The organism is Nocardioides sp. P5_E3 (genome assembly GCF_054049275.1).
On the sequence record NZ_JBFUMR010000009.1, the window covers coordinates 1 to 57,286 of the forward strand.

Consider the following 57,286-nt stretch of genomic DNA (forward strand, 5'->3'; position numbering starts at 1 on the left):
GCACGGCGCGGGCCTGGTCGCGCACCGCCCACCACGCCGCGAGCCCGACGGCGAGCGCCGCGACCACGGCGACGACGGCGAGGTGCACCGGGCCGAGCTGCAGCCCGCCGACCCGCAGCCGGCGCGACGCGTGGCGGCCGGGGACCGACGGCACGACCGGCGCGGGACCAGGTGCCGAGACAGGAGCGGGGAACGGGTCCGGGCGCTCGCGGACGCGCGTGTGCCCGTGGGCCGGGTCGGCCGCGTCGTCCGGCTCACCGCGCACCGCGGCGAGCTCCGCGCTCAGCGTCGCCAGCCGCCGCGACACCGCCTCGGCGTGCTCGGAGGACGACTGGGATCGGCGCATGCCGTCCACGCTAGGAACGCGCGAGCCCCCTTCGACAGGGGCGATCTGCAATCTGTGGACAGGCGGGCGTCAGGGACGCGGGGACACGCAGACCGCGACCATGCCGGGCCCGACGTGGGCGCCGAGCACGGCCCCGAGCTCACCGCACATCACCTCGCGCCCCTCCAGCCCGTCCGCGAGCCGCTCGGCCAGCGCGGCGGCGAGCTCCTCAGCACGACCGGCGTTGGCCAGGTGGGACACGCAGACGTCGACCGGCTCGTCGCCGGCTGCCTCGACGGCGAGCTCGGCGAGCCGGGCCAGCGCCCGTGATGCCGTGCGCACGCGCTCGCGCGGCGCGACGCGGCCCTCGGCGATCTCGAGGAGGGGCTTCACCGACAGCGCGCTGCCGAGGATCGCAGCGGCAGCGCCGATGCGCCCGCCGCGGCGGAGGTACTCCAGCGTGTCGACGTAGAACAGCGAGGTGGCCGCCTGGCCCCGGGCGAGCGCCGCCAGCGCCGCCTCCTCCCCCGTCCCGCCGGCGTCCAGCACGTCGGCCGCGGTGAGGGCTGCGTAGCCGGTCGCGATGCCGACCTGCCCCGAGTCCACGACGTGCACCGGCAGCTCGACCTCGAGCGCGGCCATCTGTGCGGACTCGAAGGTGCCGCTCATCTCGCCGGACAGGTGCACCGACACGATCTCCTCGACCCCGTCGGCCTCGAGCGAGCGGTAGAGGTCGGTGAACAGGGCCGGCGCGGGACGCGAGGTGCTGACCGGCACGAAGTCGCGCAGCGCCTCGGCGACCACGTCGGGGGTGGCACCGTCGGGTCCCTCGTCGAGCACCCGGGCGCCGATCACCACCTGGAGCGGCACGACCCGGATGTCACGTGCCTGCGCCAGCTCGGCGGGCAGGCTCGCGGTCGAGTCGGTGACCACTACCACGCGAGGCATAGCGCGACCCTACTGGTCAGTCGTGTCGGGGCAGGACGTCAGACGACGATGTTGACCAGCTTGGGGGCGCGCACGATCACCTTGCGCACGGTCGCGCCGTCGATCGCCCGCTGCACGCCGTCGTCGGCCATGGCCGCGGCCTCCAGGTCGGCCTCGGAGATGTCCGGGGCCACCTCCAGGCGCGCCTTGACCTTGCCCTTGACCTGCACGACCGCGACGACCGTGTCCTCGACCAGCAGCGCCTCGTCGACGGCCGGCCACCCGGCGTGGACGACCGTGACCGCGTGGTCGGGGTTGTTGCCCATCCGCTCCCACATCTCCTCGGCCGTGTAGGGCGCGACCAGGGACAGCAGGATCGCCACCGCCTCGGTCGCCTCGCGCACCGCGGGGTCGGCGGGGCCGCAGCCGGAGTCGATGGCCTTGCGGGTCGCGTTGACCAGCTCCATCACCCGGGCGACCATCACGTTGAAGCGGTAGCCCTCGACCAGCTCGGCGGCGTCGTGCACCGTCCGCGCCGTCGTACGCCGCAGCGCCAGGTCGCCGCCCGACACGTCCACCCCGGGCTCCGAGGTGACGTCGCCCGACAGCCGCCAGGCCCGCTGCAGGAACCGCAGCGAACCGTCCGGCGACATGTTGGCCCAGTCGATGTCGTCCTCGGGCGGTCCCGCGAAGACCAGCGTCAGGCGCACCGCGTCCACGCCGAAGGCACCGAGCTGGTCCCCCAGGTCGACGCCGTTGCCCAGCGACTTGCTCATCTTCTTGCCCTGGTTGATCACGAAGCCCTGGTTCAGCTGCGCCGACCACGGCTCGCGGAAGTCGACCAGGCCCATGTCGTTCAGGACCTTGGTGAAGAAACGGCCGTACAGCAGGTGCAGCACCGCGTGCTCGACACCACCGACGTACAGGTTCGCCGGCATCCACGCGTTGACCTTGGCGCTGTCGAACGCCCGGTCGGTCTCGTGGGGCGAGCAGTAGCGGAACATGTACCAGGACGAGTCCACGAAGGTGTCCATGGTGTCGGTGTCCCGCATCGCCGGGCCGCCGCACGTCGGGCAGGCCACGTTGACCCACTCGGTCGCGCCGCCCAGCGGCGAGGTGCCCCTGGGCTTCAGGTCGGCGCCCTTCAGCATCGGCAGGGTCACCGGCAGCTGGTCCTCCGGGACCGGGACCTCGCCGTCCACCGGGCAGTGGATGATCGGGATCGGCGGTCCCCAGTAGCGCTGCCGGCTGATCAGCCAGTCGCGCAGGCGGAAGTTGACCGCCCCGGAGCCGCGCCCGTCGGCCTCCAGCCGCTCGACGATCGTGCGGATGCCGGATGCCTTGTCGCCCAGCCCGTCCAGGTCGCCGGAGTTGACGTACGCCCCGTCGCCGGACGTCGCGACGCCGCTCTCCTCGGGGTTGTCCTCCCCGGGCACGTCGATGACGCGGCGCACCGGCAGCCCCATCGCTCGCGCGAAGTCCAGGTCGCGCTGGTCGTGGGCGGGCACGGCCATGATCGCGCCGGTGCCGTAGTCGGCCAGCACGTAGTCGCTCGCCCAGACCGGGATCTCCTCGCCCGAGACCGGGTTGGTGGCCGTGATGCCCAGGTCGACGCCCGTCTTGGGCCGGTCGGTCGCCAGCCGGTCGATGTCGGAGGCCTTGCGGACCTCGACCAGGTAGTCCTCCAGCGCCTGCGCGCGGTCGGGGTGCACGATCTCCGCCGCCAGCGCCGCGTCGGCCGCCACCACCATGAACGTCGCGCCGAACAGCGTGTCGGGACGGGTGGTGTAGACCTCGATGTCGCGCTCACCTGCGGCGGTGTGCAGCGCGAACGTGACGTGCGCGCCCTCCGAGCGGCCGATCCAGTTGCGCTGCGCCGTGACCACGCGGTCGGGCCAGGTGTCCGCCAGCTCGTCCAGGCCGTCCAGCAGCTCCTGGGCGTAGTCGGTGATCTTGAAGTACCACTGGGTCAGGTTCTTCTTGGTCACCTCGGCGCCACAGCGGTCGCAGACGCCGCCGACGACCTGCTCGTTGGCCAGCACGGTCTGGTCGTTGGGGCACCAGTTGACCGGGCTGTTCTTGCGGTAGGCCAGACCCCGCTTGAACAGCTCCAGGAACAGCCACTGCGTCCAGCGGTAGTACTCCGGGTCGCTGGTGTTGAACGTGCGCGACCAGTCGAAGGACGCGGCGTACCTGCGGCACGACTCGATCGACTTGGCGATGTTGGCCCGCGTGTAGGTGTCCGGGTGCTCGTCGTGGCGGATCGCGGCGTTCTCCGCGGGCAGGCCGAAGGAGTCGAAGCCCATCGGGTTCAGCACCTCGTAGCCGCGCTGCCACCAGTAGCGCGCCACCACGTCGTGCAGCGCGAACACCTCGGCGTGGCCCATGTGCAGGTCACCGCTCGGGTACGGGAACATCGTCAGCGCGTAGCGCTTCTCCCGCGGGCTGTCGTCGTCGGCCCGGAACGGGTCGAGCTCCCCCCAGACACGCTGCCACTTCGTCTCCGTGGCGGCGATGTCGTACGTCGCGCGCTCAGCGTCGTGGGCTGCGGTGTCTGCCGTTTCCGGGCTGCTCATGGCGTGTCCTCTGCAGGTGCGGGTGGTGCTGGGGTCGGGGCATGAAAAAACCCCTCGCATGGAGGGGTGGCCGCGTGGTCGGTCCGGTGGGTGTGGGACGCGATCAGCGCGGCTGTCGAAGGAGGAGCTGCTTCTGCATGCAGACATCATACTCGCTCCCATGGCCGCTGACCTGCGCCACCTGCGCACCGACCTGCCTGCCGGGATGGCGGACCGGGTGGAAGCAGTGCTGCCCGGGCCGGACCTGGCGGTCCGGACCCGGGCAGCGTTCGCGTGGCAGGACGAGGTCCTGCGCGAGCTCAGGTGAGCGTCACCTGACGAACTGAGGCGTCATCGGCGGGTTCCACCACTCGCCGTTGTAGGCCTTCACCGCGCCGATCACGTGCAGGATGCCGGCGACGACCAGCGGCACGAGGAAGACCGGCAGGAAGACGACGAAGCCGATGCCCAGCGTGACGATGCCCAGGACCACGTAGAGGACCGCGGCGACGACGAGCCAGATGAACATCGAGATCTGGACGTTGATCGAGTTCGCGGCGTGCGAGCGGACGAACGGGCCGCGGTCCTTGTGGACGACGTAGACCGCGATGGAGGCCAGGAACCCGAGGAAGCCGGCCGAGCAGATCATCGCGACCACGGCACCGGCGTGGCTGATCGCGCCCCAGGTGCGCTCCTCCTGGGCCGACATGGTGGCGGGCGTGCCGCGGTAGGTGGGCTGCGGCTGCTGGCCGTAGCCGCCCTGCTGCTGGCCGCCCGGACCGGACTGGTCGTACGGGCTGGGGTACTGGTCGGACATCTCACTCACTCCTCGGCGGGCCGGGTGCCCGTTCCTTGTCGATGACAAGCCAAGCACGCCGGCGAGCCGGAATCATCCCGTTCCGGGGTCGAGTCAGGGTGAGGTCAGGGTCGATCGCGGGTGGTCTCGCGCACCCCACCGTCCAAGAAGTGTTTGACAGTCGTCACCGGCGTCGGGCACGCTACTCCCCAAGAACTCTTGGAGGGTGGGATGGACGAGACGGACCACGACGCGGTGGCGCGGCTGCGGGCGACGGCGCACCCGGTGCGGCTGCGCATCCTGTCGCTGCTGACCGCCGAGGCGATGAGCGCGGCCGAGGTGGCCCGCACCCTGGAGATCACCCACGCCAACGCGTCGTACCACCTGCGCCTGCTCCACGACGCCGGCGAGCTCGTGGTCGAGAGCGAGGAGAAGATCCGCGGCGGTGTGGCCAAGCGCTACCGGTACGACGCCACGCGCGAGGTCGCCGACCGCTCCAGCCCCGTCGACGACCGGATCGCCTACGCCCGGGCCACCGCGCTCGAGGTGGAGCGACGGCTGCTCGACGCGGGCCCCGGGTCGGGATCGTCGAGCGACCTCGAGGCATGGGTGCCGGTCGAGGTGTGGCGCCGTGCCCTCGACCTGATGCACGAGGCCTCCCACCTCCTCCACGCCGAGGCCCGGCCCGCCGGCACCGCGGAGACCGTGCACGTCAGCGCCACCACCACCGCCTTCACGATGACCGGTGGCCTCGAGGGCGACGCCGCCCGCTGGGTGCCGCGCCGCGACGCGGGTCAGGAGTCGGGCCGATGACCTGGGCCGAGGCCGTCGCCCCGCTGCGCAACCGCAACTTCGCGTGGTACTTCGCCTCGCGCTTCGTCAACACGCTGGGCAACATGATGGCCAGCATCGCGCTGGCCTTCGCGGTGCTCGACATCACCGACTCCCCCATCGCGCTCGGCCAGGTCCTCGCCGCACGCACCATCCCGATGGTCGCGCTCCTGCTCTACGGCGGCGTGATCGCCGACCGCCTGCCCCGCACCCTGGTGCTGCAGGTGTCCAACGTCGGCTCGGCCGTGAGCCAGGGTGCGATCGCCGTGCTGGTGCTGTCCGGGCACGCCGAGATCTGGATGCTGGTCGTGCTCTCCGTCGTCCAGGGGGCCGTCTCCGGCGTCGCCTTCCCTGCCATGGCGAGCGTGCTCCCGCAGCTCGTCGCGCGCTCGGAGCTGCAGCCGGCCAACGCCCTGGTCTCCCTCACCCGCAACGGGATGATGGTGCTCGGCCCCACCATCGGCGCCCTGCTCGTGGTGACCGTCGGCTCCGGCTGGGCGCTCGCCGTCGACGCCGCCGCCTGGCTGCTCTCGGCCGTCCTCCTGCTGCCCGTGACGCTCCCCCCGAAGGAGCCCGGCGCAGAGTCGGCGGACACCATCCGCGAGCTGCGCGAGGGGTGGACGTTCTTCTGGGCCACCCCGTGGCTGTGGCGGGTGGTCGTGGGGTTCGGGGCCCTCAACTTCATCCACGCGGGCGCCTGGTTCACCCTCGGTCCGGCCATCGCGGACGACACGATCGGCCGCCAGGGATGGGGCTTCGTCCTGTCCGCCGAGGCCGCGGGCCTGCTGGTCATGACGGTGATCCTGCTGCGGGTACGCCTGGAGCGACCGCTGCTGCTCGGCATGCTGGGCATGTCCCTCTTCGCACTGCCCGTGCTGCTGCTCGGGACCTCCCCCCACCTGGTCGCGCTCGTCGTCGCGGCCTTCCTCGCCGGCGTCGGGACGGAGGTCTTCGGCATGGGCTGGAACCTCGCGATGCAGGAGAACATCGAGGACGGCATGCTCTCGCGCGCCTACTCCTACGACGCGCTCGGCTCGTTCGTCGCGCTGCCGGTCGGCCAGCTCGCCTTCGGGCCGCTGGCTGCGGCGTTCGGTTTCGAGGAGGTGCTGGTCGTCTCCGGCATCGCCTACGCGGCGATCTGCGCCCTGGTGCTCTGCTCGCGGTCCGTGCGCGACCTGCCGCGCGCACCGGCGACGACCCCCGTGGCCGAGGTGACGACCGGCACGTCCTAGGGTCAGCGAGCATGAGCGTCATGGATCTCTTCCGCCTCGACGGCAAGGTCGTCATCGTCACCGGCGCCTCGAGCGGGCTGGGCGTCGCGTTCGCCCACTGCTTCGCCGAGGCCGGCGCCGACGTGGTGCTGGGTGCGCGTCGTGTGGACAAGCTCGAGCGGGTCGCTGACTCCGTGCGCTCCACCGGCCGCCGCGTGCACACCGTCGCGACCGACGTGGCCGACCCCGAGCAGTGCCAGCAGCTCGTGGACGAGGCGGTCGCCAAGTTCGGCCGCGTCGACGTGCTGGTCAACAACGCCGGCATCGGCACCGCCGTCCCCGCCACGCGCGAGACGCCCGAGCAGTTCCGCTCGGTCATCGACGTCAACCTCAACGGCTGCTACTGGATGGCCCAGGCGTGCGGCCGGGTGATGCAGCCCGGATCGAGCATCATCAACATCTCCTCGATCCTCGGCCTCACCACCGGCGGCCTGCCGCAGGCGGCGTACTCCGCCTCCAAGGCCGGGCTCGGCGGTCTCACCCGCGACCTCGCCCAGCAGTGGATGGGCCGCAAGGGGATCCGCGTCAACGCGCTCGCACCCGGCTTCTTCTCCTCGGAGATGACCGCCACCTACCCCGACGGCTACCTCGACCAGGTGATGACGCGGGTGCCGGCCGGCCGCAAGGGCGACCCCCGCGAGCTGGCGGCGACCGCCGTCTGGCTGGCCTCCGACGCCGCCGGCTACGTCACCGGGCAGATGATCCCGGTCGACGGCGGACTCACCATCGCCTGATGTCCCACGGGGACTACAAGGCGTTCTTCGCCGCGGCCTGCGCGGGGGACGTCGAGCTGGTCCGGCACCACCTCGATGCAGGGGTCGACGTCGACTTCGTGCACCCGGAGCTGCAGTCCACCGCCCTGGTCGCCGCCATCGAGGAGGGCCGCGCGGAGGTCGCGCTGCTGCTCCTCGACCGTGGGGCCTCCCCCACCCTCCGGTCACCGTTGGAGGCCACGACGCCGGTGGAGGCCGCACGGGCGGCCGGTCTGTCCGGGGTGGTCGACCGGCTCAGCTGAGCCAGGGCTCGCCCTCGACGACCCCGTCCGTACGCCGTCCCGCCGCGGCGTCGTCCAGCCAGCGCTCGGCGTCGGGCACGCCGCTGCTCGACCACCCGTCGAGCGCCCGCTGCACCACGCGGTCGCCGTCGCGGACGACGAGGACGCCGCCACCCAGGGCGAGGACGAAGGCATCGTCGATGGTGTCGAGCAGGTCGGCCGACCCGGTGTCGCAGGCGTCGCAGCCGCAGTCGGGCTGGAGGTCGAGCACCTCGACAGGGTCGCCGACCCCGACCTGGACGAAGGTCTCGTCCTGCAGCAGCGCCACCACCACCGGTTGCGTGCCCGGGCGCCCGCGCACGACGGTGGTGCGGCTCGGGGACAGGTGCTGGGCTGCCGCCCACGTGACGGAGCCGGGATCGACCTGCTCGGCCTCGCCCAGCCCGGCCGCGACGATGGCCTCGACCCAGGCGTCCGAACGCGCGGCGAGCAGCCGGTAGCGCTCCGGTTCGGTCACCCGGGAGTACTCCTCCTCCCCGGCCGGACGCCCGCCGGGGTGCGGGTCTGGCCAGTCGGCGAGGTCGCCACGCAGGCGCGCGAACGCCTCGTCCACGGCGGGCAGCAACGCCCTCTCGGGGAACCGGCGCCGGTCCGGGCGGGTCGCGACCTCCACCCGGTCGAGGACGAGCGTGGCAGGCATGCCGTGTGGCGTCGCCAGGACGATGGAGGCCGGTTGCAGCTCGCTGTCGGTCCCGAAGGACACCCAGGCCGCCTCGCCGGCGTGCTCCGGCTCCCCGAGCGGGAGCAGCGTGATCGAGACCGCGTCCCGCTCGAAGAAGGCGCGGCGCGGGAAGTGGCGGTCGCCGGTGAAGCCGAGCGCCAGCAGCAGGGCCGCGACCCGGTCGGGGTCGGGCGGCACGAGCGAGATCCACTCGAGGACCGGGCCGTCAGCGGGGCCGGGCGCCATCGGCGTCGTCCACTCGATCAGGAACGGCAGCGAGCCGTCGTACGGCCCCGGGCCGACGTCGCAGACCCGCCACTCGAGCAGCTCGCCGTCGGGGGTGCGGCGCGACCCGGGCACAGGCGGGTCGGGCTCGAACCCGGCCGCCTCCAACGCGGTACGCGCCTCGTCGAGGTCGTCGACCGCCACGGCCCACGAGATCGGACCGCGCGCCGACCGGATGCGGTCGAGCCACGGGTTGGACTCCTCCGACCCGGCCGCGATCAGCTCGACGTAGGCGGGTGCAGGTCCGCGCACGAGCACGTTCTCGGTGCCGACGGGGTGCGCTCCCCCGCGCTCGGCGGGGATGCCGGCGGCACGCCACCGCGCCGCCGCCTCGTCGAGGTCCTCGACGGCAACGACGAGGTGGTCGAAGCGTGCTCCCATGCCTGACAGGCTAGGAGCCCCGTCCAGCGGGTTTCGCGGCTCAGGCGCCGGTGAGGATCTCCGTCACGGCGGCGACCAGGCCGGCGATGTCCTCGTCGCTGGCGACCAGCGGCGGGGCGAAGCGGACGGTGGAGCCGTGGGTGTCCTTGGCGAGGATGCCGCGCGCCATCAGGGCCTCCGACATCTGACGGCCCGACATGAGGGTCGGGTCGATGTCGATGCCGGCCCACGCGCCGCGGACGCGGACGTCGGAGAGGCCCTTGCCGATGAGCTGGCCGAAGCCGGCCTCGAGCTGGGCGCCGATCTCGGCCGAGCGGGCCTGGAAGGTGCCCTCCTCCAGCATCGTGACGACCTCGGTGCCGATGGCGGCGGCGAGCGGGTTGCCGCCGAAGGTCGAGCCGTGGGAGCCGGGCGTGATGACGTCCATGACCTCGTGGTCGGCCGCGATCGCGGAGACCGGGTAGATGCCGCCGCCGAGCGCCTTGCCCATGATGTAGATGTCGGGGACGACGTCCTCGTGGTCGCAGGCGAACGTCTTCCCCGAGCGCGCCAGGCCGGACTGGATCTCGTCGGCGACCATCAGCACGTTGCGCTCGGTGCAGAGCTCGCGGAGGTCGCGCAGGAAGCCCTCGGGAGGCATGACCACGCCGCCCTCGCCCTGGATCGGCTCGAACAGGACGGCCACGGTGGTCTCGTCGATGGCCGACGCGATGGCCTCGATGTCGCCGTACTTCACGCCGCGGAAGCCGGTGGTGAACGGCGCGTAGCCCGAGGTGGCGACCTCGTCGTCGGAGAAGCTCACGATCGTCGTGGTGCGGCCGTGGAAGTTGCCCTCCATCGTGATGATGGTGGCCTGCCCCGCCGGGACGCCCTTGACCTCGTAGCCCCACTTGCGGCTGACCTTGATGGCGGTCTCGACGGCCTCGGCGCCGGAGTTCATCGGCAGGATCATGTCCTTGCCGGTCAGCCGGCACAGGGCCTCGGCGAAGCCGCTGAGCTTGTCGTTGAAGAACGCGCGGCTGGTCAGCGTCAGCCTGCCCAGCTGCTCGCGCGCGACCGCGACGAGACGCTCGTTGGAGTGGCCGAAGTTGAGCGCCGAGTAGCCCGCGAGGCAGTCGAGGTAGCGATTGCCGTCGACGTCGATGACCCAGGCGCCGTCGCCCTCGGCGAGCACCACGGGCAGCGGGTGGTAGTTGTGTGCGGCGTAGCGCTCGGTGGCCTCGATGTGGGCGGCCGTGGCGGTGCTGGTGGTGAGGTGCGTCGCGGTCATGAGCACATGGTGCCACCGGGTTCGCCCGAACGCCGATTCGCACGGAACCCGCGGATCCGCCGGAACATCCACGTCCACAGCGCCGGAAGGCGGGCGAATCTCCGCCTGCGCGAACGAGAGGTCAGCGGACCGGAGCCTTGATGGGGGAACCTCGGCTCGCCGAGGGCAGGCCACCCTCCTCGATCCCGGCGGAATGGAAGCGGAATGGAAGAAGGCCGGACCCTGACGGATCCGGCCTTCTCGTTGGTGGAGCTGAGGGGACTCGAACCCCTGACCCTCTGCATGCCATCGCCMAGAATTGATGGAGCCGCTACCAGCTGCGCCCGGCGCACCATGACAGAAGGCCGGCGCTCTCGCGCCGGCCTTCTGAGTTGGTGGAGCTGAGGGGACTCGAACCCCTGACCCTCTGCATGCCATGCAGATGCGCTACCAGCTGCGCCACAGCCCCAACATCGTCCTTCCGTGGAGCCGGAAGGACAACGCGGAGAACATTAGCCGACACCCGACCGGCAGGTGAAATCGGGGTCTGGGATCAGGTCAGCCAGCGCCAGAGGAGCCAGATGCCGAGCGCTGCGACGACCAGCCCGGCGAGCACCGGGACGACCATCAGAGCCACCGCGCCGACGACGTACGCCGTGCTCGGCGGCTCTCGGAGAGGCTGGCGCTCGACCTCGCGGAGGAGCAGGCGGAGGTTCTTGCGGTTGGCCCGGTGGGCGACGTCGAGGACGTCGCCGACCCCCGGGACCAGCCCCAGCAGCGCGTCGACGACCAGGTTGAGCCCCATCCACGCCAGCACCGTCATCGGCACCCGCGCCCGGATCGCGTCGCGGACGATGACGCTGGACAGGGCGCTGCCGACCGCGTCGCCGATGCCGGGCACGAGGCCGATCACCGCGTCGAGGCCGAGCCCGAAGCGAGTGCCGGGCACGGTGACGGCGTCGTCCATCACCCTCGCGAGCTGGCGGCTGAGCGCCACGTCGACCTCGCGGGCGCGCTCGGTCACACGACGCGGTTCCAAGCCGCGAGCCGCCACCGTTCCACCCCTCCGGTCCACGCGGAGGTCKAGTGCTCGAGCTCGACCCAGCCGCAGTTGCTCAGCACCCCGAGGGACTCAGCGACGTCGTCGCCCCAGCCGAGGAAGGCAGCCACGACCACGCGCAGGGCGGCGCCGTGCGACACGACGACCCCGGTGTCGCCCTCCCCCAGCCCGTCGGCGTACGACGTCAGGGCGGGCAGGAAGCGCGCCACCACGTCGTCGGGCGTCTCGCGCCCCGGGATGGCCGCGACGTCACCGGCCACGAGCGCCGCGTGCTCCCCGGGATGGGCGGCGGCGTACTGCTCGTCGGTGAGCCCGACGCGGTGCGGCCCGATGTCGAACTCGCGCAGGCGTGGGTCGAGGACCGGCTCGAGACCGGTCTCCGCGGCGAGCGCGGCGGCCGTGCCGGCGGCGCGGGCGAGGTCGGAGGACCACACCCCCACCGGTGACAGCGCGGCGAGGACGGGAGCGACCGCCTTGGCCTGCGCCTCACCGGTCTCGTCGAGGGGTACGTCGGCGTGGCCCTGCGCGCGCCCGGTGTCGTTCCACTCCGTGCGGCCGTGCCGGAGCAGGACGAGGCGCCTCACGTGAGGGTCAGCGGGATGAGCGGGCAGTCGCTCCAGAGTCGCTCGAGGGCGTAGAAGGACCGCTCCTCCTCGTGCTGCACGTGGATCACGATCTCGCCGTAGTCGAGGAGCACCCAGCGCCCCTCCTTGTGACCCTCGCGGCGGATCGGCTTGGCGCCCACCTCGCGGAGCTTCTCCTCCACCTCGTCGACGATCGCGCCAACGGCACGCTCGTTGTTGGAGCTGGCCAGCACGAAGGCGTCGGTGATGGCGAGCTGGTCGCTGACGTCGAAGGCCAGCACCTGGTCGGCCTTCTTGTCGTGCGCGGCCTGGGCCGCGACGGCGACGAGCTCGAGGGCGTGGTCGGTGGCAGTCATGCGGAGTCCTTGCTTGTGCTGGAGCTGGTGCGGTGGGTGGTGCTGGTCGGGTGGCCGGCGTTGGCGCCGGCGGCCGTGTAGAGGTCGTGCTTCGCGATGTACTGCACGACACCGTCGGGCACGAGGTACCAGACGGGCTCGCCACGACGCTTGCGCTCGCGACAGTCGGTGGAGGAGATCGCGAGGGCCGGGATCTCGACCATCGTCACGCGGTCGGAGGGGATCTTGGCGAGCGCCGACGGGTCCATCTCGTAGCCCGGCCGGGTGACGCCGACGAAGTTGGCGAGCTCGAACAGCTCGTCGGCGTCACGCCAGGTGAAGATGTCGGCGAGCGCGTCGGCGCCGGTGATGAAGAACAGCTCGGCGTCGGGCATCTCGGCCTTGAGGTCGCGCAGCGTGTCGATCGTGTACGTCTTGCCCTCGCGGTCGATGTCGACCCGGGAGACGTTGAAGCGCGGGTTGGCGGCGGTGGCGACCACGGTCATCAGGTAGCGGTGCTCGGCCGTCGTGACGTGGCGGTCGCTCTTCTGCCACGGGTCGCCGGTGGGCACGAAGATGACCTCGTCGAGGTCGAACCAGGCCTGCACCTCGGACGCGGCCACGAGGTGGCCGTGGTGGATGGGGTCGAAGGTGCCACCCATCACCCCGACGCGACGCTGCCCCACAGGACCGGTCACCGGATCAGCTGTGCTCGCGCCCGCCACCGAAGGAGACCACGGCCAGCAGGAGGACGAGCAGCAGCCCCAGCGCGATGGCGCCCACGACGTAGGGGTGGACGGCAGGCTCGCTCTCGGCCTCGGCGGCCAGCGTGATGACGGTGCTCAGCATGGCGCTCACCCTACCGGCACCGCTGCACGGTCACCTGACGTGGCCCTCGCCGACCACGACGTACTTGCTCGACGTCATCTCCGGCAGCCCCATCGGGCCGCGCGCGTGGAGCTTCTGGGTGGAGATGCCGATCTCGGCGCCGAAGCCGAACTCGCCGCCGTCGGTGAAGCGGGTGGAGGCGTTGACCATCACGGCCGCGGAGTCCACGGCGGCGACGAAGCGCCGGATGGTCGTCTGGTCACGGGCCAGGATCGCCTCGGTGTGCCCGGACGACCAGCGGCGGATGTGGGCGATCGCGCCCTCGACGTCGGCGACGACGGCGGCGGAGATCTCCAGGCCGAGGAACTCGGCGGCGTGGTCCTCGTCGGTCACGGGCACCACGTCGTCGTACTCAGCGAACGCGCTGTCACCGTGGATGAGCACCCCGGACGCCTGCAGCGCCTCGACCACGGTGGGGAGGAACTCGTCGGCGACGTCCTCGTGCACGAGGAGCGACTCGGCGGCGTTGCAGACGCTGGTGCGGTGGGTCTTCGAGTTGAGCACGATCGCGAGCGCCTGCTCGAGGTCGGCCGAGGCGTCGACGTAGACGTGGCAGTTGCCGACGCCGGTCTCGATGACCGGCACGGTCGACTCCTCGACCACGCTGCGGATCAGCCCCGCTCCCCCGCGCGGGATGAGCACGTCGACGAGGCCACGGGCCCGCATCAGCGCCTTGACGCTGTCGTGGGTGTCCCCCGGCACGAGCTGTACGACGTCCTCCGGCAGGCCGCTGCGCGCCACCGCCCCGCGCATCGCCTCGACGATCGCGGCGTTGCTCGACCGGGCGCTGGAGGAGCCGCGCAGCAGGACGGCGTTCCCGGACTTCAGGCAGATCCCGGCGGCGTCCGCGGTGACGTTGGGGCGCGCCTCGTAGATCATCCCGACCACGCCGAACGGCACCCGCACCTGCCGCAGCTCGAGCCCGTTGGCCAGCGTGCTGCCGCGCAGCACCTCCCCGACGGGGTCGGGCAGGCCGGCGACGTCGCGCAGGCCCTGCGCCATCGCCTCGAGGCGGGACCCGTCGAGCCGCAGGCGGTCGACGATGTTGGCAGGCGTGCCTGCGGCTTCAGCCCGGGCGACGTCCTCGGCGTTGGCCGCCAGGATCGCCGTCGACGAGGCGACCAGCGCGTCGGCCATGGCCCGCAGCGCGGCGTCCTTGGTCGCCCGCGTGGCCGTGGCCAGCTCGTGGCTGGCCGTCCGGGCGCGACCGGCGACGTCGCGCACTGCCTCCTCGCTGCTCATGCTGTCCAGCGTAGGGCGGGCGAGCCTAGGGTGACGTCATGTCTCGCATCACGGGGGTGATCGTCGCACTGGCGACGACAGCGGCAGTCCTGACCGGCTCGACCTCGGGCGCCGCACCGCCACCGGCGCCGGCGTCCGCGCCGGGCGCACCCGGGGTCGCGGACCTGCCGAGGGAGATCGAGGGCGGCGTGGAGCTCACGCTGGCCGACGGCGACCTCCTGCGCCTGTGGGCGGCGGCGGACTACCGGACGGTGTGGTCCCGGCGTCGCGACGCCGCCACCGGCGCCTGGGGTCCCCGCCTGGAGGTGCTGCACCGCAAGAACCTGTTCTGCGGCGACGTGGACGCCCGCACGTCGGGCGGCGCGGTCGCCGCGATGGTGCAGTGCGACTTCTACGGCTACGCGGAGGACCAGGCGCCGGTCGGTTCGCAGGCGCTCTGGTCGCCCGACGCGGTCACCTGGTCGTCGTACGCGCTGGAGGGCGAGGCGTACGACGAGCCCGGCATCTCCCCCAGCGGCGCCAACGCCGTCTGGTTGCAAACCGGCGGCTACGTCACCCGCACCGCGGCCGGGTTCGCGGCCCACGACCTGGACACGCCCGGCCGGGAGTACACCGCCACCGCCACCATCACCGACGACGCCCAGGTCTCGTACCTCTACGGCGCCAACGTGACCCGCCGGCGGTGTGGGATGGTCGTCCTGACCCGCACGGGTGACGCCGCGCCGACGCGCCAGGACGTCGAGATCGACGATGCCTGCCAGGACCGCAACTTCGCCAACGTCGACGCGAACAACGCCGTCTTCGGGGAGTTCGGCTCCCCCGCCTCCGTCGCCGTCATCTCCCGTCCCGACGCCACGTCCCCGTGGGCCGTCACCCGGGTCGCTCCCTCCTCCGCCCCCGGCCTCGTCGTCCATGAGGGGCGCCTGTACACCCAGTACTTCACGGCCCCCGGCGCCCCGCTCGTCGCCCTCGGCTCCCGCCGGGGCCGGCAGGTGCGTGCCCAGGTGTACGACCCGGTCGCCCAGGTGTGGAGTCCTCCGACCACGGTGCTCACGTCACGCAGCCGTTGTCGCTGGGGCAGCAACGGGACCGACCAGCCCCTCGCGGTCCTCGTCGCGGTCGTGAGGTGCGGGGGCAGCAACGTCGCGCTCACCACCCGCGACGGTCTCGCCTGGCAGGCGCTGCGGATGGGTCCGCGCGTGCTCGGGCAGTCCCGGGACGGCCGGTACGTCGCCGTGCCGGGCCCCGCCAGCACCCACGTCATCTCTGCCGGCCGGCACGGCGTCGTCACCCTGCCGCATGGCACCACCGGGCGGTGCGACGTCGCCGTGCCGGCCGGCCCGGACGAGGCCGTCCTGCTCGTCGCGGGACAGCACTCACGGAGGTGGCCGGTGCGCTTGAGTCACCTCTCGGCGGACGGGACCGATCGGCTCGCGCGGTCCAGGGCGCCGACCCCCGGTCGGTGCACGTCGGTCGAGCAGTCCTGGGACCGGCCCACCCGCTTCGAGATGGGCAGCACGCGCATGGACCACGGCCAGACCGTCGAGGTGGTGCGTCGCCGCAGCGGGTGGACGGTGCGGCTCCGCCGCTGGTGACCTGACGACGGACGCACGAACGCCCCCGGCCGGTGGGCCGGGGGCGTTCGTCGTACGACGTGCGGGTCAGCCCTTGCGAGCGGTGATCTGCTCGGTCGCGGCGGGGAGCACGGAGTGCAGGTCGCCGACCACGCCGAAGTCGACGAGCTCGAAGATCGGGGCCTCGGGGTCCTTGTTGACCGCGACGATCGTCTTCGAGGTCTGCATCCCCGCGCGGTGCTGGATCGCACCCGAGATGCCGTTGGCGACGTAGAGCTGCGGCGAGACCGTCTTGCCGGTCTGGCCGACCTGGAACGCGTGCGGCATCCAGCCCGAGTCGACCGCGGCACGCGAGGCGCCCACGGCCGCGCCGAGGGAGTCGGCGAAGCCCTCGACGGGCTCGAAGTTGCCGCCGGTGCCACGACCACCGGAGACCACGATCGCGGCCTCGGTGAGCTCGGGGCGACCGGTCGACTGGCGCGGCTGGGTGGCCACGACCTGCGCGGTCTTGGCGACGTCGGAGATCGTCGCGGCGAACGCCTCCACCGCGCCGGCGCCGTCGGCCTCCTCGGGGGCGGCCGAGTTGGGCTTGACCGTGATGATCGGCGTGCCCTGGGTGACCTTGGCCTGGACGGTGTAGTTGCCGGCGAACACGCTCTGCGTGGTCACACCACCGTCGGCGACGTCGACGGCGTCCGTGATCAGGCCCGAGCCCAGCTTGATCGCCAGGCGACCGGCAACCTCCTTGTTCTCGAACGTCGAGGGCAGCAGGATCGCGGCCGGCGAGCTCTTCTCGGCCAGCTGCTGCAGTGCCTCGGCCTTCGGCGCGACGAGGTAGCCCTTGATCTGGGCGTCGTCGACGACGTAGACCTTCGCGGCGCCGTACTTCTTGACCTTCTCGGCCACGGCATCGCCCTGCTCGGGCGAGCCGAAGAACACCGCGGACGGCTCGCCGAGACGGCGGGCGATCGTGAGCAGCTCGTAGGTGGGCTTCTTGACCTCGCCGTCGGCGTGGTCGACTACAACAAGAACCTCAGACATGTCGACAAGCTCCTCAGATGAACTTCTTGGACGCGAGGAACTCGACCAGCGCACCGGCGCCCGAGCCGTCCTCGTCGGTGACGATCTCGCCGGCGGTGCGCGGCGGGCGGGCGGTGGTGTCCTCGACCTGCGAGTAGGCCACCGGCAGGCCGACCTGGTCGGCGTCGAGGCCCAGGTCGCTCAGCGACCACGTCTCGAGCGGCTTCTTCTTCGCCGCCATGATGCCCTTGAACGACGGGTAGCGGGCCTCGCCCGACTGGTCGGTCACCGACAGCACGATCGGCAGGGTCGCGCCGATGACCTCGGTCGAGCCCTCGTTGTCACGCTTGATCCGGATCTGGTCGCCCTGCGACTCCACGACGGAGGCCAGGGTCACCTGCGGCATGCCGAGGCGCTCGGCCAGCATCGCCGGGACGACCGAGCCCGAGGCGTCGGTGGACGCCATCCCGCAGATCACCAGGTCGGCGCCAGCGTCGGCCTTGATCTTCTCGACCGCCTTGGCGAGCACCAGGGAGGTGCCGAGGTAGTCGGAGCCGGCGATGGCGTCGTCGACGACGTGGACGCCGGAGTCGGCACCCATCTGCAGCGACTTGCGCACCGCGTCGACCGCCTTCTCCGGACCCACGGTCAGCGCGGTGACGGTGATCTCCTCACCCTCACGCTTCTCCCGGAACTGGAGCGCCTGCTCCACGGCGTACTCGTCGAGCTCGGACAGCAGGCCGTCGACGCCAACGCGGTCGACAGTGAAGTCGTCCTCGAACTTGCGGTCGGCCGTCGCGTCCGGCACGTACTTCACACAGACAACAATGTTCATGGTGGTGTGGCCTCGCGGCCCCTCCTGTGCACTCGGATGTGGCTATGAGGTTACTGGTCGGTCAGGGTCGACCGGAATGGCGTTCCGGGTGCGGTCGCTCACAGTGACGCTGTCACGGTCAGCGGGCGCCCGGCCCGGCGTCAGGGCTTGATGACGCGGTAGAGCACGCGACCGGCCACCAGCCAGGCGATGGCGGCGAGACCCCAGTTGAAGAGTGCGTTCTTGACCTCGGCGCCCTCGCCGCGGAACTGCTTGATCCCGTCCCGGCGGGAGAACACGTCGAGGTCCGCCCACGAGGCGGCCGTGAGGACCGCGTCGACGAGCTCGTTGGACCTGTTGGCGTCCAGCGCGATCAGCAGCGCCCCCGCTGCGAGCACCAGCGCCGCGAGCGCGCACGCCAGCCACACCAGCTGGGCGAGCGTCGCTCGGATCTTCGTTGCCACGTGGTGGTCTTCCTCTCGGTCCGGGGCCGCTCAGCGGCCCACGAAGGTTGCCTTGCCCGGTCCGTTCTCAACGAACGAGGTGATGCCGCGGGTACGGTCCTCGGTCGCAAAGACTGCGGCGAACTGCTGGCGCTCGATCTCCAGGCCGGTGTCGAGGTCGACCTCGCTGCCCCGGTCGATGCACTCCTTGGCGGCCCGGACGGCCAGCGCGGCAGCGCCGCTGAACTGGGCGGCGTACGCCACCGACTCCTCGAGCACCTTGTCCGCCGGGACCACCCGGTCGACCATCCCGATCCGCAGCGCCTCGTCGGCCTGGACGAAACGGCCGGTGAAGATGATGTCCTTGGCCCGCGACGTGCCGACCAGCCGGGCCAGGCGCTGCGTGCCGCCGGCCCCGGGGATGATGCCGAGCAGCACCTCGGGCTGGCCGAGGACGGCGTCCTCGGCGGCGAAGCGCAGGTCGGCGGCGAGGGCGAGCTCGCAGCCGCCGCCCAGGGCGTAGCCGTTGACCGCGGCGACGACCGGCTTGGGGATCCGCGCGATCGCGGTCGTGGCCGAGCTCACCGAGGCAGAGACCTTGACCATGTCGGAGTAGCTCAGGTCGGCCATCTCCTTCACGTCGTTGCCTGCGGCGAAGACGCGCTCGCCGCCCCAGATCACCACGGAACGCACGTCGTCGCGGTCGGTCAGCTCGGCGGCGGCCTCCCGGAGGTCGGCCTGGACCTGGACGCTGATCGCGTTCATCTTCGGCCGGTCCAGCCGCAGGACCGCGACCCCGTCGGTCACGTCGATCGAGACGAACTCCATGGTGGCTCCTTGTCGCGGTGGGACGGCGTCGTGGGTGGCGTCGTGGTGGGGCGCGGTGCGAGGCGCATTGTGCCGTGCCGGGACTGTGCCACCACAATGGCTCGCGTGACACCGCCCCCCGAGACGAGCACTGTCTGGAACCACGACGGCGAGACCATGGCGGTCTGGCCGGGTCGCAACCACCCCTTGGGCGCGACGTGGTCCCGGGAGTCGACCAACTTCGCGGTGTACGCCCCCGAGGCACGAGCGATGTGGGTGTGCCTCTTCGACGAGGACGGCGTCGAGACGCGCCACCGGCTGACCGAGCTCTCGCTGGGTGTGTGGCACGGAGCGCTGCCGGGCGTGGCGCGCGGCGCGCGCTACGGCTATCGCGCCGACGGGCCGTGGGACCCCGGGGCCGGACTGCGGTTCAACCCCGCCAAGCTGCTGCTCGACCCCTACGGCCGGGCCGTGTCCGGCGACCTCGTCGTCGACAAGGCCATCTTCGGCTACGTGAAGGACGACCCCAAGACCCGCAGCGACCTCGACTCGGCGCCCTACGTCCCCCGCAGCGTCGTCGTCCACGACGACTTCCAGTGGGGCCCGGACACCTCGCCGCACCGCCGCTGGCGCGACACCGTGATCTACGAGATGCACGTCAAGGGCATGACCGCACTCCACGACCGGGTGCCCGAGGAGCTCCGGGGCACGTACGCCGGACTGGCAGCGCCGGCCGTGACCAACTACCTCAAGGACCTCGGCGTGACGGCGGTGGAGCTGCTGCCCGTGCACCAGTTCTTCTCCGAGCCGGCCCTGGCCGAGCGGGGCCTGGTCAACTACTGGGGCTACAACTCGCTGTGCTACTTCGCCCCGCACAACGCGTACTCCGCCGCGGGCGACCGCGGCCAGCAGGTCACCGAGTTCAAGCAGATGGTCAAGGACTTCCACCTCGCCGGGCTCGAGGTCATCCTCGACGTGGTCTACAACCACACCGCCGAGTCGGGCCCCCGCGGGCCGACGCTCAGCTTCCGCGGCCTCGACGACCGGGGCTACTACCAGCGCGTGGTGCCGCCGCCGGCGAAGCCCGGCCAGGATCCCGAGCCGGTGCGCTACTGGGACGTCACCGGTTGCGGCAACACCGTCGACGCCACCCACACGCAGAGCCTGCGGATGATCCTCGACTCGCTGCGCTACTGGGTCACCGAGATGCACGTCGACGGCTTCCGCTTCGACCTGATGAGCGCGCTGACCCGCACCGAGCAGGTCGTCGACATGGGCTCGCACCTGCTCACCGCGATCGGTCAGGACCCCGTGCTCCGGCACGTGAAGCTGGTCGCCGAGCCGTGGGACGCGTCGATGGACGGATACCGGGTCGGGGAGTTCCCACCGCCGTGGGTCGAGTGGAACGACCAGTTCCGCGACACGGTCCGCGACTTCTGGCGCGGGCACTCCGGCGGCGTCCGGACCGTCGCGACCCGGCTGTCCGGGTCGAGCGACCTCTACGCCGACGACGGCCGCTCGCCCTACGCCTCGATCAACTTCGTCACCGCCCACGACGGCTTCACGCTGCGCGACCTCGTGTCCTACAACGACAAGCACAACGACGCCAACGGCGAGGACAACCGCGACGGCACCGACAACAACCGGTCGTGGAACTGCGGTGTCGAGGGCGAGACCGACGACCCGGAGATCATCGCGCTGCGTCGTCGCCAGGCGGCCAACCTGATGGCGACGCTGTGCTTCTCCAGCGGCGTCCCGATGCTCACGGCCGGCGACGAGCGCGGACGCACGCAGGGTGGCAACAACAACGCCTACGGCCAGGACAACGAGACCTCGTGGATCGACTGGCGCCCCGACGACGCGTGGCTCGACCTCTACGAGATCACCAAGACCGCGCTGCGGCTGCGTCGCGAGCACCCGGTGCTGCGGCAGCGGCACTGGTTCGCCGGGCGGCCGACGATCAAGGGCGGCATCAAGGACCTCGTCTGGGTGCACCCGGGCGGCCACGAGATGACCGTCGACGACTGGAACGACGACAGCATCCGCACGATCGGCATGTTCCTCAACGGCGCTCCCCTGCGCTCCCCCGGCCCGCACGGCGAGCAGGTGCGCGACCGGTCGTTCATGATCTGGCTCAACTCCGGCGTCGACGACGTCGAGCTGGTGCTGCCGGCCAACCAGTGGGTCCACCACGGCGAGGTCGTCCTGTCGACCAACGCCGACCTCGCCGTCGGCACCCCGGTGGTCGCGGGAGGGACGATGGAGCTGCAGGCGCGCTCGGTGCTGGTGCTGCGCCAGACCTGATCGCGCCCGGGCTCAGGCCGGGGCGCCCACCCACTCCATCGGGTCACCGGCGTCGAGGTCGGTGATGCCGAGGGTCTCGAAGGCACCCAGCACGACGAGGCGTCGTACGGCGGCGAAGGTGAGCACGTGCGCCACCATCCCGCCGTAGGTGAAGACCCGCGGCGACTCGCAGGTGACGTCGACGAAGGTGTCGTCGAGGCGGCCCTCCTCGATCGTCGTACGCACCTGCTCGAGGAAGGCAGGGCCCTCCTCGGCGAGCTCGCGCCGCAGCGTGCTGAGCGACTTGCCGCGCTCCTGGTCCCAGTCGTAGGACCGCTGGTCGACGGCGGCGTTCCACTGGGCCAGCTGCCCGACGAGCCGGCCGAGCACGGAGCGGATGGTCATGTCGTCGTCGATGGTGCCGATGGGCACCTCGATCGGGGCGTCGAGCTGCTCGTCGGTGAGCCGGGTCGCCCGGTCGATCATCTCGCCGGTCAGCCAGACGTGGTGCTCGATCATGCGCGTCATGAGGTCCATCGGGGTCACCTTTCGGGAGGTCGGCAGCCGCAGGCTGCCGGGCGGGTGGAAGTGCACGCCGCTCGGACCCTCGATCTGGGTGCGGGTGGGGTGCTGACGCCAGCGGCTCGGCGCGGTGCCGTACTCCCGCGCGAACGCCCGGGTGAACGCCTCGTGCGAGCCGTAGCCGGCCTCGAACGCGAGGTCGACCACCTGCTCGTCGCACGTCAGCAGGCGGTACGCCGCGCGCTCCAGCAGCAGCCTCCGGCGCATCCGCTCCGGCGGCTCACCGCCCGCCGCCGACACGACGCGGGCGAGGTGGAAGCGGGAGAGGTGGAGCCGACGGGTACGTTCGTCGCCGCCCAGGTCGAGGGTCTCGGCCAGGGTGGCGAGGAACTCGGCGAAGGTGTCGGCCGCTGTCGTCATGGCCACCACCCTCGTCCGCGGCCGGGCCGCGCACTTGATCGCACGTGCGCAGTCTGCACCCGCTCAGGCGGGCCGTGCCTCCGTTCGTGCCTCCGAGGTCGACTCCGTCGCCGCCTTCGCCGCCCCGATGACCTCGGTGAGGCGGTCGCGGAGGTCCAGCAGCTCGTCGAGCTCCATGCCCAGCCGCTGGAGGATCGTGCCGGGCACCTCGAGCGCCTGCGTCCGCAGGTCGCGGCCCCGGCCGGTCAGGGCCACCGCGAGGCTGCGCTCGTCCGCGGGGTTGCGGTCCCGCCGCACCAGGCCGGCCGCCTCGAGCCGCCGGAGCAGCCGCGAGAGCGTGGCCGGGTCGAGCTCGAGCCGCCGGCTGAGCTCGGTCACGGACAACGGCTCCCCGCCCCACAGCGCCAGCATCACGAGGTACTGCGGGTGGGTGAGCCCCATCGGCTCGAGCACCGGCCGGTAGACCGAGATGACCGTGCGGGACGCGACCGCGAGGGCGAAGCAGACCTGACGCTCGAGGGCGAGAGGATCGTCGAGGTCGTCGATTCGGCGGGGCGCGGACATTCCGTTAGCCTAGCAATCGTTGTCACAGCAAACGATTCGTGAGAGAGGCTCGCATGGCCGGCAGCGTTCCCGCTCGACGTACGGAGAAGGGTCGCGGTCACCTGCTCGACCTCGACGCCCCGCGCCGGATCGTCCAGGACCCCGAGAAGGACGCCCGTGACCTCGCCCGCGTGCAGCGCTGGGTGATGTCGACGCTGGCCGTCACCACGATCCTGCACCTCGTCGTCGGCCTCGTCGTCGCAGCCGTGATGCTGGACGACTCCCCCACGTCGTCCAAGATCGGCCTCAACGTCATCGCCGGCATCTTCGGTGCCTTCGCCGTCGCCGTCGGCCGCGCGATCCACGGCAAGAGCATCGTCTCCCCCTGGCTGCTGCTCGCCGTCGTCCCGACCGCCGTCGGGCTCTGGCTGACCTTCGGCTGATCGGTCCGATCCACGGGCCGGCCTGCGCTGACCGCGCCCGTAGACACGCGGACCGAACCTGCCGCTCGACGTCCCGACCACGCTCAGCCCCGCCGCTTCGTCCTGGGTTCGGTCTGCGTGTCTCCGGTCAGAGCCCGAGCACCTGCACGGCAACGAGGTACGTCCCGCGCACGCCGTCGGGGTCGTGGAGGGCCGGGTCGTCCGCGGCCACCGCGGCCGCGCGGGCACGCACGGCTGCGCCCGGGTCGACGGCCGTGAGGTCGGCGGCGAGGGCAGCGACGACCTGCGGCAGGTCGTGCTCGTCGAGGTGGTCCAGGGCGAGGCTGTCGTGCAGCATGCCCGCCGCCTCCGCCATCAGCTCGCGGGCGGTCTCCGCGTCCACGTCGGGTCGCGACGAGGCGGCGGCGTCCGCAGCCGCGAGGAAGGGCTCGAGGATGCCGGGCGGAGCGGTCGAGGGCATGGAGCGATCGTCCTCGCGACCGCCGCACCCGGCAACGCCTTTACCGGTGGCCCGCCGCCGACGTACGTAATAACCCGGATGCGAAGTGGGCACGGGGAGGCGCACGCTGGAGGGACACACGACCCGACCAGCACCGAAAGGAGACTCACCATGTGGGACACCGTCCAGACCAGCAGGACCCACCTCAGCCACGACCTGCCGTGCCCGGGGTGCGGCCACGCCGCGCACACCTACCTGCCGTGCAGCGACTCCTGTCGGTGCCGGCGACCGAACCCGCTCGCGACGAGCTCGGCCGCCTGACGGTCAGGCCGGCTCGGCCACCAGACCGAGCTCGGCGACGGAGGCCAGCGACTCGTTGCGCGGGACGACGCGGACCGTGTAGCCGAACGGGCCGGACACCGCGAGCGGCACGGCGGCGTCGAAGCGGTGGCGGTTGCCGTCGTAGGACTCCCCCACCAGCATCGGGGTCGCCGAGGTCGCGGTGAGGACGTCGTCGGAGCCGATCCGCCCGTGGACGACCTGCACCTCGACGTCGTCGGCCGAGAGCGAGCCGAGCGCCACCCAGGCGCGGACGGCGAGCGTCGCGCCCACGACGGCCTGGTCGCCCACGCCCTCGGAGTCGACGTGCTCGACGCGGACGCCCGGCCACGCGGCGCGGACGTCGTGCTTCCAGCCCGACAGGGCGCGGGCGCCGACGTAGTCGGAGTTGAGCGTGCGCGCGGTGTGCGCGGCCGGGGCGTACAGCTCCCGGACGTAGTCGCGGACCTGGCGGGTGGCGAGCACCTTGGGGCCGAGCGACTTCAGCGTGTGGCGGACCATCTCCAGCCAGCGCGGGGGCACGCCCTCGTCGTTGGTCTCGTAGAAGCGCGGCACGACCTCGCCCTCGAGCAGGTCGTAGAGCGCGTTGGCCTCGAGGTCGTCACGCCGGTCAGGGTCGTCGATGCCGTCGGCCGACGGGATCGCCCAGCCGTTGTTGCCGTCGTACCACTCGTCCCACCAGCCGTCCAGGATCGAGAGGTTCAGGCCGCCGTTGAGCGCCGCCTTCATGCCGGAGGTGCCGCACGCCTCGTAGGGGCGCAACGGGTTGTTGAGCCAGACGTCGCAGCCGGGGTAGAGCGGCTGCGCCATCGCGATGTCGTAGTTGGGCAGGAACGCGATGCGGTGCCGGACCTCCGGGTCGTCGGCGAAGCGCACCATCTCCTGGATGAGCCGCTTGCCGGTCTCGTCAGCCGGGTGGGCCTTGCCGGCGATGACCAGCTGGATGGGCCGCTCCGGGTCGAGCAGCAGCTTCTTGAGGCGGGCGGGGTCGCGCAGCATCAGCGTGAGGCGCTTGTACGTCGGCACGCGCCGCGCGAAGCCGATGGTCAGCACGTTGGGGTCGAGCGCGTTGTCGATCCACGTCGTCTCGGCAGCGGCGTAGCCCCGCTTGGTCGCCGAGCGGCGCATCCGGTCGCGGGCGTCGTCGACGAAGCGGGTGCGCAGCGTGCGCTTGAGGTCCCAGATCTCGCGGTCGCTGATCTGGTCGACGAGCGGCCACAGGGCGTCGGTGTCGTCACCGTCGATGTCACCGCCGCGGCTGGCGGCGAGCTCGATGACCTCGCGCGCGATCCAGGTCGGGCCGTGGACGCCGTTGGTGATCGACGTGATCGGCACCTCGGCCTCGTCGAACGCCGGCCACAGGCCGTTGAACATGCCGCGCGACACGTGGCCGTGCAGCTCGGAGACGCCGTTGGCGCGCTGGGCGAGGCGGAACCCCATCACCGCCATGTTGAAGACGCCGGCCTCGCCACCGTCGTAGTCCTCGGCGCCGAGCGCGAGGATCCGGTCGACCGGGACACCCGGCGTCGGTGAGTTGCCGCCGAAATACTGGGAGACGAGCTCACGCGGGAAACGGTCGATGCCCGCGGGCACCGGCGTGTGCGTGGTGAACACCGTGCCGGCGCGGGTGACCTCGAGCGCGGTGTCGAAGTCCACGTGCGGCCCGGCCTCGTCGACCGTGAGCTCACGGATGCGCTCGATGCCGAGGAAGCCCGCGTGGCCCTCGTTGGCGTGGAAGACCTCCGGCGCCGGGGCACCGGTGATGCGCGACCACACCCGCAGGGCGCGTACGCCGCCCACACCGAGGAGCAGCTCCTGGCGCAGCCGGTGCTCGGAGTTGCCGCCGTAGAGCCGGTCGGTCACGTCGCGGTAGTGGGCGCTGTTCTCCTCGACGTCGGTGTCGAGGAGCAGCAGCGGCACGCGACCGACGTGGGCGACGAGGATCCGGGCCACCAGGTCGGGGCCGTCGGGGAGGGCGATGGAGACGGTCGCCCGGCTGCCGTCGGCCTCGCGCAGCACGGTCAGCGGCAGCTCGTCGGGGTCGAGGACGGGGTAGCTCTCCTGCTGCCAGCCGTCGCGGTCGAGCGCCTGCTTGAAGTAGCCGTGGCGGTAGAACAGGCCCACGCCCACCAGCGGGATGCCGAGGTCCGAGGACGCCTTGAGATGGTCGCCGGCCAGGATGCCGAGGCCGCCGGAGTACTGCGGCAGCACCGAGGTGATGCCGAACTCGGACGAGAAGTACGCGATGGCGCGCGGGGCGTCGTCGCCGGCCTTGCGGGCGTACCACCGGTCCTCGGTGAGGTAGCGCTGCAGGTCGGCGTGCGCGGCGCCGAGGCGCGCGCGGAAGTCGCCGTCCTCGACCAGCTCGTCGAGCCGTTCGCGGCCCACGGCACCGAGGAAGCGCACCGGGTCGCCTTTGACCTGGCGCCAGAGCTCGGCGTCGATCGAGGAGAACACGTCCTGGGTGGGTGGGTGCCAGGACCAGCGCAGGTTGCCGGCCAGGGCAGCCAGCGCCCCCAAGGGCTCGGGGAGGACAGGACGGACGGTGAATCGTCGGAACGCTCGCACGGACCAGCACGCTAGGCCATTTCTTGGAACGATCCAAGAGCGCCCCCCACCCCTGCGCTTCACAGCTGCGCATAACCCGAGGACCCACCACGCCGTTGTTGCGGCATGACCATCCCCCGACCCCGCCTCGGTCGCGCCTCCCTCGCCGTCGCGACGCTGCTCGCGATCTCCACGCTCAGCACCATCCCCCCGGTCGCGTCCTCGGCCACCGCCGGGACCGGGACGAGCACCCCGGGCCCCACTCCGCCGGACGTCCGCACCCTCGGCGACCCCGTCGCCGGCCCCCGGGACGTGGACACCCGCGGCTCGGCCGTCCCGACCCCGCTCCAGCGCCAGGCCGTCGCGGCGCTCGGCGACGTGACCACGCGCTGGGGCTCCCTCGGCACCCCCGCGTCGATCCTCCCGGCGGACGGCAGCCTCGGCGCCGCGGACGGCACGCCCGTGGTGGCCGCACGCGACTGGCTGCGCGACCACGCGGCCGCGTTCGGCATGTCGCCCGCCGACGTCGACGACCTGGCGCTCGTCAGCTCCCAGCAGCTCGCGGGCTCGGCCGCCCGCGCCGTGCTCCTCCGCCAGGACTTCGACGGGACGGCCCCCGCGCTGGGCGGGCTGGTGACGGTCGGTGTGGCGGACGGCCAGGTGGCCTACGTCTCGTCCTCGCTGGCGCGCCCGACGACCGCGATGCCGGCCGCCACCCTCACCCCGCTCCAGGGCTGGCTGAGGGCGGCTGAGGACCTGTCTGTCGGCATCCCGGCCGACACGGTCGGCGACGTCGTCCGCTCCGTGAGTGGTGGATGGACCCGGCTCAGCGTTCCCGGCTTCGCCCAGGAGCAGCAGGTGCGACTCCGCGCCCTGCCGATGGCCGACGGCACCGTCCGCCCGGTCCTCGAGGCCAACGTCGTGGACGTGGCCGGCGGCTCCACCCTGGCCTTCACCTCACTGGTCGACGGCATCACGGGCAAGGTCCTCGTGCGCCACAACAAGACCAACAACTTCGCCTACAACGACGTGTTCACGGGCGCCGTCACCCCGACGGCGTGCGGACCCAAGCAGCCCTTCGACCTCGAGGACGACCTGACCCGCTCGATCACCGCGGTCGCCACGGGTCTGCCCACCGACGACTTCGTCGTGAAGATCTTCCGCGGTGACGAGGTCCTCGTCTCGGGCGACCTGGCGACCAACCCCGAGGTGGCGACGTACTCCGCCGCCGCCATCCCCGCCGGCACCTACGCCGCACAGGTCTGCCCGTTCGACGCCGCGTCCGTGGTCGCCGGCCAGTACGCCCTCGCGGTCAGCGCCAGCGACACCGCCGCGCCCGGCGCCGGCGACCTCGCCGCCAACCCGCGCTGGCGCTGGTTCACCGCCAACCCGACCCTCGACTCCCCCACCGAGACGCCGGACAACTCGATCGTCGGGTGCTGGAACGCCGAGGCCGGCTGCACCGCCCCGCCGACCCCGCTGCGCAACGTCGCCGCCTTCGGGCCGTGGGACACCGTCAGCGCCCTGCCCACCTTCACGACCGTCGGCAACAACGCCAACACCCACGAGGCGTGGGCCAGCCCGCTCACCCCCGGCGGGCTGCTCCAGGCGCCCGTCTCCGCTGATCGCCACTACACCGCGGACTTCGAGGACCGCTGGAACAACAGCCGCTGCGACGTCGGCCAGCTCGTGCCCGGAGGCAACGACATCGACGCGTCGGTGGGCAACCTCTTCGCCGCCCACAACCGCATGCACGACTACTCCTACTACCTCGGCTTCACCGAGGACAACTACAACCTGCAGCTCGACAACGGCAGCCGGGGCGGGGTCGCCGGCGACCAGGAGGTGGGCAACGCCCAGGCCGGCGCCATCACCGGCGGCAGCCCGAGCTTCCTCGGGCGCGACAACGCCAACCAGGTCACGCTGCAGGACGGCACCCCGGGCATCACCAACCAGTACCTCTTCGAGCCGATCGCCGGCGCGTTCTACGCACCCTGCACCGACGGTGGCCTCGACATGGGCATCGTCGGCCACGAGTACACCCACGCCATCAGCAACCGCATGGTCGGCGGACCCGACGAGGGCCTGACGTCGGAGCACGGTGGCGCGATGGGCGAGTCGTGGGGCGACCTGGTCGCCGGCGAGTACCAGTTCTCGCACGGCTACAGCAACGGCGGGAACGTGTGGGCCGTCGGCGCCTACGCCACCGGCAACACCGAGACCGCGATCCGCGACTACGCCATCGACCGCAACCCGCTCAACTTCTCCGACTACGGCTTCGACTCCACCGGTCCGGAGGTCCACGCCGACGGCGAGATCTGGAACGGGACCATGTGGGAGGTCCGCCAGGCCCTCGTGGAGAAGTACGACGCCCGGTTCCCGTACGACGACGCGCAGCTGCAGCTCGCGTGCGCGCAGGCGACGCCGACCGCCACGCCGCGCCCCGTCGAGACCTGCCCGGGCAACCGGCGCTGGGTGCAGCTGATGTTCGACGCGTTCCTGCTCCAGCAGGGCGCGACCTCGATGCTGGACGCCCGCGACGCCATGATCGCCGCCGACCAGATGCGGTTCGGCGGCGCGGACGCGGACGTCATGTGGGCGGCCTTCGCCCGCCGCGGCATGGGGGCGGGCGCCGCCGTGGCCGACGCCGACGACAGCGAGCCGACGCCGAGCTTCGCGACCCCGACCGGCCCGACCTCGACGGTCACGTTCGCCACCACCGGCAAGGCGAAGATCTACGTCGGTGACTACGAGGCGCGGGTGACCCCGGTCGCCGACACCGACCCCGGGACGGCTCTGGGTGCCAGCGCCGCCTTCACACCCGGCACCTACGACATGGTGGCCGTCTCGCCCGACCGCGGCTTCACGCGCTGGACGATGACGGTCCTGGCTGACGGTGGGCCACGCACCGAGACCGTGGGCGACGTGGTCAACCTCGCATCCTCGGCCGCGGGCGCCACCGTCATCGGCTCCACCGAGGGCTCGCTCAACCCGGACGCGCTCATCGACGGCACCGAGGCGACCACCTGGGGCGGGGTGACCGAGGCCCAGGTCGACGAGTCGCACCCGTCGGTGTCGGTCGACCTCGCCGGTGAGGTCAGCACGGTGAAGCGGGTGCAGGTGAGCGCCCACCTCACCCCGGCACCGGCCTCGCCGACGGACATCCCGCTGGCGCAGGATGACCCGGACTCCGGCTCGCGCTTCACCGCGCTGCGACAGTTCGCCCTCGAGGCCTGCACCGCGAGCTGTGCCTCGCCCGACGCCACGTGGACGCGGTTCTACACCTCGCCGGCGGACGCCTTCCCGAGCGGCCTGCCCCGGCCGGTCGCACCGACGCTCAACCTTCGTGGGTTCGACGTGCCCGACACCCCGGCTGCCGCCGTACGCCTGGTCACGCTGGAGAACCAGTGCACCGGCCAGGAGGCCTACGCCGGCGACCAGACCGCGGCCTCCGAACAGGCGGTCAACCCGCTGGAGACCGACTGCAAGACGGGCTCGGACCGCGGCACGATCGTGCACGCCTCGGAGCTCCAGGTCTTCGCGGAGGACGCCGGGCTGCCCGAGCAGCCGGCGGGCACGACGACCGGCTCCACGCCCGGCACCACGACCGGCACCACGACCGGGAGCCCCGGCGGGACCGCGACCGGGACCACGACCCCCGACTCCCCCGGGACGGGAGCTGGGACGACCGGCGGAGCCGCTGTCGAGACCCGTACCCGGATGGTCGTCAAGCGAGCCTTCCAGACCCGACACAAGCCCGCTCCGGTGCTGTTCCTGACCGTGCGTTCGGCCGGCGATCGCGAGGCCGGCCGGTTCGTGGTCCGGCTCGCCGGCCGGACGTGGAAGGTCGTCGCCACCGACGACGGGACCGCGCGTGTGGGGGTGCCGAAGAAGGCACTGCGCCCCGGTCGCACCACCGTGCGGGCGAGGTTCGTGCCGGCAGACGCCACGGCGTTCGCCCCGTCGCGCAGCAGGCTGCGCACCATCAGGGTGGCCATGGTGCGCTGACCGGCCGCGGCCCGCGCGGGATCGACCGCGGTCGGGACGTCCCAAGGGGTGGCCTCGGCCGTGGTCGGCTTGCGTGCGAGGTTCGGGTTCGCAAGTGTGGGGCCATGGTTGGACGGATACCCGTGATGGATGTCTCTCCCGTGGTCGACCTGGGTCGCCAGTCGGCCAAGGCCACCGTCGGGGAGCCGCTGCCCGTGCGCGCTTCGGTCTTCCGCGAGGGCCACGACCAGCTCGCCGCGGAGGTGGTCGCCACGGATCCGCAGGGACGGACCCGCGAGCCCGTGCGGATGCGACCCGACGGCGAGGCGCCCAACCGCTACGTCGCCCACGTGACGCCCGACGTCGAGGGCGAGTGGACCTTCGAGATCCACTCGTGGTCCGACCCGGTCGCGACCTGGGAGCACGACGCGGGCATCAAGGTCCCCGCCGGGGTCGACGTGGAGCTCATGTTCACCGAGGCGCGGCTCCTGCTGGAGCGCGTGGCCGCAGGGACGGGCAAGGACGCGCTCGACAAGCCGTCCGCCGCCGTCGTCTCGGGCGCGATCGCGGCAGCGACCGACACCGAGCGTCCCGCCGGCGCGCGCCTCGCCGCCCTCCAGGACCCCGGGCTCGAGGCCGTCCTCCTCGCGCACCCGCTGCGCGAGCTGCTCACCGTCACGGGGCCGTTCCGGTTCCGCGCCGACCGCACCCGCGCGCTCTTCGGCAGCTGGTACGAGTTCTTCCCGCGCTCGGAGGGCGCGACGCGCGACGCGAAGACCGGCAAGATCACCAGCGGCAACTTCCGCACGGCGACCAAGCGCCTCGACCGGGTCGCGGAGATGGGCTTCGACGTCCTCTACCTCCCGCCGATCCACCCGATCGGCGAGGTCAACCGCAAGGGCCCCAACAACACCCTGACCCCGGGCCCCGAGGACACCGGATCGCCGTGGGCGATCGGCAGCAAGGACGGCGGCCACGACGCGATCCACCCCGAGCTCGGGACGTTCGAGGACTTCGACGCCTTCGTGGCGCGTGCTCGTGAGCTCGACATCGAGGTGGCCCTCGACCTCGCGCTCCAGGCGGCGCCCGACCACCCGTGGGTGACCACGCACCCGCAGTTCTTCACGACGCGGGCGGACGGGACGATCGCGTACGCCGAGAACCCGCCGAAGAAGTACCAGGACATCTACCCGATGAACTTCGACAACGACCCGGCCGGCATCTGCCGCGAGGTGCTGCGGGTCGTGAAGCTCTGGATGTCTCACGGCGTGCGGATCTTCCGCGTCGACAACCCGCACACCAAGCCGCTGGCCTTCTGGGAGTGGCTGCTGGCGGAGGTACGCCGTACGGACCCCGACGTGCTCTTCCTGTCCGAGGCGTTCACCCGGCCGGCGATGATGCACGGCCTCGGCGCGGTCGGCTACCACCAGAGCTACACCTACTTCACCTGGCGCACCGGCAAGCGCGAGATCGAGGACTACCTCCTCGAGGTCTCGAGCGAGTCCGACCACCTGATGCGACCGAACTTCTTCGTCAACACCCCCGACATCCTCCACGCCTACCTGCAGTACGGCGGACCGGCGGCGTTCAAGGTGCGCGCGGCCCTCGCCGCCACCGGGTCGCCCAGCTGGGGCGTCTACGCCGGCTACGAGCTGTTCGAGCACGTCGCGGTGAAGCCCGGGTCGGAGGAGTACCTCGACTCGGAGAAGTTCCAGATCCGCATCCGTGACTGGGAGAAGCGCGACGCCGAGGGCACCACGCTCGCTCCCTACCTGACGCGGCTCAACCAGATCCGTCGCCAGCACCCGGCCCTCCAGCTGCTGCGCAACGTGACGATCCACTCGAGCGACGACGACCACGTGCTGGTCTTCTCGAAGACGCACGGCGACGACGTGGTCATCAGCGTCATCAACCTCGACCCGCACGGCACGCGCGAGACGATGATCCACCTCGAGATGCCGGCCCTCGGCCTGGAGTGGCACGACTCCTTCGTCGCCCATGACGAGATCACCGGGGAGGACTGGAGCTGGACCGCGCACAACTACGTCCGGCTCGATCCCGGCTACGAACCTGCCCACGTGATCGCCGTCAGGAGGACCCGTTGACCGACCACCCCACCTCGTCCCAGATGCCGACGGACGCGACCCGCGCGACCGCCGTGCTCAACGCGGAGCCCGACTGGTTCCGCACGGCGGTCTTCTACGAGGTGCTGGTGCGGTCGTTCCGCGACTCCAACGGCGACGGCACCGGCGACTTCAAGGGTCTGATCGAGAAGCTCGACTACCTCGAGTGGCTGGGCGTGGACTGCCTGTGGGTCCCGCCGTTCTTCACCTCGCCCCTGCGCGACGGCGGCTACGACGTCGCCGACTACAACAACATCCTCCCCGAGTGCGGCACGGTCGAGGACTTCCACGAGTTCCTCGACGCCTGCCACCAGCGCGGCATCCGCGTGATCATCGACTTCGTCATGAACCACACGAGCGACGCCCACCCGTGGTTCCAGGCCAGCCGCAGCGACCCCGAGGGGCCCTACGGCGACTTCTACGTCTGGTCCGACACAGACGAGCTCTACCAGGACGCCCGCGTCATCTTCGTCGACACCGAGCCGTCCAACTGGACGTGGGACCCGGTGCGCCAGCAGTACTTCTGGCACCGGTTCTTCCACCACCAGCCGGACCTCAACTTCGACAACCCCAAGGTCCACGACGCGATGCTGGAGGCGATGGCCTTCTGGCTCGACATGGGCCTCGACGGGTTCCGGCTCGACGCGGTGCCGTACCTCTACGAGCGCCCCGGCACCAACGGCGAGAACCTCCCCGAGACGCACGACTTCCTGAAGAAGTGCCGTCGCTTCGTCGACGAGAACTACCCCGGGCGCGTGCTGCTCTGCGAGGCCAACCAGTGGCCGGCCGACGTCGTGGAGTACTTCGGTCCCGAGGAGACCGAGGACGGCCGGTGGATCGGCACCGAGTGCCACATGGCCTTCCACTTCCCCGTCATGCCACGCATCTTCATGGCGGTGCGCCGCGAGTCGCGCTTCCCGATCTCGGAGATCCTCGAGCAGACCCCGTCGATCCCCGACGGCTGCCAGTGGGGCATCTTCCTGCGCAACCACGACGAGCTCACCCTCGAGATGGTGACCGACGAGGACCGCGACTACATGTGGTCGGAGTATGCCCACGACCCGCGGATGAAGGCCAACATCGGCATCCGCCGCCGGCTCGCGCCGCTGCTCGACAACGACGTCAACCGGATGGAGCTCTTCACCGCGCTCCTCCTGTCGCTGCCCGGCTCACCCGTCCTCTACTACGGCGACGAGATCGGGATGGGCGACAACATCTGGCTCGGTGACCGCGACGGCGTGCGTACGCCGATGCAGTGGACGCCCGACCGCAACGCGGGGTTCTCCGCCGCCACGCCCGGCAAGCTCCACCTGCCGGCGATCCAGGACCCGGTCTACGGCTACCAGTCGGTCAACGTCGAGGCGCAGCTGGAGAACACCTCCTCGCTGCTGCACTGGACCCGTCGTCTGGTCCACGCGCGGCGCCGCCACCCGGCCTTCGGGCTCGGTGACTTCGTCGACCTCGGCGGCTCGAACCCGAGCGTCCTGTCCTACATCCGCGAGCACCGCGGGGACGACGACCGCGACGTGATCCTCTGCGTCAACAACCTGTCCCGCTTCCCGCAGCCGGTCGAGCTCGACCTGCGGCAGTGGGAGGGCATGGTCCCCGTCGAGCTGCTGGGCGGCGTGCCGTTCCCGGCCGTCGGCGAGCTGCCCTACCTGCTCACCCTGGGTGGCTACGGCTTCCTCTGGCTGAGGCTGACCGAACCGACGGGCGCGGGGGTGGAGGGATCGTGAACGACGACCTGACCAGCTGGATCACCGAGGCCCGGTGGTTCGGCGGCAAGGGGCGCGACTGGACGCTGACGGCCGTGCGCCGCGTCGGTGAGCTCCCCGACGCCCCCGAGGGCCTGCGGGTCGCGATCCAGCTCGCCGAGGTGACGTACGACGACGGGTCCACCGACCTCTACCAGCTGCCGCTGGCGTTCTACGCCGAGCCGCAGGAGCGGATCTCGCACGCGCTCATCGGCGAGTGGGACGACGACCAGCTCGGGCGCGCGCACGTCTACGACGCCCTGCACGACCGCCAGGCGATGGCGCTGTGGCTGGCGGCGTTCGCCCGGCACGGCGTCGAGCCGAGGCCGCCGTCCGACGTGCGCGGCGACCTCATGTTCCACCGGCTGCCGGGCCACGACCTCGACATCGAGGCCCACTCGACGCTCTTCTCCGGCGAGCAGTCCAACTCGTCGGTCGCGTTCGGCGAGGACGCGCTGATGAAGGTCTTCCGCAAGGTGACCCCGGGGGTCAACCCCGACATCGCGATCCACCAGGTCCTCACCGAGGCCGGTTCGACGCACGTCGCCGCGCTCTACGGGTGGCTCGACCTCGTCGACGACGACACCAACACGACCATCCAGCTCGCGATGCTCCAGCAGTTCCTCCGCACCGCGAGCGACGGCTGGGACCTGGCGCTGGCCAGCGTGCGCAACCTGTTCGCCGAGGCCGACCTGCACGCCGACGAGGTCGGCGGCGACTTCGCCGGCGAGGCCGCGCGGCTCGGGATCGCGCTGGCCGAGGTGCACGGCGACCTGGCCGAGCACTTCCCGGTCGAGCGGCGCGAGGCCGACGCCCTGGGCGAGCTGGCCGGGGCGATGGAGGGCCGGCTCGTCGCCGCGCTCGACGTCGTACCCGACCTGGCAGCCCACGAGAGCAGGCTGCGCGAGACGTTCGCCCGGTTGCGCGAGCTCGACGCCGTGGAGGTGCAGCAGGTCCACGGCGACCTGCACCTGGGCCAGACCCTGCGCACCGTCAAGGGCTGGAAGATCGTCGACTTCGAGGGTGAGCCGGCCAAGCCGCTCGCCGAGCGGCTCAGGCCCGACTCGGTGTGGCGCGACGTGGCGGGCATGCTCCGCTCCTTCGACTACGCCCCGCGCGTGGTCGCCATGACCGGTGGCGCCGACGCCGGGGGCGAGGCCGAGCAGCGGGACTACCGGGCGTCCGAGTGGGCCGCGCGCAACCGCGCCTCATTCCTCGCCGCCTACACCGAGAAGCGCGGCGAGGAGATCGACGGCGCAAACGGGGTACTGCTCGATGCCTACCTCGCGGACAAGGTCGTCTACGAGGCGGTCTACGAAGCACGCAATCGTCCGGGATGGCTCGCCATCCCTCTCGCCGCGCTGGAGGAGACATCATGACCGACCCCACGAGCAAGCCCACGACCAAGCCCACGAGCACCCCAGAGGCAACACCCGCGGCCGCGCCGCGGGACACCCACGCTCCCGGCGAGCTCGACCTGCACCTGATCGGGGAGGGCCGGCACGAGGAGCTCTGGCGGGTGCTCGGCGCGCAGGCCGGCGAGGACGGCACGTCGTTCCGCGTCTGGGCCCCGAACGCCATGGAGGTCCAGGTCGCCGGCGAGTGGGCCGGTTGGGACGGCTCGGCGCACCCGATGACGCGCCTCGACGGGTCCGGCGTCTGGCACGTCCACGTCGAGGACGCCGGCGTCGGGTCGCAGTACAAGTTCCGCATCCGCGGCGCCGACGGCCAGTGGGTCGACCGCGCCGACCCCCTGGCCCAGTACGCCGAGAAGCCGCCGAGCTCCGCCTCGAAGGTGTGGCAGTCGCAGCACCAGTGGAACGACGAGGCGTGGCTGGAGAAGCGCCGCACGAGCCAGCCCGTCGACGAGGCGATGTCGACCTACGAGGTGCACCTCGCCTCGTGGCGCAGGCACTACTCGGGCGAGCTCTACTCGTGGGACGAGATCGCCGACGCACTGGTCCCCTACGTCTCCGACCTCGGCTTCACCCACGTCGAGCTCATGCCCGTGATGCAGCACCCGTTCGGCGGCTCGTGGGGCTACCACGTCACCTCCTACTTCGCCCCCGACTCGCGCTTCGGCGACCCCGACGGGCTCAAGCGCCTCATCGACCGGCTCCACCAGGCCGGCGTCGGCGTGATCCTCGACTGGGTCCCCGGGCACTTCGCCACCGACGAGTGGGCCCTGGCCCGCTTCGACGGCACCCCGCTCTACGAGGACCCCAACCCCCAGCGCGGCTGGCACAAGGAGTGGGGCTCCCACATCTTCAACTTCGGCCGCAACGAGGTGCGCAACTTCCTCTACGCCAACGCGGTCTACTGGCTCGAGGAGTACCACGCCGACGGCCTGCGCGTGGACGGCGTCGCCTCGATGCTCTACCTCGACTACGCCCGCGAGCACGGCGAGTGGTCGCCCAACAAGGACGGCGGCCGGGAGAACCTCGAGGCGGTGCAGTTCCTCCAGGAGATGAACGCCACCGTCTACAAGCGAGTGCCCGGCATCGTGACGATCGCCGAGGAGTCGACCGCCTGGCCGGGCGTCACCGGGCCCACGAGCGACGGCGGCCTCGGCTTCGGGTTCAAGTGGAACATGGGCTGGATGCACGACTCGCTCAACTACGTCTCCAAGGACCCGCTCTACCGCAGCCACCACCACGGCCAGATGACCTTCTCGCTCGTCTACGCCTTCGCGGAGAACTACGTCCTGCCGATCAGCCACGACGAGGTCGTGCACGGCAAGGGCTCGCTGCTGCGCAAGATGCCCGGTGACCGCTGGCAACAGCTGGCCAACCTGCGCGCCTACCTCGCCTACATGTGGGCCCACCCCGGCAAGCAGCTGCTCTTCATGGGCTGCGAGTTCGGCCAGGAGTCCGAGTGGGCTGAGAGCCGCGAGCTGGACTGGTGGCTCCTCGAGCACCCCGAGCACGCCGGTGTCCACGCGATGGTGCGCGACATGAACCGCGCGTACGCCGAGAGCGGCGCGCTGTGGGGCCGCGACAACGAGCCGTCGGGCTTCCAGTGGGTCGACGCCAACGACGCGGGCGCCAACACGTTCTCGTTCGTACGCCGCTCCCCCGGCGCGCCCGACCTCGTGTGCGTGGCCAACTTCGCGGGCACCCCGCACGAGGGCTACCGCCTCGGCCTGCCGTCGGCGGGACGGTGGACGGAGATCCTCAACACGGACGCGGAGTCCTACCACGGCTCGGGCGTCGGCAACCTCGGTGCCGTCACCGCCACCGAGGGCGAGCACCACGGTCAGCCCGCCCACGCTGACATCGTGGTGCCGCCCCTGGCGACGGTGTGGTTCCGCAAGGAGGACGGACCCGCCTGATCAGGTCAGGTGGATCATCCTGAGCATCCCCATCAGGGCGTGCGGCATGCCGCCCATCTTGGGGTCGGGGAAGAAGCACATGACGACGTACTGGCCCGCGGGCAGGTCGTAGTCCACCGTCATGCTGCGGCCGGGGCTCAGCGTCCCGGTCTCCATGCTGGCCGGCAGGATCCAGGACGGGGGCGGTCCGTCCCCCTCCTCGCTCTGCAGGGCCTCCAGCACCTGGTCGGTGGTGGTGCCCTCCGCGACCTGCTGCAGTGACACGAAGTGCGGCTGGTCCGCCTTGTTCTTGAACTGGAACCGACCCTTCATGGGCAGCTGGGAGGCTCCTCCCCACGACGGCCCGTTCTTCGCGATGATGGAGCCGTCGGTGCTCGGCGTCTTGGAGGAGCGCTTGGGGCCGTCGACGACGAGCGTCTTGCCGGTCACCACGCCGCGCTCACCGAGCGAGAACGGCGTGTAGGCCGCCGGCTTGGGGAACACGATGGTGCCGGTGCCGCCGCCGGACAGGCCACCGACGATGGTGGAGTTCTTGAGCGCACGCGTGAGCGCCTTGAGGTCGTTCTTGGCGCCGAACTTGTTGACGTCCGCGGTGAAGTCGGCGATGTCGTAGCCCTTCTTGAACGTCACGAACTCGACGATCCCGCGGCCCCTGACCTCGAGGTGCACACGCCCGGCGTGCAGGTCGTCCGCACCCTTGACGGCGATCGTCTTCTTGGTCAGCAGCGCGGTGAGGTGCGGCGTGGCCGCTCGTGCACTGGTGGGGGAGGTGCCGGCGGCGCCGGCAGTCGTGGGTGCAAGGAGTACGGGCGAGCTCGCGAGCGCTGTGGCGCACACGACGGCTACCACCCTCCGCAGTCCGGTGGGCACGTGCATGGTGGTCCTACCCTTCTGGAAAGTGTGAGCGGTGCCGTCGGCACCACCTTCCAGTAGTGGCACGGACCAGCGGGCCCGTCATCCCCGATTTTCGGGACATCCGGGCGAGGTCCAGACCACCGCGGACGAGGGGTGCCGACCCTCCGTCGCTCATGCACACTCGGGACGATGACGGGGATCCTGCGTCGTAGGCAGACGGCCTGGCTGGTCGTCGTCGTGGCGTGCGCCCTCGCTCTCGTGGCCATCGACCCCGGGCCCGGGCCGGACGGACGCAGGGCCTCGGCCGAGCCGGTGCGCAACGCCACGATCGTCATCGAGGAGGGCGGCGCCCGGACCGGCTTCGCCACGCCCGACGTGACCGTCGGTGGCGGCGGCACCGTCACCGTGGTCAACCTCGACTCCATGGACCACACCGTCACGTCGGTCGCCCGCGGCGCCGACGGGACGCCCCTGTTCGACGTACGCGTCCCCGCGGGCACGTCCGCGACCGTCCCCGGGGTCGAGTCGCTGTCGGCCGGCGCGTGGGCCTTCTACTGCAAGTTCCACCCCAACATGCGCGGCGTCGTCAACGTCGAGGGGGTCGCCGGCGGCGTCGAGCCCGTCGACACGCGTTTCGAGCAGCCGCTCGTGGTCCCCAGCACCCGCCACGGCGCCGACATCAGGCTGGTCATGCGCCGCGCGGAGGTGCGGACCCTCCCCCACGGGCCGCGCACGTCGATGTGGACCTACGACGGCAGCTATCCCGGGCCCACCATCAGGCGGCGTGGCGGGCGCGACACCGAGGTGACCGTCGTCAACCGGCTCCCCCGCGGCGCCGGGTCCATGTCGACGCACCTGCACGGCGACCACCACGCCTCGGCGGATGACGGCCAGCCGACGACGAACCTGATCGCGCGCGGCAGCGAGCGGACCTACGACTACCCGCTGGTGGTCGACGGCCGTCCCGAGCCCGGCTCGTTCTTCTGGTACCACGACCACCGGATGGACCGCACCGCCCGCAACAACTGGCGCGGCCTGCAGGGCATGTTCATCGTCACCGACCCGCCCCGGCGTGGCTTGAGCCTGCCAACGGGCAACCGCGACGTGCCGCTGATGGTCTCGGAGCGCTCGTTCACCAGCGGCAACCAGCTGACCGACCCGTTCGCCGACGGCCCGAAGATGGTGGGCCACCACGGCGACATGTCGTGGACGGGTGCCAACGCGCCGCCGGACGACGCGACGATCGGCGACAAGGTCCTGGTCAACGGCCGCTACGCGCCGTACCTCGACGTGTCGGCGACCCGCTACCGCCTGCGGCTGCTGAACTCCTCGCCCTTCTCGAGCTACAACTTCACGCTGTCCGACGGCCGGCCGTTCCTGCAGATCGGCACCGGCAGCGGCCTGCTCCCCAAGGCCGTCGTCCGGTCCGGCGTGCTGCTCGGACCGGCGCAGCGCGCGGACGTGATCGTCGACTTCAGCGGCGCCACGGGCCAGCGCCTCGTGCTCGCGTCGGTGCCGGCCGCGAGCGGGACCTCAGGGGACGACGCGCGCGAGACCGCCGTCATGGAGTTCCGGGTGGGCGCGCCGGCCCGGGACGCCTCGCGGCTGCCGTCACGCCTGCCGTCGCCGAAGCTGGTCTCGCCCGTCCCGGCGAAGGTGTCGCAGACGTGGACGTTCGGGCTCGAGGAGTCCTCCCACCACGGCAGCGCCTGGACGATCAACGGCCGCGCGTTCGACCCGCGCCGGGTCGACCACCGCGCCCGCCTCGACACCGTCGAGCGGTGGCGCTTCCGCAACACCAGCGACGTCACGCACTACGTCCACATCCACGCCGAGCAGTGGCGCACCCTGCGTCGCGACGGCAAGCGCCCGCCCCCGTGGGAGCGGGGCCTGGAGGACACCTGGCGGCTCGAGCCCGGTGAGGAGGTCGAGGTCGCTGCCCGCTTCTCCGACTACACCGGCCCCTTCATGATCCACTGCCACATGCTCGACCACGAGGACCACGGGATGATGGCCCGCTTCGACGTCGTCCGTTGATGTGACACAGCGCCAGCCAGCTCTCGTCACGGATCTGTCCCGGTTGTGACACTGCCCCACGGCTGTGCATCCGACCCAGCCCGTGCCACAACACCGTCGACTGTGGAGGACGGGTCGCACATCCTCGCGTCGGTTGCTGCAATGGGCGCGTGCCCAAGATCGTCGACTACGCAGGACGGTTCGCCTTCTTCGAGCTGGCGAGCTTCACGCTCGTGCGAGACCACGGAGTGGACCGACTCAGCCGTCACGCCCTGGCGAAGGTGCTCGCCACCTCCATCAGCACGGTCCGGCGGCTGCTCAACCCAGAGGCCGACCTCCGTCGGCTCGCGCTCAACGAAGTGGCCGTCCGTGCCGGAGCAGGTCGCCGAGGAGCTGGTGTGGTGGCGGCTCGCCGTCGCGGCGCCCACGACGGCGTCCCTGCGCCGGGCCACTGGAGGGCGAGCTGGACGCGGTGGTCGCCGAGCGCCAGGCACGCGAGGAAGACCTGGCCGATCGGCTCGAGACCGTCGTGCGAATCACATCGCCCGAGCTGGACGGGCCTGCAGTCGCCCACCACACACAGGTGCTCCACGCACTCGTGGACGGACTCGGCGTGGCGGTGAGCCTGGGGCGCCTGCGCCCTGACGAAGCAGGGGCCCTCGCGCGGGCCCACGTCGCGACGCTGGGGCTGGCTGCCCCTCGCTAGGGTGAGCGGGTGTCCTCCTCCATCCGCGTGATCACGGTGACCGACGGCGTGGCGAGGATCGACTGGGACGATCGAGCGACCACCGATGACTTGAGGCGCGAGGTGGCGTCCGCGCTCGTCGAGCACGTGCGCGTGGAGGCATTGGTCGGGCTCGAGGACCGCGAGGCGCAACGCTCAGCCACGTGGGCCGGCCTCCTCAAGGAAGGTGTCAGCCGGGGGCTGACCCTCGACGGCGAGGTGACCGACCGGGTCGTGTACGCCCGGGTGCGCGACGACCGTCCGGTCGACCACCCCGAGGGCTTCCGGTCCCTCCTCAACTCCTTCCTCCCCCGCAAGCGGGCGATCTCCCAGATGCTCGTGCGCGACCCCGAGGGACGCGTGTTGCTGTGCCAGCTGACCTACAAGCGCGACTGGGACCTCCCCGGCGGCGTGGTCGAGGTCGGCGAGTCGCCGCGGCTGGCGGTGCGGCGCGAGGTCGAGGAGGAGCTCGGCCTCGACATCGAGCCCGGCGAGCTGGTGCTCACCGACTGGCTCCCCGCGTGGGGTGGCTGGGACGACGCGGTGTGCCTGGTCTTCGACGGGGGCACCCACGACCCCGAGGTGCTCGCGCGCGTGGTCATGCAGGAGCGCGAGATCCGCGACGTGCGCTTCTGCACGCTGGAGGAGGTCGACGAGCTGGCCGCCGACTTCACCTCCCGGAGGGTGCGGGCCGCGGTCGCGGGCGACCAGCCGTATACGGAGTCCGGTCGCTGAGGCAGGATGCCTTCATGACCTGGGTGTACGACTTCGCAGAGGGAAGCAAGGACAAGAAGGACCTCCTGGGCGGCAAGGGCGCCAACCTGGCCGAGATGACCAACCTCGGCCTGCCGGTCCCGCCTGGCTTCACGATCTCCACCGAGACCTGCCGCGCCTACCTCGCCGAGGGAGGCGAGCCCGAGGGGCTGGCCGAGGAGGTCACCGAGCACCTCGCGGCGCTCGAGGAGGCGATGGGCAAGAAGCTCGGCGACGCCGACGACCCGCTCCTGGTGTCGGTGCGCTCGGGCGCGAAGTTCTCCATGCCGGGGATGATGGAGACGGTCCTCAACGTCGGGCTGAACGACACCTCGGTCGGCGGCCTGGCGGCCCGCAGCGAGTCCGAGCGCTTCGCGCAGGACTCCTACCGCCGGCTGCTCCAGATGTTCGGCGGCACGGTGCTGCACGTCGACTCCGAGCTCTTCTCCGAGGCGCTCGACGAGGTGAAGAAGGCGAAGGGCACGGAGAACGACCTCGACCTCGACGCCGACGACCTGCGCGGGGTCGTGGAGACCTTCAAGGACATCATCAAGGCCGAGACCGGCCACGACTTCCCGCAGGACCCGCGCGAGCAGATGGACCTCGCGATCCGCGCCGTCTTCGACTCGTGGAACACCGACCGCGCGCGGCTCTACCGCCGCCAGGAGCGGATCCCCGAGGACCTCGGCACCGCGGTCAACGTGCAGGCCATGGTCTTCGGCAACTTCGGCATGGACTCGGGCTCCGGCGTCGCCTTCACCCGTGACCCCGCCAGCGGCGCGCAGGGCGAGTACGGCGACTACCTCCAGAACGCCCAGGGCGAGGACGTCGTCGCCGGCATCCGCAACACCGTGTCCCTGGCCGACATGGCCGAGATCGACCGGGCGTCCCACGACGACCTGATGCAGATCATGACGCGGCTCGAGCGCCACTACCGCGACATGTGCGACATCGAGTTCACCGTCGAGCGCGGCAAGCTGTGGATGCTGCAGACGCGCGTCGGCAAGCGGACCCCCGAGGCGGCGTTCCGCATCGCGGTCCACATGGTCGACGAGGGCATGATCCAGATGGACGAGGCCGTGCTCCGCGTGACCGGCGACCAGCTGGCCCAGCTGATGTTCCCGCGCTTCGACGAGTCCGCCGACCGCACGCTCCTCGCGAAGGGCATGAACGCCTCCCCGGGCGCCGCCGTCGGCAAGGCCGTCTTCGACTCCGACACCGCCGTGGAGTGGGCCGATCGCGGCGAGGACGTCATCCTCGTCCGCAAGGAGACCAACCCCGACGACCTGCGCGGCATGGTGGCCGCCCGCGGCATCCTCACCAGCCGCGGCGGCAAGACCTCGCACGCAGCGGTCGTGGCGCGCGGCATGGGTCGTACGTGCGTGTGCGGCGCCGAGTCGCTCGACGTCGACACCAAGGCCGGGGAGTTCCGCGTCCGCGACGGCGAGACGATCCGCGAGGGCGACGTCATCTCCATCGACGGCACCACCGGCGAGGTGTTCGCCGGCGCCGTGCCGGTCGCCGACTCGGTGGTCGTGCGCCACTTCGAGGGCGAGAAGCTGGACGACGACCTCGCCCAGGCGGTCGCCCGGATCATGGCCCACGCCGACGGCGCCCGCCGGCTGCGGGTCCGCAGCAACGCCGACACCCCGGACGACGCCGCCCGGGCCCGCCGCTTCGGCGCCCAGGGCATCGGGCTGTGCCGCACCGAGCACATGTTCCTCGGGGAGCGTCGCGAGCTGGTGGAGAAGCTCATCGTCGCCGAGGACGAGTCAGGCGTGGAGGCCGCGCTCGACGAGCTCCTCCCGCTGCAGCGCCAGGACTTCACCGAGATCCTCGAGGCCATGGACGGCCTGCCCGTGACGATCCGGCTGCTCGACCCACCGCTGCACGAGTTCCTGCCCGACCTCACCGAGCTCAGCGTCGAGGTCGCCCTCGCCGAGGAGCGCGGAGAGGTCGACGAACGCGCGAAGCAGCTGCTCACGCACGTCCGCCGGCTCCACGAGCAGAACCCGATGCTGGGCCTCCGCGGCGTGCGCCTGGGCATCCAGATCCCCGGCCTGTTCCGCATGCAGGCGCGTTCGATCGCCGAGGCCGCCGCGGACCGGATGGCCGCCCACGGCACGCCGCGGCCGGAGATCATGGTGCCGCTGGTGGCGAGCGTCCGCGAGCTCGAGATCGTCCGGGCCGAGATCGACCAGCAGATCGCCGAGGTCGAGGAGGAGCGCGGGGTCAAGCTCGACATCGCCATCGGCACGATGATCGAGCTGCCGCGAGCTGCCTTCCTGGCCAACCGCATCGCCAAGTCCGCCGACTTCTTCTCCTTCGGCACCAACGACCTGACCCAGATGGCGTGGGGCTTCTCCCGCGACGACGTCGAGGCGTCGTTCTTCTCGCGCTACTTCGAGCACGGGATCTTCGACGTCTCGCCGTTCGAGTCGCTCGACCAGCTCGGCGTCGGCGGCATGGTCGAGATGGGGACGAAGAAGGGTCGCAAGACCAAGCCCGACCTCAAGGTCGGTGTGTGCGGCGAGCACGGCGGCGACCCGCTGTCGGTCCACTTCTTCGACCAGGTGGGCCTCAACTACGTCTCGTGCTCGCCCTTCCGCGTGCCGGTCGCCCGGCTCGAGGCCGGACGCTCGGTCCTCGGGAAGCGGGACTCAGAAGAGCGCTGAGGCCAGGTTGCGACGGCCCGCCAGCACGCGCGGGTCGTCGTTGCCGACTGCCGCGAAGAGGCCGAGGAGGTGGTCGCGCGCCTTCTCCCGGTCCTTGTCGGAGGTGCGGGCGACCAGGTTGACCAGTCGGGTGAAGGCGTCCTCGACGTGCCCGCCGAGCATGTCGAGGTCGGCGACCAGAGTCTGCGCGTCGACGTCGTCGGGGCTGTCAGCCGCCGCGGCCCGGGCGGCGTTGAGGTCGACGCCCTGGGTGCGCTGCATGACCTTCGCGATCGCGAGACCGCCGGCGGCCTCCACGTCGGCCGGGTTGGCGTCCAGCAGCTTCTGGTACTCCACGACCGCGGCGTCGATGTCGCCGGCGGCGAGCGCGTCCTCGGCCGGGGCGTAGCGCGGGTCGACGACCTCCTCCTCACCCTCGGTCGCGGGTGCGCCGCCTGACCGGGGCTGGTGCCGGCCGGTGATGCCCTGGGCGGTGAGCTGCTGACCCAGCTGGCTGAACAGCGTGGAGAGCTCCTCGGGCGACAGCGCCCCGGGGATCGGCTGGCTGACCGGGCGGCCGTCGAGGACCACCATCGTCAGCGGCACCTGAGGGATCTGCATGGCCTGGGCGATCTCGGGGTGGGCGTCGACGTCCACCAGCGCGGCCAGCAGCCGGCCCTCCAGCCGCTCGGCCTCGGCGGCCACGTCGGCGGCGTACTGCTCGCTGCCCGGCGCCTGGGCCGCGGAGTGGAAGACGATGACGACGGGCGCCGTCGTCGACTCCTGCAGCACCTGCTGGAAGTTCTCCTGCGTGATCGCGACGGAGTACGCCCCTCCGGCGGACCCGGCCCCGGACCCGGCGCCGGCGGTCGGGGCCGCCTGCTGCGGCGCCGGCGGCCGGCCGAGCCCGGAGAGGTCGATGGCACCTGGGCGGCTGAAGGGCTGCTGCGTCATGGGCCAATCCTAGGGAGGTGGGCCTCGAACGGGCGCGGGGGTCGGTAGCCTCGGCGTATGGGATCCCGGGGAGCCGCGCTGATGACGCGGCACCGGCGCAACGTCGGCCTCCTCGTCCGGTTCGGCGTCGTGGGCGCCTCGGGCGTGCTGGTCAACCTGCTGACCCTGGTGGTGCTGCGCCGCTACGGCCCGCACTTCGACGACGCGGTCCTCGCCCTCGGCTCGTCCGGGTTCAACCTGCGCTGGTACCACGTCTACTCGACGATCGCCTTCCTGGTCGCCAACCTCACGAACTTCCAGCTCAACCGCACGTGGACGTTCAAGAGCAACCTCGCCGCACCCTGGTGGCGCGAGTACTGGCCCTTCCTCGCGGTGGGCCTGGTGGGTCAGGTCATCGGACTGGCCCTGCTCACGCTGCTCATGCACCCCGACTCCGTCATCAGCCTGCCGCGCGACGTCTTCGACGACTCCTCCGGGCTCCGCAACCGGCTCTACTGGTCGCAGCTCATCGTGATCACGGTGGTGACCCCCTTGTCGTTCCTGCTGAACAAGCTGTGGACGTTCGCCGCCGTCCGCACCGCGCGGCTGGACCTGCTCGAGGAGCACCGGGACGACGGCGTACGCGTCGAGTGAGCCCCGTCCAGCCCTGTCGCCCGACAGCTACTGCGTGGTAGAACATGCCGGGGTCTCTAGGGGAGGGCACGTCTCGATGACGACAGCGGGGTCGTACGACTTCAACGGCTACCAGGTGCTGGTGGTCGGCGGCACACGCGGCGAAGGACACCGCATCGCCTCGGCCTTCTCGGCCTCCGGCGCGTCGGTGACGGTCACGGGCACGATGATGCTGCGCTCGCTCTACGACAACGACCTCTCGGCCTTCGCCTACGAGTCGGTCAACCTCGCGCGGCAGGACTCGATCGACCACCTCGCCGGCACGATCGGCCACATCGACGTGCTGGTGCTGGCGGCGTCCTGCAACCTGCCCTACGGCCTGCCGCCCGACGAGCAGGCCTTCATCACCGAGGCCGCCCGCTCCGGGCTGCTCGGTCCCACGTTCCTGACGACCCGGCTCCGGCTCAAGCTCAGCCAGAGCCCCGCCCTCGGCGGCGGCTGCGTCGTCAACACCGGCGCCGTGACCAGCTGGCTGCAGCTGGCCAGCACCCCCGAGGCGGCCCAGCGCGAGCTGGCCGAGTCGACCGCGCGCGCCGGCCGCAACTGGGCCGGCCTGGGCGTGCGGGTCAACTCCGTGCTCCAGGAGGGACGCACCGTGCTCCCCCGCCAGTACGCGCCCAGCGTCGCGCCGGTGGGCGGCAGCCGGGTCGCCGGCGGCACCCTGGTCCGCAGCCAGCCCCGGGTCGGCGACGCCGTCACCGACGCCGCGCTGTTCCTCGCGAGCAGCGCCGCCGCCCGCATCACCGGGCAGACCCTCCGCATCAGCTGACGGCGGACCGCTCGGGCACCACGCGCTCGGGGCAACATCTCCGAATCGCCTCGCGGAGCCGTGCGCCGCGGTTACATTTCACCCACACGGAAGCCACACGGAACCAACAGGACCCGTCGCCGTCTCGGGTCGGCCGCTCCCCCGTTCCCTCGGAAGGACGTCCCTTGACCGCAGAACTGGTCACCCCGCACCCGCTCGCGCGGGCCGGCTCCTGGACCGGACGTGCCTCCCGGCGGGGCCGTGAGCCGCTCCTCGAGCAGTCGCCGGGGCCCGACTCTCCCGTCGGAGCCCTGTGGGCCTCCCTCGTCGAGGTGCTGGGGGCCATCGACGGTCCGTCGTCCGCGCTGCTCGCGACGGCGAACGGCGACACCGTGGCGGTCCACGGCCTGGCGCAGGCGGACGTCGCCCGGGTGGCGCGTCAGAGCAGGGCAGCCTTCGCGGCCCGCCCCCCGGGCGGGCCGGACCCGGACCGGGCCGTCGACACGGCGGAGCTCACGCTCGGACTGCGCCACACGGTGATCGCGTCGGTGCCCTCGCCCGCGAGCGAGCGCCACCTCCTCACCGTGACTGCCCAGGGCGTCAGCGTGCAGGTGCTGGAGGCATGGACCCGCCAGCTCGCCGACGACATCCACCAGGCGTTGTCGACGACGGCCTAGCCGGACGTCCGTCCGTCGGCCAGGAGCTCGTCGGCCGCGGCGTAGGGGTCCACCGCGCCCGCCACCACGCGCTGGGCGAGCGCGTCGAGGTCGGCGCCCGCGTCGGCACGCCCCCACCGCTCGCGCAGCGCCGCGAGGGCGATCGCCTCCACCTCGCGCCGCGCCCGGACCGTACGACGCCGGGCGAGCTCGCCCGACTCCCGCAGCCACGCCGCGTGCCGGTCGACCTCGGCGAGCAGCTCGTCGATGCCCTGTCCCGTGCTGGCGACCGTCTGGAGCACCGGCGGACGCCAGGCTCCGTCGCGGCGCTCGGCCATCGTGAGCATGGTGCGGAGCTCGCGCCGGGTGCGGTCGGCGCCCTCGCGGTCGGCCTTGTTGACGGCGTACACGTCACCGATCTCCAGGATCCCCGCCTTCGCGGCCTGGATGCCGTCCCCCATGCCGGGTGCGAGCAGCACGAGCGTGGTGTCGGCGAGGCCCGCCACCTCGACCTCGCTCTGACCGACGCCGACGGTCTCCACGACCACCACGTCGCAGCCGGCGGCGTCGAGGACGCGGACCGCCTGCGGGGTCGACCACGCCAGGCCGCCGAGGTGGCCGCGAGCACCCATCGAGCGGATGTAGACGTCGCGGTCGAGCGCGTGGTCGCCCATCCGCACCCGGTCACCGAGGAGCGCACCGCCAGAGAAGGGCGAGGAGGGGTCGATGGCCAGGACGCCGACGCGCTTGCCGGCGCGCCGCATCCCGGCGACGAGGGCGTTGGTGGAGGTGGACTTGCCGACGCCCGGGGCGCCGGTGATGCCCAGGACGTGTGCCCGACCGGCGTCGGGACCGAGGGCGGACATCACCTCGCGCAGGAGCGGCGAGGCGTCCTCCACCAGCGTGATGAGCCGCGCGACCGCGGCCGGGTCACCCTCGCGGGCACGCGCGACGAGGTCGGGGACCGCCTGGGCTCCCCGCCTCGTCACGCCGCGCGACACGCGCTCCTCACGCAGAGGGCACGCGGACGATCAGGGCGTCGCCCTGGCCGCCACCGCCGCAGAGCGCAGCGGCACCGACGCCGCCACCGCGGCGCTGGAGCTCGAGGGCGAGCGTGAGCACGACCCGCGTGCCGGACATGCCAACGGGGTGTCCGAGGGCGATCGCCCCGCCGTTGACGTTGACCTTGGCGTCCTCGATGCCGAGCTCGCGGGCGGAGGCGATGCCGACGGCGGCGAACGCCTCGTTGAACTCGACGAGGTCGAGGTCGGAGGGCGAGATGCCCTCCTTCTCGCACGCCTTCGCGGTCGCGGCGGCGGGCTGGAGCTGGAGCGTCGAGTCGGGGCCGGCCACCTGGCCGTGCGCACCGATCTCGGCGAGCCAGGTCAGGCCGAGCTCCTCGGCCTTGGCCTTGCTCATCACGACCACCGCAGCGGCGCCGTCGGAGATCTGCGAGGCCGAGCCGGCGGTGACGGTGCCGTCCTTGCTGAAGGCGGGGCGGAGCTTGCCGAGCGACTCGACGGTGGTGTCGCCACGGACGCCCTCGTCCTCGGAGACCACGACGGGGTCCCCCTTGCGCTGCGGGATCTCCACCGGCACGACCTCGTCGGCGAAGACGCCGTTCTTCCAGGCGACCGCGGCCTTCTGGTGCGAGTACGCCGCGAAGGTGTCCTGCTCCTCGCGCGTCAGGTTGGCTCCGGCCGCGTTGCACTCCTCGGTGAGCAGGCCCATCGCCTGCGAGGTGAACTGGTCGAAGAGCGCGTCGTAGGCCATCGAGTCGACCAGCTTCACGTCACCGAACTTCACGCCCTCGCGCGACTTCGGGAGGAAGTGCGGGGCCTGGGTCATCGACTCCATGCCACCGGCGACCACGATCTCGCACTCTCCGGCCCGCACCAGCTGGTCGGCGAGCGCGATGGCGTTGAGGCCGGACAGGCACACCTTGTTGATGGTGATCGAGGGCACCGACATCGGCACGCCACCCTTCACCGCGGCCGTGCGGGCGGGGTTCTGGCCCGCGCCGGCCTGGATGACCTGGCCCATGATCACGTAGTCGACCTGGTCGCCGCTGACGCCGGCCTTCTCCAGGGCGCCCTTGATCGCGACGCCGCCGAGGTCGGCAGCCGACTGGTCCTTGAGCCCGCCGAGCAGGCGGCCGATCGGGGTGCGAGCCCCGGCAACGATGACGGATCCAGACATGACGGGTGCCTCCAGCGATCGGGTCGAGGTTCGGGGGTCGTGCTCCTTCGGACACTACCCACCGCGGCACGCCCGCCGGGAGGGTGTCCCCGCCGCCCGGAGTGAGGCGCTCGTCACAGCACGGACCGGGACCCGACGCTCCGTCATCAAATTGTGGGAGGCCGTACGTTCCCTCACCCCTGGGGGTGGGCGGACGCGGTGGGCTTGCTCCGCCAGCGGTACTCGGGACTCGCACCCACCCCGTCACGAGGAGTGCCCGATGAACCGGTTCCGCCGAAGCCTCACCTCCGTCGTCGCCCTGGCCACGACCGCGACCATCGCCGTGGCGCTCGCCGCTCCGCCGGCGCGCGCCCGGACCGGAGGCGTCGGGGGGCTCTGGCTCCTCGACGAGGGTTCCGGCCAGGTCGCCAACGACCTCTCCTACAACGGCAACCGCGGCATGCTGGGGACGACCGCGGGCGTCGATGCCAACGACCCCACGTGGGTCTCCCTGCCGAAGCTGCTCCTCCTCAAGCGCGCCGCCCTGCGGTTCTCGGGCGCGCAGAGCGTGCGGATGCCTGACGCCCCGTCGCTGGAGCCGGACGGCGTGACCGTCCTGGCTCGCGTGCGCAGCACCGGCGCCGGCGCCTTCCGCTACGTGATGTCCAAGGGTGCCTTCCAGTGCGAGAACGCGTCGTACGGCCTCTTCACCGACGCCGACGGCGGTCTGGTGTTCTACGTCTCCGACGGCACGGACGTCTACCGCTCCGCCGATGCGGGTGCCGGCCTCTGGGACGGTGAGTGGCACACGGTGATGGGTGCCTTCGACGGCACGTCGATCCGCCTCTACGTCGACGGCCGCCAGATCGGCACTCCCGTCCCCGCGGCGGTGAGCGTCTACTACGGGATGCCGACCGGCGACGACTTCTACGTCGGCGACTACGGCGGCCCGTGCGCCAGCCCGCTCGGCTTCGTCGGCGACATCGACGCGGCGGCCGTGCTCGGCCGCTACGACAGGACCGCCACGCTGGGATAGGCCATGGAGAGCCGCTCGGCCCCGGGAGTGGCGACGGTCACACCCCCTCGCCCCCGGGCCCGGCGTCGTACAGCATGACCCCATGACCCCCGAGCTGAGCGACGTCCGGCACCTCTTCACCGCCATCGACCACGTCGGCATCGCCGTGCCCGACCTCGACGAGGCCATGGCCTTCTACCGGGAGGCCTACGGCATGGAGGTCCTCCACGAGGAGGTCAACGAGGAGCAGGGCGTCCGCGAGGCGATGGTCGGGGTGGGCGACTCCGGCTCGTGCATCCAGCTGCTGGCGCCGCTCTCCCCCGAGTCGACGATCGCCAAGTTCCTCGAGCGCAACGGCCAGGGGATCCAGCAGCTCGCCTTCCGGGTCGATGACGTGGAGCACGTGGCCGACGTGCTGCGCGGACGCGGCCTGCGCCTGCTGTACGACGCCCCCCGGCGCGGCACCTCTGACAGCCGCGTCAACTTCATCCACCCCAAGGACGCCGGCGGCGTGCTGGTCGAGCTCGTCGAGCCCGCCGCCCGCCCGCACTGACGCCTGCGCCCGAGCGACGTACGTCACACCTCCGACCGCTCGAGGTTACTCGCCGGTATCTTGACCGCCATTCGTGCCCCCGATGCCTCACCCGATGCCTCACCAGGAGACACCCGTGCAGAACATCCTCGACGCCATCCAGTCCGGCAACGCCACAGCGGAGGACTTCGCGAGCCTCGAGCTCCCGGAGTCCTACCGCGCCGCCTTCGTGAAGAAGGAGGAGGTGGACATGTTCGAGGGCCTCACCGCCAAGGAGAAGGACCCCCGCAAGTCCCTCCACGTCGAGGACGTGCCGCTGCCCGAGCTCGGGCCCGGTGAGGCGTTCGTGGCGGTGATGGCGAGCGCCATCAACTACAACACCGTGTGGACCTCGATCTTCGAGCCGGTCTCGACCTTCGGCTTCCTCGAGCGCTACGGCCGTAACAGCGAGCTGACCAAGCGCCACGACCTGCCGTACCACGTGGTCGGCTCCGACCTGGCCGGCGTCGTGCTCAAGACCGGGCCGGGCGTCACGAAGTGGAGGCCCGGCGACCGCGTCGTGGCGCACTGCCTGTCCGTCGAGCTCGAGGGCCCTGACGGCCACAACGACACGATGCTCGACACCGAGCAGCGGATCTGGGGCTTCGAGACCAACTTCGGCGGCCTCGCGGACGTGGCGATGGTCAAGGCCAACCAGCTCATGCCCAAGCCCGAGCACCTGACCTGGGAGGAGGCCGCCTCCCCCGGCCTCGTCAACTGCACGGCCTACCGCCAGCTCGTCAGCAAGAACGGCGGCGACATGAAGCAGGGCGACAACGTCCTCGTCTGGGGCGCCTCCGGCGGCCTCGGCGGCTTCGCCACGCAGTACGCCCTCAACGGCGGCGCGACGCCCGTGTGCGTGGTCTCCAACGAGGAGAAGGCGAAGATCGCCCGCAGCATGGGAGCGGAGCTGATCATCAACCGCTCCGAGGAGGGCTACAAGTTCTGGAACGACGAGGGCACCCAGCAGGACCCGCGGGAGTGGAAGCGCTTCGGCGCCCGGATCCGCGAGCTCACCGGCGGCGAGGACATCGACATCGTCTTCGAGCACCCCGGCCGCGAGACCTTCGGTGCCTCCGTCTTCGTCACCCGCAAGGGCGGCACCATCACGACGTGCGCCTCGACGTCGGGCTACATGCACGAGTACGACAACCGCTACCTGTGGATGAACCTCAAGCGCATCATCTCCAGCCACTTCGCGAACTACCGTGAGTCGTGGGAGGCCAACCGCCTCATCGCCAAGGGCAAGATCCACCCGACCCTCTCGAGGACCTACACCCTCGACGAGGTCGGCCAGGCCTCCCTCGACGTCCACCGGAACGCCCACCAGGGCAAGGTCGGCGTCCTCTGCCTCGCCCCTGAGGAGGGGCTGGGCGTGCTCGACCAGGAGATGCGGGCCGAGCACGAGACCGCGATCAACAGGTTCCGCGGCGTCTGATCCCGCCTGAGGTCTCGGAACTGAGATCGGGCCTGAGACCTTTCACACCCCGGTTCGCGCGACTCGCACGAAGTCGCCCGCGAGCCGGGGTGTGTCTTTTGGAGGGCATCGGAGAGACTGGCTCCGACGCAGTCCGTACGAGTTGAGAGAGGGTGCCTCACCATGGCTTCCGACCAGGGCCTGTCCATCTTCGACGAGCCGGAGTCCGCCGACGACAAGGCCGCTCCGAGCGGCTCGACCGCGCGTGAGACCGCCGGCGAGGAGACCCAGGTGCTGCCGGTCACCCCGAAGGACGAACCGCCGGCAGCGGCGAAGAACTCTGCCGCGAAGAAGGCTCCCGAGCCGAGCGCGGCGGCCGAGCCGACCCCTCCGCCGACCCCTCAGCCGGCTGCCCAGCCGTCTGCCCGGACGACGCCCCCGCCCGCCGCTCCCGCGGCCGAGGCGACCCGGCGCTCACCGGTGGTCCCCCCGGCCGCACCGCGCCCCGCGGTGCCCGCCCAGGCGAGCAATCCCCTCCCCGTGGTGCGCCGCGGCGGCTACGACAAGGCAGCGGTCGACCAGCGCGTCCACCAGCTCCACAGCGAGAAGTCCGGCCTGGCGACCAGCCTCGCCAGCAGCGAGGAGCGAGTCATCGAGCTTGAGTCCGAGCTCGAGCGGCTGCGCCAGGAGGTCTCCGAGAACACCAACCCGACCTACGCCGGCCTCGGCGGTCGCGCCACCTCCATGCTCAAGATGGCCGAGGACGAGGCGGCCGACGTGCGCACCGCCGCCCGCCGCGAGGCCGACGAGATCCGCACCCAGGCCGAGCGCGACGCCCACAGCATCCGTGCCGACGCCGCTCGCGAGGCCGACGACATGCGCATGGTCCAGCTCAAGGAGCTCGACGAGATGCGCTCGCGGCTGACCGCCGACGCCGAGACCGAGCGCAGCCTCGCCAAGGCCGAGGCCGAGGACCTGCTCGCCTCCGCGCGCCGCGAGTCCGACCAGGTCCGGCTCGCCGCGCAGCAGGAGACCAACGAGATGCGCGTGACCGCCACCCGTGAGGCGGAGCAGGCGCGCGCCGCAGCGGACCGCGAGGTCCAGGAGGCCCGCCGCACGCTGGCCGTCGAGAAGGAGCGGCTCGCCCGCGAGGCGACCGAGCACCACAGCAACGCCACCTCCGAGACCCAGCGGCTGGTGGCCGAGGCCGAGGCACGGGCGAACGCTGCCGAGCAGCGCGCGCGTGAGGCCACGTCCCAGGCCAACACCCACCGCCAGCAGGCCCAGTCCGAGTCCGAGGGTCTGCTCACGCGGGCCCGGCGCGAGGCCGAGCAGATCGTCGCCTCGGCCCGCACGCAGGCCGACTCGATCGGGGCGACGCGGGTCGCCGAGGCGGAGCGCGAGCTGGCCAACATCCAGGCCGAGGTCGACCGCGCCGCGAAGCGTCGTGACGCCATCACCGCCCAGCTGGGTGCCCTGCGCGACGTCGTCGCGGGCTTCGGCGAGGACGAGTCCTGAGCTGGCGCGTCCGGCTCCGGGAGCTCGTCACCTCCGGCCCCGGCAGCACCGAGGAGCGACCCTCCGAGTCGAGCGCCGCCGTTGCGCTGCGCGACGCCGCTGACGACCCGGCCGAGCTCCCCGAAGTGCTCGGGGAGGTCGCCGACCAGGTGTCCGACGACGCCGACCGGGCCGAGGCCGCCGCCGAGTCGGCCCAGGAGTCGGCCCAGGAGTCGGCCCAGGCGTCGGCCCTCGGGGCCGCCGCCATCGCCGAGCACATCGACGACGCGACCGACCTCGTGCTCGACGAGGACGCCCCGGCTCCCTACGTCCCGGCCGAGCCCTCACCCACGCCGCTGCTGCTGCGCCACTCCCCGTTCAAGATCGGCTTCTTCGGCGCGCTCGGGGCCGTGGCCGCGATCTTCCTGACCGAGCAGCTGCTCAGCATCTCCTCGGTGCTGGTCCTGCTCGTCATGTCGATGTTCCTCGCGATCGGGCTCAACCCGGTCGTGGAGTTCTTCATGCGCCGCGGGATCCGGCGCGGCCTGTCGGTGCTGCTCGTGCTCGTCGCGGTCATGGCCGTGTTGGCGCTGTTCGTCGTCGCCGTGGCCCCCGTGATCAGCGACCAGATCGCGCTGATCACCCGCAACGCCCCTGACTGGCTCGACGAGCTGCAGGCCAACCGCCAGGTGCAGAAGCTCGACGACCAGTTCGACGTCATCGCCAAGGCCCAGGAGTACATCCAGAACGGCGACTTCGGGCAGAAGGTCTTCGGCGGAGCACTGGGCGTCGGCCTGCGGGTGCTCTCCGCGGTGACCAACAGCCTCATCGTCATCGTGCTGATGATCTACTTCCTCGCCTCGCTGCCGAGCATCAAGCACGCCGCCTACTCGTTGGCCCCCGCCTCGCGCCGTCCCCGCGTCAGCGAGCTCGGCGACCGGATCATCCGGTCGACGGGCGCCTACGTCGCCGGCGCGTTCGTCGTCGCGATCTGCGCCGGCATCAGCACGCTGATCTTCTCGTTCGTGGTCGGCCTCAGCGAGTACGCCTTCGCGCTGGCGTTCGTCGTCGGGCTCTTCTCGCTGATCCCGGTCGTCGGCGCCTTCGTGTCAGGGGCGCTCATGACGCTCCTCGCGCTGACCCTCTCCCCGACCGTCGCGCTGGTGACGCTCATCTACTACGTCGCCTACCAGCAGTTCGAGTCCTACGTGATCTACCCGCGCATCATGAGGAAGTCGGTCGACCTGCCGGGCTCCGTGACGGTCGTCGCCGCCCTCGTCGGCGGCTCGCTCATGGGCATCATCGGGGCCCTGCTCGCGGTCCCGGTCGCCGCGGCACTGCTCCTGCTGCACCGCGAGGTGTTCCTCAGGCGGCAGGACGCCCACTGAGGTCGGGCTCCGGGTCGCGCTCGGGGTCGTGCCCCGACTCCGGCAGGGGCTCGACCAGGAGCGGGGCCCGTGACTCGCCCAGCTTGACCACGACGACACCGGCCAGCACCAGCAGGCCGCCGGCCAGCTGCACGGGGCGGGGCAGCTCGCCGAGCAGCAGCCACGCCCAGATGACGGCGGCGAGGACCTCGCCGAGCGCGACGAAGGACGCCAACCGGCTGCCGAGCCGACGTCCGGCCGCGATCCCGGTCACGTAGGAGAAGGCCGCGGTCACGAGGCCGAGCGCGACCACCGGGATCCACCACGCGACGGCCCGCCCGTCGTAGACCGCGTCGGCGGTCGAGGCGTGGAACGGCAGCGCGCCGCTGAGGCCCGCGAGGAGCAGCACGGCACCGCCGACCACGAGGCCGCCGGCCGCGAGCGTGATGCCCGGGAGCCCGTTGTCCTCGTCGGCGGAGATGATGAAGTAGGTCGCGGCACCGACCATGGCGCCGAGGGCCCACAGCACGCCGACGACGCTGAGCTCCGCGCCCGAGACGACGTCGAGCACGAGCACCAGACCGCCGGCGGCGATGGCGGCGCCCAGCAGCGTGGTGCCCGAGGGACGGTGCCCGTGGCGGAGCCACAGCCACACGACGACGGCGACAGGGGCGGTGTACTCCAGCAGCAGCGCGACGCTGACCTGCATGTAGGTGACGGCGTAGAAGTAGCAGAGCTGGGCGCCAGCGACGGCCGCGATGCCGTAGACCGTGATCAGCCCGGCGTTGGTGCGCAGCAGGTGCCAGCGCCCGCGCACCGCGAGGATCCCCGGGACGACCAGCACGGCGGCCGCGATCGCGATCCGCAGCGCCACCGTCGCCCCGGCGCTCCAGCCGGTGTCGAGCAGGCCGCGGGCCAGCACGCCGGACAGCCCGAAGGACGCGGCCGACGCGACCGCCAGGGCCAGACCGGTCGTGGTCCGCGACCGCGCGGTGTCATGAGTCAAAGCCGTCACGGTCATGACGTTAGGCGCGCCTCCTGTAATGTGTCAACATGCTTTTCACGGATGACACGGACGCGTCGCTGCAGGCAGCCGTCGCGCTGGTCAACTCCACCGACGAGCCGGGGGCGCCCCTCGGATCGGTCGACGACCTGTCGTCGTTCCTCGCCTCGTGGCCCTACACGGGTCGGCACGACGCGACCGCCGGCGAGCTGGAGTCCGTACGCCGGTTGCGTCCCGCCCTGAGGTCCCTGCTGCTGGCCGATCGCGACGAGGCGGCGGGCATCGTCAACGACATGCTCGCCCGCGCCAAGGCACTCCCCCAGCTCCAGCGCCACGACCACTGGGACTGGCACCTCCACGCCGTCGACCCCGA

General features: G+C 71.7%; 50 protein-coding genes and 1 tRNA gene (1 of these 51 cut by a window edge). 25 read left to right on the forward strand and 26 right to left on the reverse strand.

Features of this window, described 5'->3' with window-relative positions:
* The 3 genes from ACXJKB_RS07225 to leuS form a co-directional block, all read right to left on the reverse strand.
* Window positions 1–346, reverse strand: a 346-nt coding sequence (locus ACXJKB_RS07225) for a hypothetical protein (RefSeq protein ID WP_457186841.1), incomplete at its 3' end; no start/stop codon positions are given.
* Window positions 347–415: 69 nt separating this feature from the next.
* Complete coding sequence (locus tag ACXJKB_RS07230; RefSeq protein ID WP_457186843.1) at window positions 416–1,273, reverse strand: DegV family protein; 858 nt, start codon at window positions 1,271–1,273, stop codon at window positions 416–418.
* A gap of 38 nt (window positions 1,274–1,311) precedes the next feature.
* The gene (gene leuS, locus ACXJKB_RS07235; RefSeq protein ID WP_457186845.1) at window positions 1,312–3,828 is read right to left on the reverse strand and encodes a leucine--tRNA ligase; all 2,517 of its coding nucleotides are present in this window, start codon (window positions 3,826–3,828) and stop codon (window positions 1,312–1,314) included.
* A gap of 160 nt (window positions 3,829–3,988) precedes the next feature.
* On the opposite strand from leuS, the gene ACXJKB_RS07240 reads away from it, so the two are divergent.
* Window positions 3,989–4,135 carry a hypothetical protein gene (locus tag ACXJKB_RS07240; RefSeq protein WP_457186847.1) on the forward strand — a complete coding sequence of 49 codons (147 nt, stop codon included), beginning with the start codon at window positions 3,989–3,991 and terminating at the stop codon, window positions 4,133–4,135.
* Between the two features lie 3 nt (window positions 4,136–4,138).
* Here the strand turns inward: ACXJKB_RS07240 and ACXJKB_RS07245 are convergent, their stop codons facing one another.
* Complete coding sequence (locus ACXJKB_RS07245) at window positions 4,139–4,624, reverse strand: DUF4870 domain-containing protein (RefSeq protein WP_457186849.1); 486 nt, start codon at window positions 4,622–4,624, stop codon at window positions 4,139–4,141.
* 210 nt (window positions 4,625–4,834) lie between these two features.
* Between ACXJKB_RS07245 and ACXJKB_RS07250 the strand changes: the two genes are divergently transcribed.
* The 4 genes from ACXJKB_RS07250 to ACXJKB_RS07265 are packed head-to-tail and all read left to right on the forward strand — an operon-like array spanning window position 4,835 to window position 7,720.
* Window positions 4,835–5,416: an ArsR/SmtB family transcription factor gene (locus ACXJKB_RS07250; protein ID WP_457186851.1), complete on the forward strand. Its 582-nt coding sequence runs from the start codon at window positions 4,835–4,837 to the stop codon at window positions 5,414–5,416.
* On the forward strand, window positions 5,413–6,666 hold the full coding sequence (locus ACXJKB_RS07255; RefSeq protein WP_457186853.1) for an MFS transporter: 1,254 nt from the start codon (window positions 5,413–5,415) through the stop codon (window positions 6,664–6,666). Before ACXJKB_RS07250 ends, ACXJKB_RS07255 begins: the two co-directional genes overlap by 4 nt.
* Window positions 6,667–6,677: 11 nt before the next feature.
* Window positions 6,678–7,439 carry an SDR family NAD(P)-dependent oxidoreductase gene (locus tag ACXJKB_RS07260; RefSeq protein WP_457186855.1) on the forward strand — a complete coding sequence of 254 codons (762 nt, stop codon included), beginning with the start codon at window positions 6,678–6,680 and terminating at the stop codon, window positions 7,437–7,439.
* Window positions 7,439–7,720, forward strand: a complete 282-nt coding sequence (locus ACXJKB_RS07265; RefSeq protein WP_457186857.1) for an ankyrin repeat domain-containing protein — start codon at window positions 7,439–7,441, stop codon at window positions 7,718–7,720. The genes ACXJKB_RS07260 and ACXJKB_RS07265 overlap by 1 nt, the downstream gene beginning before the upstream one ends.
* Here ACXJKB_RS07265 and ACXJKB_RS07270 read toward each other — a convergent pair.
* From ACXJKB_RS07270 to ACXJKB_RS07310, 9 genes are all read right to left on the reverse strand, one after another.
* Window positions 7,713–9,086, reverse strand: a complete 1,374-nt coding sequence (locus ACXJKB_RS07270; RefSeq protein ID WP_457186859.1) for a DUF6226 family protein — start codon at window positions 9,084–9,086, stop codon at window positions 7,713–7,715. The two genes, ACXJKB_RS07265 and ACXJKB_RS07270, sit on opposite strands and share 8 nt — an antisense overlap.
* Before the next feature lie 40 nt (window positions 9,087–9,126).
* Window positions 9,127–10,356, reverse strand: coding sequence for an ornithine--oxo-acid transaminase (gene rocD, locus ACXJKB_RS07275; RefSeq protein ID WP_457186861.1), 1,230 nt, complete (start codon window positions 10,354–10,356; stop codon window positions 9,127–9,129).
* A 372-nt stretch (window positions 10,357–10,728) separates the two neighbouring features.
* Window positions 10,729–10,804: transfer RNA gene (locus tag ACXJKB_RS07280), tRNA-Ala, on the reverse strand.
* A gap of 84 nt (window positions 10,805–10,888) precedes the next feature.
* Window positions 10,889–11,359, reverse strand: a complete 471-nt coding sequence (locus tag ACXJKB_RS07285; protein ID WP_457186863.1) for a DUF4112 domain-containing protein — start codon at window positions 11,357–11,359, stop codon at window positions 10,889–10,891.
* Window positions 11,356–11,979: a histidine phosphatase family protein gene (locus tag ACXJKB_RS07290; protein WP_457186865.1), complete on the reverse strand. Its 624-nt coding sequence runs from the start codon at window positions 11,977–11,979 to the stop codon at window positions 11,356–11,358. The genes ACXJKB_RS07285 and ACXJKB_RS07290 overlap by 4 nt, the downstream gene beginning before the upstream one ends.
* On the reverse strand, window positions 11,976–12,335 hold the full coding sequence (gene rsfS / locus ACXJKB_RS07295; RefSeq protein ID WP_457186867.1) for a ribosome silencing factor: 360 nt from the start codon (window positions 12,333–12,335) through the stop codon (window positions 11,976–11,978). The genes ACXJKB_RS07290 and rsfS overlap by 4 nt, the downstream gene beginning before the upstream one ends.
* A complete protein-coding gene (nadD, locus tag ACXJKB_RS07300; RefSeq protein ID WP_457186869.1) occupies window positions 12,332–13,012 on the reverse strand; it encodes a nicotinate-nucleotide adenylyltransferase in 681 nt (226 codons plus the stop codon). The genes rsfS and nadD overlap by 4 nt, the downstream gene beginning before the upstream one ends.
* A 4-nt stretch (window positions 13,013–13,016) precedes the next feature.
* Window positions 13,017–13,163 carry a hypothetical protein gene (locus tag ACXJKB_RS07305; RefSeq protein ID WP_268110570.1) on the reverse strand — a complete coding sequence of 49 codons (147 nt, stop codon included), beginning with the start codon at window positions 13,161–13,163 and terminating at the stop codon, window positions 13,017–13,019.
* Window positions 13,164–13,193: 30 nt separating this feature from the next.
* Window positions 13,194–14,444 (reverse strand): glutamate-5-semialdehyde dehydrogenase, encoded by a 1,251-nt coding sequence (locus ACXJKB_RS07310; protein ID WP_457186871.1) that lies wholly within the window; start codon window positions 14,442–14,444, stop codon window positions 13,194–13,196.
* Between the two features lie 38 nt (window positions 14,445–14,482).
* On the opposite strand from ACXJKB_RS07310, the gene ACXJKB_RS07315 reads away from it, so the two are divergent.
* Window positions 14,483–16,039 (forward strand): hypothetical protein, encoded by a 1,557-nt coding sequence (locus ACXJKB_RS07315; protein ID WP_457186873.1) that lies wholly within the window; start codon window positions 14,483–14,485, stop codon window positions 16,037–16,039.
* Between the two features lie 66 nt (window positions 16,040–16,105).
* On the opposite strand, the gene ACXJKB_RS07320 is transcribed toward ACXJKB_RS07315, so the two are convergent.
* The 4 genes from ACXJKB_RS07320 to ACXJKB_RS07335 form a co-directional block, all read right to left on the reverse strand.
* Window positions 16,106–17,059 (reverse strand): electron transfer flavoprotein subunit alpha/FixB family protein, encoded by a 954-nt coding sequence (locus ACXJKB_RS07320; protein ID WP_457186875.1) that lies wholly within the window; start codon window positions 17,057–17,059, stop codon window positions 16,106–16,108.
* Window positions 17,060–17,072: 13 nt separating this feature from the next.
* Window positions 17,073–17,855 carry an electron transfer flavoprotein subunit beta/FixA family protein gene (locus ACXJKB_RS07325; RefSeq protein WP_457186877.1) on the reverse strand — a complete coding sequence of 261 codons (783 nt, stop codon included), beginning with the start codon at window positions 17,853–17,855 and terminating at the stop codon, window positions 17,073–17,075.
* Window positions 17,856–18,013: 158 nt separating this feature from the next.
* Entirely contained in the window at window positions 18,014–18,316 is a 303-nt protein-coding gene (locus ACXJKB_RS07330) for a hypothetical protein (protein ID WP_457186879.1), read from the reverse strand.
* A gap of 30 nt (window positions 18,317–18,346) precedes the next feature.
* Window positions 18,347–19,123, reverse strand: a complete 777-nt coding sequence (locus tag ACXJKB_RS07335; protein ID WP_457186881.1) for an enoyl-CoA hydratase/isomerase family protein — start codon at window positions 19,121–19,123, stop codon at window positions 18,347–18,349.
* A 105-nt stretch (window positions 19,124–19,228) separates the two neighbouring features.
* Here ACXJKB_RS07335 and glgX point away from each other — a divergent pair, with 105 nt between their 5' ends.
* On the forward strand, window positions 19,229–21,406 hold the full coding sequence (gene glgX / locus ACXJKB_RS07340; protein WP_457186883.1) for a glycogen debranching protein GlgX: 2,178 nt from the start codon (window positions 19,229–19,231) through the stop codon (window positions 21,404–21,406).
* A gap of 12 nt (window positions 21,407–21,418) precedes the next feature.
* Here the strand turns inward: glgX and ACXJKB_RS07345 are convergent, their stop codons facing one another.
* Together ACXJKB_RS07345 and ACXJKB_RS07350 are read right to left on the reverse strand one after the other, a co-directional pair.
* A complete protein-coding gene (locus ACXJKB_RS07345) occupies window positions 21,419–22,327 on the reverse strand; it encodes a helix-turn-helix domain-containing protein (RefSeq protein ID WP_457186885.1) in 909 nt (302 codons plus the stop codon).
* Window positions 22,328–22,390: 63 nt separating this feature from the next.
* On the reverse strand, window positions 22,391–22,891 hold the full coding sequence (locus tag ACXJKB_RS07350) for a MarR family winged helix-turn-helix transcriptional regulator (RefSeq protein ID WP_457186887.1): 501 nt from the start codon (window positions 22,889–22,891) through the stop codon (window positions 22,391–22,393).
* Window positions 22,892–22,944: 53 nt separating this feature from the next.
* Here ACXJKB_RS07350 and ACXJKB_RS07355 point away from each other — a divergent pair, with 53 nt between their 5' ends.
* Window positions 22,945–23,313 (forward strand): hypothetical protein, encoded by a 369-nt coding sequence (locus ACXJKB_RS07355; protein WP_457186889.1) that lies wholly within the window; start codon window positions 22,945–22,947, stop codon window positions 23,311–23,313.
* Window positions 23,314–23,440: 127 nt separating this feature from the next.
* Here the strand turns inward: ACXJKB_RS07355 and ACXJKB_RS07360 are convergent, their stop codons facing one another.
* Window positions 23,441–23,773, reverse strand: coding sequence for a hypothetical protein (locus ACXJKB_RS07360; protein WP_457186891.1), 333 nt, complete (start codon window positions 23,771–23,773; stop codon window positions 23,441–23,443).
* Between the two features lie 303 nt (window positions 23,774–24,076).
* Complete coding sequence (gene glgP / locus ACXJKB_RS07365) at window positions 24,077–26,659, reverse strand: alpha-glucan family phosphorylase (protein ID WP_457186893.1); 2,583 nt, start codon at window positions 26,657–26,659, stop codon at window positions 24,077–24,079.
* 105 nt (window positions 26,660–26,764) lie between these two features.
* Between glgP and ACXJKB_RS07370 the strand changes: the two genes are divergently transcribed.
* The 5 genes from ACXJKB_RS07370 (at window position 26,765) to glgB (ending at window position 37,833) form a co-directional block, all read left to right on the forward strand.
* The gene (locus tag ACXJKB_RS07370) at window positions 26,765–30,646 is read left to right on the forward strand and encodes a M36 family metallopeptidase (protein WP_457186895.1); all 3,882 of its coding nucleotides are present in this window, start codon (window positions 26,765–26,767) and stop codon (window positions 30,644–30,646) included.
* Between the two features lie 104 nt (window positions 30,647–30,750).
* On the forward strand, window positions 30,751–32,730 hold the full coding sequence (locus ACXJKB_RS07375; RefSeq protein ID WP_457186897.1) for a maltotransferase domain-containing protein: 1,980 nt from the start codon (window positions 30,751–30,753) through the stop codon (window positions 32,728–32,730).
* A gap of 23 nt (window positions 32,731–32,753) precedes the next feature.
* Window positions 32,754–34,484 (forward strand): maltose alpha-D-glucosyltransferase, encoded by a 1,731-nt coding sequence (treS, locus tag ACXJKB_RS07380; RefSeq protein ID WP_457187075.1) that lies wholly within the window; start codon window positions 32,754–32,756, stop codon window positions 34,482–34,484.
* Window positions 34,481–35,881 carry a maltokinase N-terminal cap-like domain-containing protein gene (locus ACXJKB_RS07385; RefSeq protein ID WP_457186899.1) on the forward strand — a complete coding sequence of 467 codons (1,401 nt, stop codon included), beginning with the start codon at window positions 34,481–34,483 and terminating at the stop codon, window positions 35,879–35,881. The genes treS and ACXJKB_RS07385 overlap by 4 nt, the downstream gene beginning before the upstream one ends.
* A complete protein-coding gene (gene glgB, locus ACXJKB_RS07390) occupies window positions 35,878–37,833 on the forward strand; it encodes a 1,4-alpha-glucan branching protein GlgB (RefSeq protein ID WP_457186901.1) in 1,956 nt (651 codons plus the stop codon). Before ACXJKB_RS07385 ends, glgB begins: the two co-directional genes overlap by 4 nt.
* On the opposite strand, the gene ACXJKB_RS07395 is transcribed toward glgB, so the two are convergent.
* Window positions 37,834–38,709 (reverse strand): hypothetical protein, encoded by an 876-nt coding sequence (locus ACXJKB_RS07395; protein WP_457186903.1) that lies wholly within the window; start codon window positions 38,707–38,709, stop codon window positions 37,834–37,836.
* A 168-nt stretch (window positions 38,710–38,877) separates the two neighbouring features.
* Here ACXJKB_RS07395 and ACXJKB_RS07400 point away from each other — a divergent pair, with 168 nt between their 5' ends.
* The 3 genes from ACXJKB_RS07400 to ppdK all read left to right on the forward strand — a co-directional run bounded on the left by ACXJKB_RS07400 (window position 38,878) and on the right by ppdK (window position 44,856).
* A complete protein-coding gene (locus ACXJKB_RS07400; RefSeq protein WP_457186905.1) occupies window positions 38,878–40,725 on the forward strand; it encodes a multicopper oxidase domain-containing protein in 1,848 nt (615 codons plus the stop codon).
* Window positions 40,726–41,419: 694 nt separating this feature from the next.
* Window positions 41,420–42,163, forward strand: a complete 744-nt coding sequence (locus ACXJKB_RS07405) for an NUDIX domain-containing protein (protein WP_457186907.1) — start codon at window positions 41,420–41,422, stop codon at window positions 42,161–42,163.
* Window positions 42,164–42,177: 14 nt separating this feature from the next.
* On the forward strand, window positions 42,178–44,856 hold the full coding sequence (gene ppdK, locus ACXJKB_RS07410) for a pyruvate, phosphate dikinase (RefSeq protein WP_457186909.1): 2,679 nt from the start codon (window positions 42,178–42,180) through the stop codon (window positions 44,854–44,856).
* Here ppdK and ACXJKB_RS07415 read toward each other — a convergent pair.
* Window positions 44,842–45,789: a tetratricopeptide repeat protein gene (locus ACXJKB_RS07415; RefSeq protein ID WP_457186911.1), complete on the reverse strand. Its 948-nt coding sequence runs from the start codon at window positions 45,787–45,789 to the stop codon at window positions 44,842–44,844. The two genes, ppdK and ACXJKB_RS07415, sit on opposite strands and share 15 nt — an antisense overlap.
* Before the next feature lie 57 nt (window positions 45,790–45,846).
* Here ACXJKB_RS07415 and ACXJKB_RS07420 point away from each other — a divergent pair, with 57 nt between their 5' ends.
* The 3 genes from ACXJKB_RS07420 (at window position 45,847) to ACXJKB_RS07430 (ending at window position 47,886) form a co-directional block, all read left to right on the forward strand.
* On the forward strand, window positions 45,847–46,422 hold the full coding sequence (locus ACXJKB_RS07420) for a GtrA family protein (RefSeq protein WP_457186913.1): 576 nt from the start codon (window positions 45,847–45,849) through the stop codon (window positions 46,420–46,422).
* A 76-nt stretch (window positions 46,423–46,498) separates the two neighbouring features.
* Complete coding sequence (locus ACXJKB_RS07425; protein WP_457186915.1) at window positions 46,499–47,230, forward strand: hypothetical protein; 732 nt, start codon at window positions 46,499–46,501, stop codon at window positions 47,228–47,230.
* Window positions 47,231–47,394: 164 nt separating this feature from the next.
* A complete protein-coding gene (locus tag ACXJKB_RS07430; RefSeq protein WP_457186917.1) occupies window positions 47,395–47,886 on the forward strand; it encodes a hypothetical protein in 492 nt (163 codons plus the stop codon).
* Here the strand turns inward: ACXJKB_RS07430 and meaB are convergent.
* Window positions 47,883–48,854, reverse strand: a complete 972-nt coding sequence (gene meaB, locus ACXJKB_RS07435) for a methylmalonyl Co-A mutase-associated GTPase MeaB (RefSeq protein WP_457186919.1) — start codon at window positions 48,852–48,854, stop codon at window positions 47,883–47,885. The genes ACXJKB_RS07430 and meaB overlap by 4 nt on opposite strands.
* A gap of 19 nt (window positions 48,855–48,873) precedes the next feature.
* Window positions 48,874–50,064, reverse strand: coding sequence for an acetyl-CoA C-acetyltransferase (locus ACXJKB_RS07440; RefSeq protein ID WP_457186921.1), 1,191 nt, complete (start codon window positions 50,062–50,064; stop codon window positions 48,874–48,876).
* A gap of 259 nt (window positions 50,065–50,323) precedes the next feature.
* Between ACXJKB_RS07440 and ACXJKB_RS07445 the strand changes: the two genes are divergently transcribed.
* From ACXJKB_RS07445 to ACXJKB_RS07465, 5 genes are all read left to right on the forward strand, one after another.
* Window positions 50,324–51,079 (forward strand): LamG-like jellyroll fold domain-containing protein, encoded by a 756-nt coding sequence (locus ACXJKB_RS07445; protein ID WP_457186923.1) that lies wholly within the window; start codon window positions 50,324–50,326, stop codon window positions 51,077–51,079.
* A gap of 82 nt (window positions 51,080–51,161) precedes the next feature.
* Window positions 51,162–51,611, forward strand: coding sequence for a methylmalonyl-CoA epimerase (gene mce, locus ACXJKB_RS07450; protein WP_300051475.1), 450 nt, complete (start codon window positions 51,162–51,164; stop codon window positions 51,609–51,611).
* Between the two features lie 115 nt (window positions 51,612–51,726).
* Window positions 51,727–53,067, forward strand: a complete 1,341-nt coding sequence (gene ccrA / locus ACXJKB_RS07455) for a crotonyl-CoA carboxylase/reductase (RefSeq protein WP_457186925.1) — start codon at window positions 51,727–51,729, stop codon at window positions 53,065–53,067.
* Between the two features lie 162 nt (window positions 53,068–53,229).
* Window positions 53,230–54,564, forward strand: coding sequence for a hypothetical protein (locus ACXJKB_RS07460; protein ID WP_457186927.1), 1,335 nt, complete (start codon window positions 53,230–53,232; stop codon window positions 54,562–54,564).
* A gap of 125 nt (window positions 54,565–54,689) precedes the next feature.
* On the forward strand, window positions 54,690–55,931 hold the full coding sequence (locus ACXJKB_RS07465) for an AI-2E family transporter (RefSeq protein WP_457186929.1): 1,242 nt from the start codon (window positions 54,690–54,692) through the stop codon (window positions 55,929–55,931).
* Here ACXJKB_RS07465 and ACXJKB_RS07470 read toward each other — a convergent pair.
* Window positions 55,909–56,925 (reverse strand): EamA family transporter, encoded by a 1,017-nt coding sequence (locus tag ACXJKB_RS07470; RefSeq protein WP_457186931.1) that lies wholly within the window; start codon window positions 56,923–56,925, stop codon window positions 55,909–55,911. The two genes, ACXJKB_RS07465 and ACXJKB_RS07470, sit on opposite strands and share 23 nt — an antisense overlap.
* A 38-nt stretch (window positions 56,926–56,963) precedes the next feature.
* Between ACXJKB_RS07470 and ACXJKB_RS07475 the strand changes: the two genes are divergently transcribed.
* On the forward strand, window positions 56,964–57,286 hold the 5' portion of the coding sequence (locus tag ACXJKB_RS07475) for a CGNR zinc finger domain-containing protein (protein WP_457186933.1). It continues 214 nt past the right edge of the window; the window shows 323 of its 537 coding nt (coding positions 1–323); the start codon lies at window positions 56,964–56,966; its stop codon lies off the right edge, out of view.

Coding starts and splice junctions, on each gene's coding strand:
- ACXJKB_RS07230 (WP_457186843.1), bottom strand. CDS start 1,273: ATGCCTCGCGTGGTAGTGGTCACCGACTCGACCGCGAGCCTGCCCGCC.
- leuS (WP_457186845.1), bottom strand. CDS start 3,828: ATGAGCAGCCCGGAAACGGCAGACACCGCAGCCCACGACGCTGAGCGC.
- ACXJKB_RS07240 (WP_457186847.1), top strand. CDS start 3,989: ATGGCCGCTGACCTGCGCCACCTGCGCACCGACCTGCCTGCCGGGATG.
- ACXJKB_RS07245 (WP_457186849.1), bottom strand. CDS start 4,624: ATGTCCGACCAGTACCCCAGCCCGTACGACCAGTCCGGTCCGGGCGGC.
- ACXJKB_RS07250 (WP_457186851.1), top strand. CDS start 4,835: ATGGACGAGACGGACCACGACGCGGTGGCGCGGCTGCGGGCGACGGCG.
- ACXJKB_RS07255 (WP_457186853.1), top strand. CDS start 5,413: ATGACCTGGGCCGAGGCCGTCGCCCCGCTGCGCAACCGCAACTTCGCG.
- ACXJKB_RS07260 (WP_457186855.1), top strand. CDS start 6,678: ATGAGCGTCATGGATCTCTTCCGCCTCGACGGCAAGGTCGTCATCGTC.
- ACXJKB_RS07265 (WP_457186857.1), top strand. CDS start 7,439: ATGTCCCACGGGGACTACAAGGCGTTCTTCGCCGCGGCCTGCGCGGGG.
- ACXJKB_RS07270 (WP_457186859.1), bottom strand. CDS start 9,086: ATGGGAGCACGCTTCGACCACCTCGTCGTTGCCGTCGAGGACCTCGAC.
- rocD (WP_457186861.1), bottom strand. CDS start 10,356: ATGACCGCGACGCACCTCACCACCAGCACCGCCACGGCCGCCCACATC.
- rsfS (WP_457186867.1), bottom strand. CDS start 12,335: ATGACTGCCACCGACCACGCCCTCGAGCTCGTCGCCGTCGCGGCCCAG.
- ACXJKB_RS07305 (WP_268110570.1), bottom strand. CDS start 13,163: ATGCTGAGCACCGTCATCACGCTGGCCGCCGAGGCCGAGAGCGAGCCT.
- ACXJKB_RS07310 (WP_457186871.1), bottom strand. CDS start 14,444: ATGAGCAGCGAGGAGGCAGTGCGCGACGTCGCCGGTCGCGCCCGGACG.
- ACXJKB_RS07315 (WP_457186873.1), top strand. CDS start 14,483: ATGTCTCGCATCACGGGGGTGATCGTCGCACTGGCGACGACAGCGGCA.
- ACXJKB_RS07320 (WP_457186875.1), bottom strand. CDS start 17,059: ATGTCTGAGGTTCTTGTTGTAGTCGACCACGCCGACGGCGAGGTCAAG.
- ACXJKB_RS07335 (WP_457186881.1), bottom strand. CDS start 19,123: ATGGAGTTCGTCTCGATCGACGTGACCGACGGGGTCGCGGTCCTGCGG.
- ACXJKB_RS07345 (WP_457186885.1), bottom strand. CDS start 22,327: ATGACGACAGCGGCCGACACCTTCGCCGAGTTCCTCGCCACCCTGGCC.
- ACXJKB_RS07350 (WP_457186887.1), bottom strand. CDS start 22,891: ATGTCCGCGCCCCGCCGAATCGACGACCTCGACGATCCTCTCGCCCTC.
- ACXJKB_RS07355 (WP_457186889.1), top strand. CDS start 22,945: ATGGCCGGCAGCGTTCCCGCTCGACGTACGGAGAAGGGTCGCGGTCAC.
- ACXJKB_RS07360 (WP_457186891.1), bottom strand. CDS start 23,773: ATGCCCTCGACCGCTCCGCCCGGCATCCTCGAGCCCTTCCTCGCGGCT.
- ACXJKB_RS07370 (WP_457186895.1), top strand. CDS start 26,765: ATGACCATCCCCCGACCCCGCCTCGGTCGCGCCTCCCTCGCCGTCGCG.
- ACXJKB_RS07375 (WP_457186897.1), top strand. CDS start 30,751: ATGGTTGGACGGATACCCGTGATGGATGTCTCTCCCGTGGTCGACCTG.
- treS (WP_457187075.1), top strand. CDS start 32,754: ATGCCGACGGACGCGACCCGCGCGACCGCCGTGCTCAACGCGGAGCCC.
- glgB (WP_457186901.1), top strand. CDS start 35,878: ATGACCGACCCCACGAGCAAGCCCACGACCAAGCCCACGAGCACCCCA.
- ACXJKB_RS07395 (WP_457186903.1), bottom strand. CDS start 38,709: ATGCACGTGCCCACCGGACTGCGGAGGGTGGTAGCCGTCGTGTGCGCC.
- ACXJKB_RS07400 (WP_457186905.1), top strand. CDS start 38,878: ATGACGGGGATCCTGCGTCGTAGGCAGACGGCCTGGCTGGTCGTCGTC.
- ppdK (WP_457186909.1), top strand. CDS start 42,178: ATGACCTGGGTGTACGACTTCGCAGAGGGAAGCAAGGACAAGAAGGAC.
- ACXJKB_RS07415 (WP_457186911.1), bottom strand. CDS start 45,789: ATGACGCAGCAGCCCTTCAGCCGCCCAGGTGCCATCGACCTCTCCGGG.
- ACXJKB_RS07420 (WP_457186913.1), top strand. CDS start 45,847: ATGGGATCCCGGGGAGCCGCGCTGATGACGCGGCACCGGCGCAACGTC.
- ACXJKB_RS07425 (WP_457186915.1), top strand. CDS start 46,499: ATGACGACAGCGGGGTCGTACGACTTCAACGGCTACCAGGTGCTGGTG.
- ACXJKB_RS07440 (WP_457186921.1), bottom strand. CDS start 50,064: ATGTCTGGATCCGTCATCGTTGCCGGGGCTCGCACCCCGATCGGCCGC.
- ACXJKB_RS07445 (WP_457186923.1), top strand. CDS start 50,324: ATGAACCGGTTCCGCCGAAGCCTCACCTCCGTCGTCGCCCTGGCCACG.
- mce (WP_300051475.1), top strand. CDS start 51,162: ATGACCCCCGAGCTGAGCGACGTCCGGCACCTCTTCACCGCCATCGAC.
- ACXJKB_RS07460 (WP_457186927.1), top strand. CDS start 53,230: ATGGCTTCCGACCAGGGCCTGTCCATCTTCGACGAGCCGGAGTCCGCC.